Here is a 57,671-nt window from a genome sequence, read left to right as displayed (position 1 = left end):
CCAACTGGTACGTTTACATTCAACAACATTCCAGAGGGCGTTTATACACTCACGTTGAGTAGTATTGGGTTTGTTACACTTCGGAAAGAGGTGGCTGTAGGGGCTAACGATGTACAGTTAACGCTGGTCATGCAGGAAGATAACCTACAACTGGAACAGGTTATTGTTACCTCCAGTGGTTCGCCCAAAAAGAAAATTGAGTCGAGTGTGGCCGTGTCGACAATCAATGCCAAACAGCTCAGTCAGCGCCCACCACTTAACAGCACCGACATGCTCAAAGCTATTCCGGGTCTCTCGCCCGAAGCCAGTGGGGGCGATGGCCCGGGGAGCGTGCGGGTGCGAGGTCTGCCGGGTGGCGGCTATGTATTTATGGGCGTGATGGAAGACGGGCTACCGGTCTTACCAACCGGATTCAGTAGCATTCCGTCGGCCGATCAGTATTATAAAATTGACCTGACTGTTAAGACCGTAGAAGCGGTTCGGGGCGGACATGCGGCTATTTTGCTGGCCAATACACCGGGTGCATTGATCAACGTCATTTCCAATACGGGTACCGATAAATTAGCCGGAAAAGTAAAACTAACCCGTGGCCTATCGCAAAATGCTACCCGCGTAGATTTTAACGTAGGTGGCCCGTTGGCTCCTAAGCTGAAATTCAATGTAGGTGGTTTTTATCGGGCTGACGATGGCATACGCCCCCCCTCATACCGGGCCAATGACGGCGGCCAGTTGAAAGCCAATCTCACTTATCAATTTGCGCCGAACAGCTATGTACGAGTGTATGGTAAATACCTGAATGATAAAACCTCCTGGCTAGTACCGGCTTATTACAGTTACGATGGGTCAGGGTTAGGCAAAGCATTGCCCACGTTTGATTTATTGACCCAGACATTGGCTACCCGTGATACTCAGGTGAGTGTAAAGGCACCCAATGGTATTACCTATAACTACGATCTATCCGACGGATTTCATACTAAATCGCTGGCGGGTGGGGTTGAGTTTAAGCATACAACCCAAAACGAATGGATCATCAAGAACAATCTCCGTTACCAGCAAACGGACGGCAGTTTTAATGGAACCCTCGTAACAGCGGCAGCGGCCTACCGAAGTGATGTTAACTACTATTACCAGAACGGACAACAGCTTGTAAATCCAACGGGCTATTACACCGGTCAATCCCTCTCGGCCACAACCAATGCCGACAAGCAGTTTTCGGATAACCTCGATATTACCAAACAGGTTAAAAACCACTCTCTTTCCTTTGGCGCAGGGATTCATACGTATGATATCGACATGCTAACGATTGGAGCCGCCTTCAATACTGAAATTGTTGACAAACCGCGTGTGCTGCTCGTCAATACCAACCAGGGGAATGGCTTTAGTAGCGTGAACATTTCAGGCTATCGGAAAGGAACGACGACAACTACATCGGCCTGGGCATCTGACGAAATTAACTGGGCACGGTGGACGGTGGATCTGGGGCTGCGGATGGATCAGTTCCACATCAAAGGGCAACGCTTGCAAAATGTAGCTCCCTATACGAATTACACACCCTTCGATGAAAGCAACACATACGGTACCTTTTCATTAGGGCTGAATTACAAAATTAATGAGCAACACGCCCTGTTTGGCCGGGCAACCCGTACGTATAGCGCCCTTACGATTGGGGATTATGCCAATTTTAATTTTGATCCGTCAGGAGTTCGGAACCGGGGCGTTTTCATGGCCGAAGCGGGTTACAAGGTCAATACCGCGAAATTTTCATTGTTTAGTTCGCTGGTGTATGCAAGCCTTAACAACATTTCCTCCAGCATGCTGATTCCTGATACGAAAGGGTCGTTCATCACCATTCCCACGTTCGCATCGAGCCGTAACCTGAGCGCTGAAATCGAGGCTTCGTATACACCGAAACCCAATCTTAACTTCCGGTTTGTGGCGACATTCCAGGATAGCAAGTACACCAACTACGAAGTAACCGCGCCATCCACTGCACGCGCTGATCTGGCGGGCAAACCTTTCGTTTGGTCGGGTAATAAAGCTGAACGGATCCCGGATGCCCTGCTCGAACTATCGGGGACGTACACGTATAAAAAGATGGATTTCTTCGCCAGCCTGCGACACGTAGGAAAACGGTGGAGCTCACCCAGTAACGTGTATCGCCTGGGTGGGTATAATGAACTGTCTGTGGGGATTGATTACCGGGCTACGAAAGCAATTGGGTTGCGGGTTTGGGGCGATAACCTGCTCAACAGTCGGGGCCTGACAGAAGGTAACGTTCGAGGAGATCAGTTCCTGCAAAATGGCAATTTTGAGGCAGGCTCTTTGCAAATCGGCCGGATTATCTTGCCAAGGAGTTTCTGGGCCTCGCTTACCTATTCTTTTTAATTCTGCCAGGCATTACCTCTCGAAGGGGGGAATGACCTGATAGGATGGTTGATGAAAGCCAGCCAGGAATCGACTGGCTGGCTTTCATCAACCATTTATGACTCCAGATTCGATCTCAGTTCTGGAAATAGGTGTCAATTCCTAAGATTCACAACCTATTTAGTTCGCAAATCAACTCTTTCCAAAATTCTTCCAGAATTACCCTCCTAGCTTGCACCCGAATTTACTCATTAATTCATCCAACCGCTTATGTTTCGTTTTGGGTTTTTACTCCTGTTAATAACATCCTCCGTATTCGGGCAATCGACTAAAGGCGCTTCGGCCTCTACTTTACCAAGACCTAAACTGGTCGTTGGCGTCGTTGTCGATCAAATGCGCTATGACTACTGGTATCGCTATTACAATAAGTATACAGACGGAGGCTTTAAACGGCTTTTACGGGAGGGGTTCAACTGCCGCAATCACCATTATCACTATGCCTTAACCGTTACGGCGGCTGGCCATGCATCGGTGTATACGGGATCGATGCCCGCGCTGCATGGAATTGTTGGCAACGATTGGTACGATAAGCGATTGGGTAAAAACATGTATTGTGTTGGCGATAGCACGGTACAGACCGTTGGTACCACCAATGCCTCAGCCGGAAAAATGTCGCCGAGGAACTTACAGGTGAGCACCGTTACCGATCAGTTACGGATCGGCACCAACTATCAAGGCAAAACTATTGGGATTGCGGTCAAAGATCGCGGGGCCATTTTACCCGCTGGCCACACTGCAAATGGCGCTTATTGGTTTGATAGTAAAACCGGGAACTGGATTACCAGCACGTTTTACCGCCCTGACCTACCGCAATGGGTATCGGCCTATAATGATCGAAAACGTCCGGCCGAACTCATGAAACTTGGCTGGCAAACCCTGTTGCCTATTAACCAATACACCGAAAGTACGGCAGATGACAAATCGTATGAAGCAAAACTGGCGGGTGCCTCTAAGTCGGTGTTTCCGTATGAGCTGGCAGGCCGGGCGGGAGATGCATTTGGGATCATTGCCAGCACACCTCATGGCAATACGCTCACCAAAGAAATGGCGTTGGAAGCCCTAAAGAATGAGAATCTGGGCAAAGGCAATGCTACTGACTTTCTGGCGATTAGTTTTTCAACACCAGACTATGTAGGGCACGCATTCGGGCCTAATTCGGTGGAGGAAGAAGATATTTACTTACGGCTGGATCGGGATCTGGCGGAGCTATTAACCGCTTTCGATAACTCGGTTGGCAAAGGGAATTACCTGTTTTTTATCACAGCCGATCACGGAGTGATGGATGTCGTGGATTTATGGCAGGAAAATCACCTGCCTGCTGGCCGAATTAATATGAGTGCAATTAACACAATGATGAAAGCGACTCTTCAGGAAAAATTTGGAGATGGCGATTATATCCGGGCCTCGGAGAACTATCAGTTTTACCTGAATCATCAGACACTCCAAGCCAAGAAAATTACGGTTAATGATGTCTATCAGGCCTTACGGGAAGTGCTACCTAACGCCAATGGGATTGCCGATGTACTGAATTTGCATGAATTAGGCACCGCTAGTTTAAACGAGTACCAACTCACGTTATATAAAAATGGTACGCATACGAAGCGGAGCGGGGATATTCAACTGGTGATTGAACCGGGCTGGATGGCAGGCAGCATTACGGCCAGTCACGGTGGTCCTTATAACTATGATACGCATATTCCGCTCCTGTTCTATGGTTGGGGCGTCAAAGCGGGCGAAACGTTCTCCCGAACTACGGTTGCGGACACGGCCCCTACCGTATCTGCCCTGCTTAAAATCCTCGAGCCCAGTGGCAATGTTGGGAAAATAATCGAGCCTATGATGAAATAAATCGCGGGTTTCAACTCTCGACTTCCCTTCTGAATGGTGCGTCATGATCGACGTTGAGCCGGCTCCGCTTCTAACTAATTTCATAACGTCGATTAGTTGTTCACAAATGAAACAACCAAATCTGGAATAGCGGAGCCTAATCGGTTGCTTCTCTTATTGGCAAAGCCATAAAGGGGGACTACTTCAACTTCTCATTCGTCAGATGACGGGTTGCATCCCGGATATTTTTCTTAGCCAGATTCTTCTGAAAAGCTTCGGTCAAATCGACGCCGGTTTGATTGGCCAGGCAAATGAGTACCCAAAGCACATCGGCTAATTCGTCGCCGAGGTCTTTGCTTTTGTCGGATTCTTTTTCGGACTGCTCACCGTAGCGCCGGGCGATGATACGGGCCACTTCGCCCACTTCCTCGGTTAGTTGAGCCATGTTCGTTAGCTCATTGAAGTAACGGACACCAACAGTTTTTATCCACTCATCGACGGTGGATTGGGCGTCGCGTAGGGTTAATTCGGTTTCGGGTTTCATGTTCCAAGTCTTCGAGTTCAAACCTACTAGTGCTTTGGCAAACTAGATTCTAGGGGATTCTATAGATTCTTTTGGTCCTATTGTACTGATAATCAAAGACGATAGAATCCAAAGAATCGATAGAAACTAAATTGGAAGAGTACTAGTTTAGGTCCAGAAATCAGGGTATACCTGACACACTGAACCTGAAACGTTGAACTTGATCTTATTTTTCCGGTACAAACGTAAGTGTGCTGAACTGACTTTCATCGAAAACATCCTGCGCGAGTCCCTGAAGCTGTTCGGCTGTTACGGATTTGATATCGTTAAAAATATCGCTCAGCGATTCCACCCGATTAATATCGAGCAGGCTTTTGGCCATCATTAGCATAAAACTGTTGTTGCTTTCTTCGGCCATGGCCAGCTGCCCAATCAGTTGTTCTTTTGTCTGATGCAGTTGCAGAGTCGTCAAGGACTGTTCGCGAAGCCGTTTCATCTCTTTCATGACCAGCGAATGGGCCTTGTCTACTTTTTTGGGATCGGTGCCAAAATAAATTCCCAGAAAACCAGTATCCAGATAAGGCGTGTAGCTGGCGTCAATCGAATAGACCAGGCCGTACTTTTCCCGGAGGTTAAGATTCAATCGAGAATTCATGCCTGGACCACCTAGTAAGTTGACGAGCATGAAAAAGGGAAGCCGACGCGGGTCTGTTAGGCCATAAGCAGGCCGACCAAGTGCACATTGTGCCTGTGTAATAGGCCGTTCAACCCGTGTTTGGCGGGGTGAATAGTCGGTTGGTTTTTTGCGTTTCCGTGCAGAATGTTGAGCGGGTACATCCCGAAAGTATTTTTCAGCAACTTTCACGACTTGTTTAAATGGCAATTTGCTCACAGACGCAAATACGATCCGGCTGGTGTCGTAATTCTCGGCAATGAATTGCTGAAGATCTTCTCGCCGAAAGGCTTCAACCGTTTCCGTAGTTCCCAGAATATTACCCCCCAACGCGTGATTTGGGAAGACCAATTCATCGAAATCGTCCTGAATAGCGTCTTCGGGCGAGTCGTAATACATCGCCATTTCTTCCAGAATAACACCCCGTTCTCGCTCGATCTGCTTTTCGGGGAATACCGAGTGGAAGGTAATATCGGCCAGTAATTCAGCTGCTTTCTCAAAGTGAACGCCTAAAACAGACGCGTGAAAACACACTTTTTCTTTAGTTGTGTAGGCATTTAATTCACCGCCGATGTTTTCTAGCCGTGTGATAATGTGGTACGACTTTCGTTTCTCCGTACCTTTGAACGCCATATGCTCCCAGAAATGGGCTAATCCCTGCTGGTGTGGTTGTTCGTCGCGACTGCCGATGTCAAGCATAATACCACAGTGGGCAATTTGCGTATGCGGCATTTGTTTATGCGCAATCCGAATTCCATTGGGCAGGGTATAAACTTCGTAATCTTCCATTCTTAGTAATTTACGCAGTCGTAACGACGTATAGCGCGTACTTATGATAACCGCAACCAAACAGCCCCGGTTCCTGATTATCCAAACCGCTTTTATCGGCGATGTAATTCTGGCAACGGCTCTGCTCGAGCAACTCCATCAAGCCCGGCCCGATGCCCTTATTGATGTGTTGGTTCGTAAAGGAAATGAGAGTCTGTTGGTCAATCATCCATTTCTGAATGAAGTCTTGGTCTGGCATAAAAAGGGCACCAAATATCGGGATTTGTGGCGGTTATTGCGAATTGTTCGTGATCGTAAATACGATGCCGTTCTGAACCTGCAACGCTACGGAACGATGGGGCTATTTACCGCTTTTTCGGGAGCTGATGTTACGGCTGGATTCAATAAAAACCCTTTCGCGCGATTCTTTACGTATCAGGTTGATCACCGATTTGAACCCGGTGTGCACGAAATCAATCGCAATGCAGGTTTGCTAACAGCATTAGGATTTACCGAGCACCTTCAAGCCAATGCTCTGACACGCCCTAAGTTGTATCCATCGGATGCTGATTATGCCGCTGTCAAAACCTATCAGAATCAGCCGTATGTGTGTATGGCACCGATGTCGGTCTGGTTTACGAAGCAGTACCCGACGGCACGATGGGTTGACTTGATAAACGCCTTACCGGAATACCTGACCATTTATTTGTTAGGCGCCCCCACCGACACGGCGGCTTGTGATGCGATTAAAGCATTGACTGAAGAGGGGAGAGCCGTTGTCAATCTGGCGGGGAAATTGAGTTTGCTGCAATCAGCAGCCCTGCAACAACGAGCTGTTATGAACTACGTCAATGATTCGGCGCCGTTGCACTTGTGTTCGTCGATGAACGCGCCAACAACGGCCATTTTTTGCTCGACAGTACCTGAGTTTGGGTTTGGGCCTCTGGCCGATGTTTCGCGGGTGGTACAAACGCCCGAACCGCTCGATTGCCGCCCCTGTAATCTACATGGGCGAGTAGCGTGTCCGCTTGGACATTTTCGTTGCGCCTGGAGTATTCAGTTGGAAGAGTTGACACAGTTTGAATTCTAGCAAAGGGTTGGCTTTGAATAGTTTACTTTTATTTGTATTTTTTTATATTCATTGAAATTTTGTATAGTAGTTATTGATATTTACTAAAATATTATTTGAAAACGTTGTTTTCGGCCATATATTTGGTCTACTCGATAGAGTACAACAAAATAATCATTTGCGGCTTCCTGTCTAGTGCTTCCGAAAGTCGTTTCTTCTATTAACGTCTAGTCGTCAGTTCATTTATTCATGCGATAAAAATAACCTTCGCTTATGTCTCTCAATCGTCGTGACTGGCTCCGGGCCAGTATGTTATCTGGCTTAAGTCTGGCAGCGGCTCCGTCTGCATTCTGTGAACCAGAACCCGAACTGCTCGCAGGCTACAAACTGCCTAAAGACGGTGTGCTGAAAGCTCGTTTATCAGCTAATGAGAATCCCTATGGTCCGTCGCCAAAGGTGATTAAAACTATTGCAGAGGCTGCTCCTGATGGCTATCTCTATGCGATGGAGCATGCTAAGAAATTTCGCAAATTAGTAGCTGATAGCGAAGGTGTTCCTGAAGAATACGTTCTGTTGGGAGCTGGTTCAGGCGAGTTATTGACGGCAGCCTCAATGTGGGCCGCTTATCGCCCGAATGCGGGCCGGACCATCGTTGCGCCCGATCCAACCTTTGATCAACTTCCCCGTGCTGCCGTTAAACATGGTATCACGATGGATCGTGTTCCCCTGGTAGCGGCAGATGGGTACGACATCAACCTGAACAAACTGAATGAGCGCATAGGTAGCCAGACAGGCATGGTCTACATGTGTAATCCCAATAACCCGACTGCTATTACCGTCGATCCAACGAAACTTCGTGCCTTCTGCGAGGCCGTTGGTGCGAAAACCCCAATTCTGGTAGACGAAGCCTATATCGATTACACCCCCGATCCGAAAGCCTATACGATGGTGGATATGGTTAAGAAAGGCTATAACGTCATCATTACCAAGACATTCTCGAAAGTACACGGTTTTGCTGGTTTACGGACGGGTTATATGATTGCAAAACCTGAATTGCTGGAGCAGATCACTAAATTCTCAACGGGTGGCGGTTGTATTAGCGGAACAACCTTGCGTGCCGCCAGTGTCAGTTTGCAGGATAAAGACTTTATCAAATACTCGCTTGGCAAAGCGCAGGAGTCGAAAGATTATCTGCTGGGGGTGCTGAAGCAGCATAACTACGAACCACTGCCATCGGGAGCTAACTTCGTGATGTTCCCAATCCGGATGAAGGGCGAAGATTTCGTAGCTCGCATGATGGAGCAGGGCGTAAGCATCCGTCAGTGGAAATTCGACGGCCAATACTGGTGCCGCGTTTCGTTAGGTACCATGCCCCAAATGCAGGCATTTGCCGATGGCCTGAAACTTGTTTCGTAATCGTACGTAGGGCGGACGGACGGCCGTTGCCGTGGAAACCCGCTTATTTATAAAGCGAAAGCAGAAAAAGTGACAGGATCAATTCTTGTCACTTTTTCTGCTTTATGGGAGAATGATTTGATAATGAAAGTTATAAGAAGAGGCTAAAGGTTATCTTGGATTACCCGTAAACATTCGTATATAGGTTTGTATACGCCTTTCAGTCAATAATATTTGATTTGGATAAGCAACTCGTAGAGCCTCGTCAGTCGCAATACTTGATACTAGTGTGTCTATCTTCGTTTCTCCTTTGCTATGAGCATACACAAACCGCACAGGTAAGATATAATCACCTTGATAGGATGGTTTCAAAGGTGGCAGATGATTAAGACCGTATTTAATTTGTTGATCAAACCCATAATCTATTGGACTGGGGTTTAGAGTCATCACATCTTGGACATGACCTAATGAGTCAATGCGAAAATGAGTGTAAATTACTGATCGGGTGTAAACCTTTGCCTCAACGGCTCGCGATGGATAAACTATTTGTTTACTTACTACAGTATTAAATACAAGGTCTTGATCTAAGTTACTAAGTGACTGAGCTTTTGCGATATGTGTCCCTGAATAGAACCAAAGGCTAAGCCCAATAAGCATCTTCGTTTTCATAGCCCTTATGACAAAAATTACACTGCAATAATCTGTGTTAGAATTGTCGCATTCGTTAATATTTGATTAAACCATATTTTTAATAGATGCGAATCTATCTCGACATCTAGTGCATAATCTTTAGTATGATTCAACGATGTTTAATACAGCCTCTTTACTTTCCTCTACTTTATCGCCACTGGCTTCGTCGGGTCAATACGCAACCATAATAGCGCGCTTACCAGCAAACAACCTGCAATCATAAACAGAGGATAGTTGAAGTTTTTGGTTTGTTCCACGATGATACCGAACAGGATCGTGATGAAAAAACCACCCAATTGCCCAGCGAAGTTCATAGAACCAGCCACCGTACCTGCATTTCGTTGACCGATATCTACACAAACGGCAAACGCTACGGGTAAGGCTAAATCCTTCGTTAGTACACACACAGCTAGCAAATAGCCCGCCAGCTCGTTATCGGTAGTGAGCCCTGCCAGGAGGAAAAACAAGCTCGACAGGCCCAGTCCGCCAACCCCAACTACCCGGCGACCTATTTTTAAGCCGTATCGTTTCGTTAATATATCGCTTAAACCACCGCCAACCAGACAGCCAATGGCACCCAGGAAGTACGATAGCGAGATGAAGTTCTTTGTCTGATCTTCGGTCAGGCCGCGCCCTTCCTGAAAATACACCGACGACCAGTTGGTGAAAAAGTACGACCCGTAGAAAAATAGATGACACATCAGCATCAAGGACCATAAATCGGGATTGCTGATGATGGTTGTCCAGGGAATTCGGTGATCGTTTGGTTTGATGTTCCGGCCCGTCTCGATTTCTTCCACTTCAGCTGCGCTAATGCCTGATTTTTCGGACGGTTCATCACGGAACCAGAAATACCAGCCAATCGCCCAAAGCACACCTACCAGGCCCAAAACTGCAAACGCCCAGCGCCAGCCCGCCCAGTGAACCAGTGGAATCACCAGCAGCGGAGTGAGAGCGCCTCCGAGTCGTCCGGCAGCCCAGATTACGGATTGCGCCCGGCCTACTTCAACGGCTGGAAACCAGCGGGCAATTACGATAGAGGCATTTGGGTAAGCACCAGCCTCACCAATACCGAACAGAAACCGGACAATCAGCAAGTACATAAAATTAAAGGCCGTACCTGTGAGGGCTGTAAACCCCGACCACCAGAGCACAACCCGTGTCAATACACGTCGGGGGCCAATGCGGTCGCCTAACGAGCCAGTCGGTATTTCAAAGAGTGCATACGACAGCGAAAAGGCTCCTAAAATCCAACCAAGTTGCTGATTATCGAGATGTAAATCTGTTTTGACATACTTGCTGACTACGTTCATGCAAACGCGGTCGAGGTAGGTGATGGTCGACAGCAGGAATAAACCTGATAGAACCCGGTAGCGAGTTTTCATAGAGAGTAGGAAGGGGAAATCAGGAAGATTAGATGAAGCAAAGAAAGGGAATGAAAAGATGCAAACAGCAGGAAAAATAAATTGGCCATTATTTTGATTCCCCGTCGATTGTCAGGAATAGCACACAGCGTATAAATTCTTATATTTCGGTGCCATACCTTACCTCCAACACCATGCCAAATGTTATAACGATTCAGGAAGACCATGTCACTGATCAAGACTTCTCTTTACGCATTTCTTTCAACAATGGATCTCAGTATGAGGTAGTATTGCCCAATCCTGTTGACCGGGATCAGGAACGCCGATTTGAATGGTATTTTGAACAGCAACTTCGCAACCCGTTTCTGGACCGGGAACGGGTCAGGCGTATCGTAGAGGAAATTCGCCAGTACGGCGAGACTCTGTTTACGACTCTTTTTCAGACACCCAACATCGCTTTTGAGTACAGAACCTGTAGAAACCAAGGCTTAGACCAGCTTGAATTTGCGATTGTTGGGAAAAGTACGGGATTTCATACCATTCATTGGGAAGCACTGAAAGATCCGGAACTTCCAGAAGCCTTTGCGGCTGGCCGGGCTAATGTGTTTCGCAAAAACAACCAGCCCGTCAGCTTTATTGCCCCAATCAGTCCGTCGACGGTACTGAATCTGCTAATTGTAACGGCCCGGCCCGATTGGGAAGATGACGTCAATTACCGAACTATTATTCGTCCTGTTATCGAACTCATTGAATCGGCTCAACTCCGAGTCGATGCCCATATTCTTCGTCCTGGTACGTATCAATCGTTGGTGGAGCACTTAGATGCCAAACCAACTGGTTTTTATCATTTGGTTCATTTCGATACGCACGGCGCGTTACTCGAGTATACGCACCTACAGCAGGGAGTGGACCGCAGTCGCTATCAGATGCAGGCCAATTGGGGATTACCCGATCTGGCTCCTTATGAGGGTAAAAAAGCCTTTTTACTCTTTGAAGGAGAAGAAAAAGGCAAGGCCGTTCCGGTCAGTGCCGAAGACCTGGCGAAACGGTTAAAAGCCAGAAACATTCCGGTTTGTCTGCTCAATGCCTGCCAATCGGCGAAAGAAGCGGACGGACCCTATCAAACCAGCCTGGCCGCTAAACTGATGGAAGCGGGTGTGCAGGCCGTCTTAGGCCAAAGTTATTCTATAACGGTATCAGCCGCTCGGGTGCTGATGCAGCACCTCTATGAAGCCCTATTCGATCATGCTAACCTGAACCGGGCGATAGCTAGTGGTCGGCGCGAGCTGGCGATGAACAAAAATCGCCGGGCTTATTTCGATCAAACCATCGAACTCGAAGACTGGCTGCTGCCTGTATTGTACCAAAACCGGCCGGTCAGCTTTACGTTGCAGGCACTTACACCCGATGAGGAAGAACAGTATTACCTACGCCGGGAAGCGACCTACCATCCTTCGGCCGAACCCGTGTATGGGTTTGTGGGCCGTGACCTGGATATTCTATCCATCGAGAAACACCTGCTGAAACACAATATGCTGCTGGTGCGGGGCATGGGCGGCACGGGCAAAACCACGCTGCTCGAATACCTAGCCCGCTGGTGGGAGCGAACCGGCTGGGTTAAAAAAACTTTCTATTTTGGCTACGACAAACGCGCCTACACACTCGAACAAATCCTGAACGAGCTGGGCCGACAATTACTAAATAAATGGGAATTTGCACACTTTCAGGCCAGTAGCCTTGTTACACAACGCAGCAAAATCGAAGATAAATTAACCACGGAAGCCTATTGCCTGATTCTGGACAACTGCGAATCCATTACCGGCACTTCACTAGCTATTCCGAATACGCTTTCGGAAACTGACCGAACCGATTTGAGAGATTTCCTAGCCCGGCTCCGAAAGAAATCCGGGAAGTCTATCAAATCCTTTGTCATCTTCGGATCAAGAAGCGATGAAAGCTGGCTGGCTTCCGCTACGTTCGATAAAAACGTATATAAACTGACTGGCCTAGATCAGGAAGCCCGAACCGACCTGGCCCGCCTGATTCTGGAGCCGATTGGTTTACTGGATGTTATCAAAATAGACCCCGATTTTGATAAGCTAATGACTCTACTGGCGGGTTATCCACTGGCGATGGAAGTGATTTTACCTAACCTAACCCGCCAGACAGCTGGGGAGATTATGGCGAACCTGCGCCTTGGCGACAAGGGTATCGACCCACAGGAAGTGATTCTGCGCTGCATCGAGTATTCCCACAGTAACCTATCGGTTGATGCCCAGCAGTTGCTGATATGTCTGGCCCCGTTTTCAGGCTATATAAATCTAAACCTTCTCGAAAATTACTTTACGGAACTAAAGCAGCAACCTGCCTATCAGCACTACTCATTTGAGAATTGGGCCGACATTATTGGAGAAGCAGTGAAATGGGGCTTAATGGAACCTGTTAACCCTGGATCACCCATTCTCAGTCTACAACCTGTGTTTCCTTACTTTTTGCAGCAAAAACTACAGACTGGTGCAGATGCCGCCGGGAAACAGGCGTTAGACATGGCCTTTCGTAATTATTATAACGGCTTCGCCGAAGAAATCTATGAATTGCTTGACTCAAAACAAGCCAATGAAAAACAAATGGGTACTATACTCGCCGAGTTAGAATATGCAAATATTTATAACGCCTTACAGATTTCGTTAAAAAAACACCAGAGTGTTTTCTATCCATTCTTTTGCTTATCGAAGTACAACGTTAGTAAAAATGATCAGCAAGCAGGGTTACGAATAGCTCAAACTGTATTAGCTCAGATCGAAAATTATCCAAAAGAAATGTTAGTTGGCCAAATTGGCTACGAGTTCGCAGGGATAATGAACAATGTTGGTAATGGACTTTTGCTGACTAAAAGGTTTACCGAAGCTAAGGAAGCTTATCAAAAAGCGCTATTTATTAATGATAATCTGCAAGACGTCCCTCCAGAAAGTCAAAAAAAATTTTCTTCCTCTCTTTATAATAATTTGGGCATGGTGGCTGAAGAGGAGCGGGAGTGGGCTCAGGCCAAAGACTACTACCAGAAATCGCTGGCTATTAAGATGGAGCTTAATGACCGCTACAGTCAGCAGAATACCTATCATCAGTTGGGGATAGTGGCTCAAGAGGAGCGGGAGTGGGCTCAGGCCAAAGACTACTACCAGAAATCGCTGGCTATTTTGATCGAGTTTAATGACCGATACAGCCAGGCGAGTACCTATCATCAGTTGGGCCGGGTGGCTGAAGAGGAGCGGGAGTGGGCTCAGGCCAAAGACTACTACCAGAAATCGCTGGCTATTTTGATCGAGTTTAATGACCGCTACAGTCAGGGGAGTACCTATCATCAGTTGGGGATAGTGGCTCAAGAGGAGCGGGAGTGGGCTCAGGCCAAAGACTACTACCAGAAATCGCTGGCTATTTTCATTGAGTTTGGAGATGAGTATAACCAGCAGGTTGTTCTGCGTAGTTTGGCGCGATTAGAAGACGATCAAAACAACCAGCCCCAATAAATTCGATGGAACGCTTATTTTGTAAAGAAGTTGACCCATTAGTAGCTGTGCTAAAAGACTGGCTACGAGCCGAAATCCTGCGCATACCCAATGGCGAGGTCAAACCATTGCTGGTTATCGAACGGGCTGGGCAGCAACTGCATCCGCGCGGCAAACTGTCGCGGCTATTAACGCACCCCGAGCGCTTTTTAGTGGGCGATGGTGAGATACAAAAAGACTACATGGCCGATTTGTCGGGTGTCCGGAGTCGTAAAGCTAATCTGGCTATAGGCATAAAAATCGCTAATAATTTCCTGAAAGGATTTGGCGTAAACAGCGGTATTGAGAGCCTAATTCAGGGAGCCACTACCCTATCATTTAGTTTCAGCAACGTCTACAAATGCACCTTTGATAACGGTTTATTGGGAACTGCACTCAAATACCAAAGTATCGATAAAAGCAACCCGGTTACGGCTGGCTTCTTTACTGGCTCTGATTTACTGGTAGTAGACAGCATTATTACCAGCGACAATTTCAGCATACATATCGCTGACGAAGACAAGGTTGATCTTTCGGGAAAGGCCGCCGAAATCGAAAAGCTGTTTAAAGCCAGTGCTACCTTGAAAGTTGAGGAAATCGCTAAAACCACGATTAGCTTCAAACGGGAAATACCATTACCATTTGCGTTTACCTGCCTCAAATTCAATCTGGATGAAGCAGGTCGAATTGTGGGAATGCCTCCCGTCCGAAAGTTACCCGTTTTCGGAGAAGCGCCCGAATTTGAAAAAGAAGTGCTGTCGGAGGGCTTTACTTTACTTGATATTGATTGATGCCCAGAAAATGCATCAATCAATATTAAAAAATACTTGTCTTCCTATTTTTTTGCCTGCCGACAACCGCCGTACTTTTACGGTATGTCAACAGTAACCATCGCCCCCATCGCCGAAAGCCTGCCTGCTTTTCTGGACGCTCACGATTTTTCGGCCATTGCCGTCATCGCCGATAACCATACATTCCGGTTTTGCTACCCGGAGCTAAAGACGATATTGCCTAAGCATACGCTTGTTCGGATTAAGGCAGGCGAGGAGCAGAAACACATTGCCACCTGCGAGCTAATCTGGGATGCGTTGACGCGGGCTAATTTCGACCGACATGCGCTGGTGCTAAATCTGGGCGGGGGAGTGATTGGCGATATGGGTGGTTTCTGCGCGGCTACCTACAAACGTGGGATTTCCTTTGCTCAATTGCCCACTACCTTACTTTCGCAGGTGGATGCGAGTGTGGGCGGAAAGCTTGGCATTGATTTTCGGGGACTCAAAAATCACATCGGAGTATTTCAACAACCCAATGCCGTGTTGATTGATCCCGCTTTTCTATCAACGTTATCCGAACGCGAACTTCGATCGGGGTTTGCCGAAGTTATTAAACATTGTCTGATTGCTGATGCGACGATGTGGGACGAAATCCGTCGGCGTGATCTTGATGAGCAGGACTGGCCGGTACTGGTTGCTCACTCAGTAGCCGTTAAACAGCGGATTGTTGAACAGGACCCTACCGAGAAAGGACTTCGTAAGATTCTGAATTTCGGCCATACGCTGGGTCATGCAGTAGAGACCTATTTCCTGAATCAACCTCGCAAACGATTATTGCATGGAGAGGCTATTGCCATTGGTATGGTTGCTGAAGCGTTTATGGCTTTTCAGAAAAAGATGATTGATCAGGACCTGCTGACGCAAATCGAAGAATACATATTTGCCGTATATGGAAATGTACGTTTGACCGATGAAGATGTTGAGCCTATTCTGACACTAACAGCGCAGGATAAAAAGAATCGGGGTCGGGAAGTGCGTATGTCTCTGCTCGACGGACCGGGTAGTTGTGCCTTTGATATCCACGTAACAGCTGCCGAAATGCGTCGGGGACTAGAGTTTTACCGGGGGCTAAATAAGAATTGAAAATTTGGTCTTAGGGTATTGTTTGCCAAACAATTACGGTTATATTTGGGTTCGACCCCAAAGTATACACTCACTATTAACTCATTCTAGTATATAATTAAAACTTTTACAAGCTGAGTATGAAAAAGTGCATTGGTATTTTGTTTGTGCTATCTGCTATCGTTATGGCAGGCTGTTCGTCGAGCAGACTCTTTGTGGAGCATGACTATAGCTACGAAGGCCATTTTAAAAACTACGAATCCTTTAATTTTCTGGAGTGCGAATTTGTGGATTCAACGCTTCTCTGTTCCGACATTCAGGACGCTATCCGGCACCAGATGGAAGCTCGTGGTTATCGGGTGAGCAACCGCGCTCCGAACCTATTGATCTCGTATAACATTTTTCGATCTGACCTCCGCTTTCGTGGGTATCAACAACCCGTCATTAAGGACTGGGTAGTTCGGGAAGATGACGACGCCACCTATAAACGCATTGACTATAATCTCGACGAAGGTACATTGATGATCTCATTGATCGATGCCGAGTCGTATCAGGTTATCTGGAAAGGGTATGCATCGAAAATGATGCGCAACCAGAACTTCAAGAATAACTACTTCAAAGGTATTGTTCGGTCTATCTTCGACCAATACCCGCTGATGGCGACAGTGAAGTAAGGATGTATACAAGTAACGCGGACATCTTGTCCGCAGTGTAAGATGATTTTATCTATACACTGCGGACAAGATGTCCGCGTTACTTTTTAAGACAGCTCTCGTATGTAGTGCATGCACGAACCGTACCATCGACGTTTGCCACATGTCATGCCGCCAGGCGAAACATTATTTATAACTTATCGCCTTCACGGTACAGTTCCCTTCGCCGTATTACGTTAACTTCAAGAAGAACACGATTGGCTAGTTCAACAGAATAGTCGTGAGAATGTACCTTTGGAAGCAGCTAAGAAACGATTGGAAGGTAGATACTTTGTATCATTTGATCAATACATAGATGGTTGCCAAAGTGGGGCCGATTGGCTGAAAAATGAGGAGATAGCGCAGTTGGTTACGCAAAGCTTACACTTTGGTCATGATATCTACTATAATTTACATGCCTATTGTGTGATGCCCAATCACGTTCATGTATTATTGACCGTATTACGTGAAGATGTCCCTTTCTATAAAGTACTCCAGCGTTTAAAAACATATACAGCTGTGCAGGCGAATCGACTATTGAATCGTACGGGGCAATCATTCTGGCAGGCGGAGAGTTACGATCACGCTGTTAGGAATGAGAAATCGTTTAAGCGCATTGTTAATTACATTCTGCACAATCCCATAAAAGCTGGTTTGGTTATAAATTGGGAAGATTGGCCCTACAGTTATTACCAAGCCGAATGATGCAGTAACGCGGACATCCTGTCCGCAGTGAAGATTTGTATTTTTATACTGCGGACAGGATGTCCGCGTTACTGCATCACCCGCGTTACTTGGTCAACTCCTTAAAAATCCCCTCTAGCGAATTTTCCTGCTGACGTAGGCCCACTAAGGTTAGGCTTTGATCGGCGGCAAGGCGGAAGATGGCGGCCCGTAAGTCTGTATTGGGGGCTGCTGTGATTCGGTACTGGCCATGCTCCAGAGGCTCAATACGCTCAACGCCTGGAATAGAGGCTAACAGGTCAGGATTCGTCAAATTCCCCTCAAATTCTGCAACAACAACGACACCTGCACCCGAAGCGGAACTACGAAGCTGATTCAGTGGACTGTCGGCGACAATCTGACCCCGATTGATGATGACGACGCGGTCACAAATGGCTTCCACTTCCTGCATGATGTGTGTTGAGAACAACACAGTTTTGTCGCGTCCGGCATTGCGAATAACCTGTCGGATTTCGGCTAATTGATTAGGGTCAAGGCCGGTTGTTGGTTCATCGAGAATCAATACGGGTGGGTTATGCAACAGGGCCTGGGCTAAGCCAACACGCTGGCGATAGCCTTTCGATAATTGACTAATTCGTTTGTGTTGTTCGCGCCCTAAGCCGACTAGCTCAATCATATCACCAATCCGCCGAGTTAAGCCGGAACCGCTCAAGCCGTGTAACGAGCCTGCAAAGCGCAGATATTCCTTCACGTATAAGTCCAGATAAAGCGGATTGTGCTCGGGCAAATACCCAACACTCCGACGAACATCCATTGAGTGCGTTCGAACGTCGAAACCATTCACTTCTACCGTGCCACTGGTCGGTTGTAAGTAACCGGTGGCAATTTTCATCGTTGTCGATTTCCCGGCGCCGTTTGGCCCAAGAAATCCGACAATTTCGCCTGGTTCGACGGTGAGGGAAATCTGATTGACAGCCCGCTGCTGCTTATATTCTTTCGTAAGATTCTGAACCCGGATCGACATAATTTACTGGTGATACTGAACAATGAACGATAGCCGATGGCTAATTGGCATAAGGCGAATGTAAACGTAACAGATTAAAAACCGGAAAGAATTTCTATATAGCTTCAATGTCGTTCTTACACGCTGGGAAGGCCATTTTTAGGCCCAAGCAAGCGAAACAGTAAGCAAAACGCTAAAAAAATTAAGCGTCAAGTACTGCCAGCAATCCGCTTGCACTAAACTTTCCCAATTTCTCAATTAAGGAAAGATTGGCTTGTGCTAATTGGGCAATAGTATTTGTCTGTTCACTAATCACATTTTCCTGCTTTTCTATCTTGGCTAATAGCTTCGCTATGTAATCATCCTTACTTTCCTGTACATTTTCTTTAATATTAGTATTTTGTAAGGCTAATACATCAGATTCTTTCGCCCCCATTGCATCCAAGAATTTTAACACTGTAGCCCTCTTTAGGCTCTCTTTCCTGAATACCTCATAAACGCTTTGACGCGTTACATTCATCATTTCGGATAAGTCCTTTACGGTTATTCCTCTTTGGTCAGCTAACATCCTGATAGACTGACCATTATAAATATTAGCCTTCATTTTTAATAAATTTATTTTACAAAAACCTTACAAAAACTTGACAAACACATTTAATAAGGCTTACTATTGTGCATCATTTGACACTAATGTACAGTCAAAAGCTTAATTCTGTACGAAAAAATTTAGTGTAAGGCTATCAAAAACAAAGTGTAAAGCCGTGAATACAACAGCCCCCACCCAATCAGCTATTCCAGCAATTAGCGCGAATCGTGCTCTTTATCAGCGATTTATGGATTTGCCGCGCTCTGAACGCGATAAAATGCAAGCCGAATTAGAGGCTATTAAATTATGGTGGCATTTTAAAAGCTACTTGTCAATTGAAGGCAATGATTTAGGTGATGCTAAAGCAAAGGCAATCACCATAATCGGGTACTATTTGGGCGTATCCCTACACGAGTTTGCCAGCAACAAACTGGACTTTCAGCCTTACGAAGTCTTTTCGGCAAAACGCTATCTCTTAACCGATAAAGCCCAATGAAAACCATTCGCATCACGGTCGTAGAACCGAACTATCCGGTTACGTTTATTTCTGTACAGAATCAGACTATTAGTCGGTTCAAAGGGATTCCCGAACCTATTGGCGTACATGCCGCCATAAACTACCGGGCCAACTGTGACGGGGATTTATTGCCCTTTTTGGTAGAACGCCCGACCTACTTTACACCGGCACGGCTACGGTGCCACCTCCCATATTTCCGCAATTGCCAACAGTTGTTTTAAGCTCTTACCTCAATGGTCAAGATACGGTTGTGTTCCGAAGACGCCGACGAGCTAGAAAAGGCGGTAGACTTTTTCACGTCGGTTTTCCCTGATATGCGTTTTTCTGCCGTTCGCTTGGGCGGTAATCCCAAGTACAAAGACGACCCCAAGTATTTCAGCTACGGCGAACCCCGGATTAAGGATAAGAAGCCAGTAAAGGTTGATTTTCAGATTGCCCGTAAAATGTTCCGATAGCTATGGTAGGTAACTTTATTCTTATCCGCTACTACGCTGACCCTGAACTAGCCATAGTAGCCGCTACTAGCCGGGTGTTATTTCTCTCCCTTCGATATGGACTGGATATAGACGGCGATATAGATGAACGCCCGGACATATTCAAGCCGGTAGCATTTGAAGACCTACCCGAACGCCTACGAGATGATTTCTATTTCGGTGGACGCTACACGAATCAAGAGGGTGAACGATTCTACCAAATCAACAACACACCCACATGATTGCGGTCTTTATCGTCCTTGGTATCACTTTCATTGAAGTAGCCGCCCGATGGGTTGAGCGGCTACGTAACCCGTAACGGTTAGACCGGGTTCGATTCCCGGACGGGTTCAGCACGTAGGATATTCCGCAAGTAGTTTCTGACGGTTCTACCCGGATAACGTAGCGTGTGCTTATGCTGGAGCAACCCGGCGCGTATGATAGCTTGAAGCCTACGCGCCGGGTACAAACTTCAAATGATGATTCAATCATTTCAACTTGCACCAGACAAGCCGACGTAGGAAAAACCGTCGTCACGCGTAGCGTGACAACTGCTCTCCCATTAAACGGCTATGGCAAAGATTAAGAGACAACAATTCACCTTCAAGGAACAACGGCGTTTGGTAGACTCCTACATCATGGCCCTGAACGCCAAAAAACGGAAGCATTACGAAACCAACCTTCATGCGTTCCCGCGTGAGAAGGACATTAAGATGTTACTGGAACTCTCCGAAATGCTCAAAAATCTGGAATACGTCGGCACTTGGGACGGCGTAGCCCCGGCCATTCAAACCAACATGTTTGCATGAGACAGAACCTAAAACAACAGCTTACCAACCGGCTGTCTTCGACGCAAGACGCGTTCCGGGCAACTTTCCAAAATTCGGCCCATTTAAAGCTGACTCAAACCATTCTGTTCGAGCGGATTGGCGACGTTTGGTCGGCTGATGTATTGTGTAAAAATCTACGCTTTAACGTGGGCAAGATCACCACAACGGGCTTACATCTGTATAGCTATGTTGCTGGGTGCAAAGTCTCCGTAGTGCTGCCGTTATCGCTTCTCATGAGCATTCAGCCAACCCAATAAGGTCATTTTATAACGGCCTGAATTTTAGCCTGTTGGCTCTCTCTCGATAAATTTAGAAACATCTTTCAGGATTTCCCCTGACTAAATCCCCCCGAATGACTAAACTTTCCCCTACTGTTGCCACTCAACTGACGCGGCAAAACCGTTTCGGCTACACCGTCCGAAACAAACAGGTGCTTAACAACCGGCTAAAGGCTCAAATTGATGACTTTCTGGGCTTGTACGACATACAGCTACCCGATAGCAAGACCGCTCACAATGCTAATGCCGCCTACATCTATCAGCGCGAACGCTTCGGCGATGAACTCGAAAGTCGGTTCGAGCAACTGGTAAACCTTCGCTATGCCGTAGGAGACACAAAGGGCTATTATGCCCGATTTCAGAACGGAGGGGCCGAAAAACTGCAACCGTTAGCCTTCTGGTACTCCAAACATCGCCTAGACAACGTTTGGAACTGGCGCAAATCCCAGATTATCCGTAATCGCTATTATCGGTTTTTAGAAACAGCTACCGACGAAGCCGGGGTTTTGCTACTGGATTACTACAAGCCGGTTCACATGGTACTGACGGTGCCCCATGAAAACGGCCTTTGGAAAGGTAAACGTTTCTTTGCGAGGGAGTTAATCAAAGCCTTTACGGCGATGCGTAAAGAACCGGAATGGAAACAATACATGTACGCCGGGGAATATGGCATTGAGGTTAAGCGGTCGAAGCATGGGCACGGGCTTCATATTCACCTACATAGCTTCATCTTACAGAACCCGGCTTACAGTGTGGAGCATGTGCGGACGGTGGTTGATCGGCTATGGCGCAAGCAGACCGGCAACGAGTCTACCTATTCCGGTATCCACTATGAAACCCTGTACACATGGAAACGGGACGGAAAAAACAACATCATTTTAGATAAGAAGGGCAACCCGATCAAAGACTATATCCAGCCGGGTAAGTCTGATTTAAACCACTACTTATCAGGCGTTTTAGAGTGTATCAAATATCATTTTAAGCCCGATTGTATCCAGACCAAAGACGGCAAATATGATATAGAGTTGATTGACGAAATTCTGTGCAACACCAAAAACCTACGGATGTATAGCCGGTTCGGGGCATTCTATCGGCAATCGCTTCTGAATTTCAACGTATTACAACCCTCGGAGCCGGAAGAACAACCCACCGGATTCATGGAGGCCGAAGACTTTGACGCGTGGAAAGATGAGTACGACGCGAATACGAGTGTAGACGGGGTAGAGGAACGCATCATTAACCCATTCACGGGCGAACCGGCCCGACGTTCTGAATTTGATATTGCAATCGGCAAGCCTACCGATTTGCAGTACAAGACCAAAGACGGGCCAAATGCCTACGAGGGCTATCTATACAAACGGGATAGTACCCTATTCCGAATTGCCCCAAAACTATCTCTAAAAGAGGTCATTAAGTATGACTTGAAAGGTCAGTTAGAACTTAGGGACTATAATCAAGTCCGGTACACCCCCGCCGAATTGATGCACCATAGGGCCAATCAGTACCCAATTCAAAATTAAATCCTTATTCTATGAACACAGACAAACAGTCTAGGCATAAAACCTTATTGGGTTGGGCCGATCAATTTCCACAGTACAAAGGCTATGAGAATAGGCCGTCTTTCTTTTCGGAAACCTTAACCCGTGACAATCTCAATCCCAAGTTTTTAAAGCCAACCGACATTAACCCGGCAGTCGTGATTTTCACCGATGCCTTAAATCTCCCAGCCGGTTCGTTTGGCGATGTTGATTTATACCAACTCCTGCAAACCTATTTGACCGACCCGGCTAAACGTCAACAAATCAACCAGATCGTAAACTCCTAAACAATTCAAACGCAACAATCACCATGCAACGAGTAATGCTTATTGGTAACGTCGGGCAAGACGCAACCATCAAATCAGGAAACGGCAACGAGTTTATCACCTTTTCGGTCGCTGTGAATGAGCGGTTCAAGAATCGGGACGGTATCGAAGTTGAGCAAACCCAATGGTACAATTGTTTGTATCAACCGAAAACAATGGCCGTGGCGCAATATTTGAAAAAGGGTACACGGGTATATGTTGAAGGCAAACCCAACGTGACGACTTACAAAAACAAGAACAACGAGACAGCGGTAGACTTCGGGGTACAGGTTCGCGGGCTGGAATTATTAAGCGCGGCCAACGGTGAAAACCTGAAACCAGAAACGCAAAATCAGGACTCGAAACCGCAGGACCCAACCCCGCCAACAACTTCGGGCGAATCAGGTAGCGATGATTTACCATTTTAAGTAAATAGTCCTGTGCAAAGAGGACTTTTCAGAGGACTTTAAATAGGACTTTAAATAGGACTGCTACAAAATTTGAATAAACTAAAGTAAGCCCGCCCATTGTTGGACGGGCTTTTCTATTACTTACAATTAGGTCAGGTGTGTAAATTTGCTATAATAATAATAATTTAGCTTCTTTGGGGTGAATCAAATCAGATAGATATTAGAGTAAAACCAATGCTTATTTTCAGTAATTTACTATTAAGGCTACTGTTAGCTGGTGATTACTAAATATTTATCAATGTGTCATTTGTACAGTCAATATTATTTAAAAAAAAACATAGTAGATACATTGACAAGGAAGCTATTGGGCTAGCAAGTCCAAAATACTGATGAAATTATGGATAATCAGGTTGAAAAATTAAAAAAACTACTTCCTCTAATTCTTAATATTACAGCTATCGAAGCCAATAGAATTTGGAAGAATAATTATTTTAAAAAATTTTACACTATAAATAAAAATAAAGATATTACTTCTCTAAGTATTTCAAGGTTTTTATACCCAAGAGGTATTCGCAAAGAAAAAAAAATTGTTAATTTATTTTACCTGAGAGAATTTAATGAGCTAAAAGGATTATATTTATCTGACGTCGAAATTTCAAAAACAAAAGAAAATTTTAGTTTAGAATCACTAATATCGTTACAAATAAATAGTAATTTTAATTATAGCGTTTTTAAATACATTAGTATACCCAATTTAAGTGAATTACATTTAACTAATGGAGATACGATAAATCTCAAAAATTTTTTTACGGCAAAAAAATTCACTTCATTAAAAATTTTAAACTTAAGTAACAATAAAATATCTAATATTGAAGCATTGTCTACTTTAAAAAATTTAGAGATATTAAATTTGAGTAATAATGAAATATCAGACTTTGAACCACTATCAGATTTAGTAAATATAAAAAAATTAGATTTATCATTTAATAAAATATCGCATATTAATCCGTTGTTATATTTAGAAAAATTAAACAACATAAACTTATCAAACAATAGAATAGAAGATATTTCAGTAATAAATAAAATAAAACTAATAAAAACAATTAATCTTGAAAGTAATTTAATCGAAAAAATACCTTATTTTTCTTTGTCAAACAAAATCTCTTACTTTAATATTCGCAATAATTACATAATTGATATATCGGAATTAAGTAACCTAAAAATGGTAAAAGTATTAGACTTGTCTAATAATCAAATTATTGAAATATATCCATTAGAGAAATTGGAAAAATTAGAAAAGCTATATTTAAGTCACAATAAAATTACTAACATAAGCCCAATAATAAACTTAATATCATTAAAAGAACTAACAATAAGAAAAAATCCCATTATAGATCTAGTATCATTAGAAAGGATAAAATCTATAACACTAATGTCGTATTTTAGAAATAATTACTATTTTATTGATTTTGACCGAGACATTAAACCGAATTTAAAATCAATGAATTTTAGCGATATTAATGATTGGACTAAAAACCTAACATTTACTGAAAATTCCAAAAAGAAAATCATTGGCTTGTATTTAAGGAAGAAAAAATTATCAGACTTATCATTCTTAAAAGATTATCCTGACTTGGAGATATTAGATATTCGACAGAACGAAATATTAGATTTATCCTATATTAGTTCGTTGAAAAAATTAAAGCAACTTCACTTATATGACAATAATATACATGAAATAACAATGGATTTTTTAAATCATTTGCCGGATCTAGAATATCTAAATATTCGTCTAAATCCAGTAAAAAATATCCCAAGAGAAATTTACGATAAAGATGAGAATACTTTAAATGCAATAAAAATTTATTTAAAAAGCTTAAGCGGGCAACTCACCTCAGTATATCAAGCAAAGTTAATATTAATAGGAAATGGGGAGGTAGGAAAAAGCTCTATTCGTATTAAATTATTAGATAAGGATGCAAAGTTGCCAGACAAAAAAGACCGCACTCAAGGTTTAGATATATCAATATATACAATAAAAGATTTAGCAGCAGAAATCACTAATTTGGATCAAAATATTGATTTTAATCTATCGATATGGGATTTTGGAGGACAAGGTAAATATAGAGAAATACAACAAGTTTTTTGCAGTCGAAAAGCTCTCTACGTTTATGTCACATCTGTTGACGATTTGCCTACAAAAGAAGATTATGTAGGTTATGAGTATTGGCTATCAATGTCAAAAGCTTTTGGTTATGATAAAGAGGAGGATCTACAGAGTCCAGCAATATACGTTTTAAATAAATGTGATTTAGGTACAAAAAGAATAAATGAAGAAGAGCTTTTTAATTCATTTAACAATATACACGATTTTATAAAAATTTCCTGTGATACTTTATATAATTTCGGCGAACTTGAAAAAAGTATCAGAAATGCCCTCCCTAAAGTCAGTAAAGATATTTTCAATAGTTTATTTAGCCAAAATTGGTTTAATGTTAAACAAATTTTAGACACCAAAAGAAAAGACAACTATATTCTACTAGACGAATATCGAGAAATTTGTTCATTAGAAAATTTAAGCATAGATGAAAGTGATATATGGTTAAAATATTTAGATAGAATTGGGGATATTATTTATTTTCAAAGTAAGACATATATTAATGATTTTATTGTTTTAAATCCGCTTTGGGTAAAAAATTCTATTTATAAGATACTAGATAGCAAATTTGTAAGGCGAGGGATATTGGAAGAAGACTTCATTTCAGATATTTGGCCCGAGACAGATTACTCTTCAAGTGAACATGAAAAATTAATAGATTTAATGGTTTTTTATAAATTTTGCTATAAACAAATTGATCTCCAAAACAAGGTTACTTATATCGTACCATCTTTACTACCTGAAAAAAACTCATCAATCCCTGATTTTTTTAAAAAATTCGATTACGAAATTTGCTTTAAATATTCACCTTTCATACCAGCAGGTACAGTTAATAAACTAATTGTGGATTTATTTCCTAATATCTATCAAGACTTTAAATGGAAAAACGGATGCATTCTTCATTTATATTTTGACGATGAAGTTTCTTTTGCAGAAGTCACTGAGAGCTGGGAAGACAAAGCAGTATATGTAAGGCTTAAGGGGCATGATGTAAGCCATATATACGAATTCATTAAAAAAGAATTGATGAAATTAAATAAAGAACTAAAAGATGCTAAAATGTTAGATAAATTAGAAATAGAAATTTCAGTAAAATACGAAGATAGCTATCATTTAGTTAAATCAATTCTAGCATTTGGCAAGTATGAAGAATTTTATTTTTTATTTGGGAGACGCGACAATAAAACACTCAAAAATACTATGGAAACGCTACCTGATTTTTTTACCGAACAGCTTAAAGTGCAATTAGAAGAGCAATATAAAATAATATTACGTTATCGACAATTAAAAAATAACGAGATTGACAAATCTAGAAGAAATTTATATCAAGAAGAGATTGATTTACGGAATACAAATATCGTAGAGATTGAGAATAATTTTTTGGTTTTAGTCAAATCTAAAAACCCTTCCGTTTCAGAAAATATTATTATGAAGGCTATAAATGAAACGCAAGAATTAATTCAGAGAGAATTTGGCATTGTCAATTTTAAGATAGATGAACTACATTACTCAATAGAAGAAATAGAGGAGAGTATTAATGAAAAACAAGTAGATTTAGAAGGATCTGAAAATAAAATGGCTATAGAACTTATTTCTGTAGTTTTAGAGCGACTGGATAAGCTAGATTATAAGAAAAGACTTGAGGTCCAGTCTGAATTAAGCGCAGATATTAACACAAGCTCAAAGCTCAAGTTTATAATTCCAATAATTCCAACTATACTACAGTATGAAACCGAATTAAACATTTCCTCTAAACAAACAATAAAGTCTTGGAAGGATTTTTGGGGGATCTTTTACAAGTAAATTGATTTATTTGTATTTATTGGCGAGCTATTTCTTTATATATATTAACCTCTTGAAATAAGAGATTAATAGCCAATATCACTAAGTACATTAAAATATAGCCTGTCTGTAGTAGGATGGGCTTTTTTTATGCTCAAAAATAGAGCATAACATGCATAAAAATAGAGTACAGACCATTTCTGCAAAGAATACCTATTGAGGAATTTTGTTGGGATATGGCAGACCTGAACACAATCTATAATGGTGTACCCGACCAGCAAGACCCCGACGTAGTAATTGCGACGGTTCCCGACACGTGGCCGTGGCAACCCTACAAAAAGATTTATCTGCCGGATGAAGTTCGTCAAGCCATTCGAGATGCAAACGATAAAGCCATTAGTACGATTGATGCTGTTCGGGTTGCTTACACTACCGGAACCGATAGAACGCAGTGGCTAAAGGATCGAATTGACGCCATTGACGCACGGGTAACATTCATCAGGGAGCGGGTCAACAATACGCTTGACTACCTGAAAAGTATTGGAGCCGATGGGTACACGCTGGTTGAAAAAGCGTTTACGTCTGCTTTAGCGGCCTTGCCTTATGTGGAGGGTATCATTGCCGGGGCGGAAGCAGGAGCGCAAGCCGCAAGGCAATTAGAAGCCTACAAAGCACAACAACTTGTCCAGCTATACGCCGAAGACATTAAGCAACTCGCTCAAATTCGGGCGGCACTCGTTGCTGAATACGGCAAAACTACGACGGGAACCACACCCGGCACCGACAAAACGCCCGCACCACAAGAAGCACCAACCCCAACGGTTTATTACTGGTACGCAGGAGCGGCCATTTTGGTCTTGTTTATCCTGTACCTAGCTAAAAAACGAAACCGCAAACGCTCATGAAAAAGTCGTTTATACTCATTGTCCTGATTGTCATTCTGGCCTTGTGGGTACTCTACAAAGTCAATACCGCCCAACGGCTAGACTATCAGATTGGCTTGCCCAAACAAATCAGTTTGCAGGGCGGTCAACTCTCGTTTCTCCTGCCGATGCGGGTCATTAACCCATCGGGCGGCACGATCAATTTAAAGGGCGTTCAGGCCGATGTAAACACGGCGGGCCAATACTTGGGCCGCGCTACCATTGATAGCCCCGTGACTATCGGGCCGCGTTCCGAGACGGTCATTAATGTTGCCGTGGGGGTTCAGTACTTCGATTTACTCAATGCCACCAAAGGCATTCTCACCACCCTAAAAGGGGGTAAGGTCGGACTCGAAATTGACGGGCTTATCTATGCCGAAGGGTTTCAAATCCCCATCAAAAACAGCTTTGATTTTACCCTACCCACTTTCTAAGCAGCAACGACTATGTACGACAATACCGAACCCGTAGCGGGCAAAACTTACTCCGATGAATGGTGGGCCGGGTGGCTGGATAAGCAACTAAACGGCGTGTCAACGACCGACATTAGTTCGTATCTGGATGATAGGGGCGTTGACCCAACCAGCGACCAATACAACGACTATTCGAGTGCCATTACCGACCCGAAAATGTTGTCTGACTTTACAGCCGCCAAAACAGCCGCCCAAAAGTCAGGGAATACCAAACTGGTTAATACGCTTGATCTGGTGTTCAAGTACGGCGAAAAAGCCATTGCCGCGCTGGTCGCTGCTGGGGTATTAGACGGCCCGTCACTGGCTCAAGCGGGCTATAGTAATGTCAGTCAGGATGCCAACGGTAAGATCGTGATTGGTCAGACCACCACGCCCACACAGGCCGCGCCCTTGCAGTCGAATAAAATTTTTGGACTGGATTTTTCCAGCCCGACCGTGATAATGGTCACCTTCCTTGTGGTCATGTTTTTAATCTATTTCCTGTTTTTCAATAAGCCGACACCGGCCCGAAAATAGGTGTAACACGCAGTAAATCAGTAAGCAACAACCAGTAAACAACAAAAAACGAATGGCAACAGTAATTTCACAAGTAGGGCAACAAGCCGCCACCTTGCCCATTTACGAGGTCGCTATCGACTCGAAAAAGTACATCCTTGGCTGTGATGGTGGGGGGGTGATGGTTTTCAAACCCCGTGCGTGGCTGAGCAATTTGGGTTTCTCGTCTACCCTGCAAGCCGCCTACGAAAACGTAGCCGATAGTGCGTTGGTGTCGGCGATGGGCCTAAACTCGAACAATGCAACCACCTTAGACGGTCGGTTCCCGGCACAAGCCAGTATTGGCGATGGGGTAAAGTGGGTCGAAGGCTTCGACATCGCTACGGGTTGGGCCTCTGGGTTCCCCAAGAACACCAAAAACGTAACCGGTTCGGGCTCTAGCGCTGGTTCGGGCTCTAGTTCGGGTTCGGGTTCTAGCTCTGGTTCGGGCTCTGGTTCGGGTTCCGGCTCTGGTAGCTCTGACACGCCCGTGATTCAGTCGGCATCGACTACCGACGAAATCAGTTCGTTCCTGTCGAAATATTGGTGGGCGGTGCTGTTGATCGCAGTAGCCCTACTGTGGAAACCCGTCATTGCTCCGGCGCTGGGCATGAAACCAAGCCGCCGTCGTCGTTAGGCTATATCTCCTTAAACGAATAGAACCCCCAAACGGGTGGGTAGGCTGGCAACGGTTTACCCGCCCCATGCCAAACTAAACAAATCACTATACCAATGAGCAAAGCACCGAAAAAGCCAAAAAAATCAGCCCCTATTTCATCTTGGGAAAAGTACGACGCTAAAAAAGTACAATTCGACAAAGACAAGAAAAAGAAAGATACGCTGATTAAAAAGCACAGTAAATAGTCATTATCCTTCTCAGTAAATAACCCCTACCCTAACCGGCCTAGCGTCGGTTAGGGGATTACGCTAAATCCGTTCTACCCATGCAAACCGAGCAATCTATACTGACCCAATTACGGAGCGACCAAACCCCGTTTTGGTATCTCTATGACGGCCAAACCGTCACGGCTCGCAACGGCGAAACGGCGGATATGAACGAGTCATTACAGCGGCTTAAAGGGAGTTTGGCCGAACTGCCCCCCGGCACCTATCGCCTAAAAGCGGCCAACAACAAGAACAAACACAACGGGGCCGAATGGCACGACATTACCATTCACCCGCGTACCCAAACGCTCCCCAAAATGACCGGCCAAAGCACCAACGCCTACGGGATCGCTGACCATGTATTAGCGAAGATTCAGGAAGACACCGAGCGAAACTTTATGTTCAAACAGATGTACCAAAAGTTCATGGAGTTTGATAAGGAGTGGCCGGAATTTAAGAAACAGCTTGAACAGCTCCGCAAGGATTTTTACGAGGATAAGGACGGCGATGGAATACCCGATTTTGCCGAAACCATCGGCAAAGTGGCCAATGCCGCTGAATCGGCCAATGCTGTCAAAAAAGTATTTACAGGAACCTCATTATTTGGTAGTTAACCATGAAAACGCAAGCCCAACCCCAAACGATTGAAATTAACGAGGAAACAGCCACTAAGATGTTAATCCGGCTGTTTCTGGCCCTTCAAAAAGCCTTCGCGACCGAAACCGACCCCGGTGTCGTTCGCGCTTATGAACTGATTGAGATGCTGGCCGAAACCGCCGAAAATGACGGCGAGGTATTCCGAACCATTCTCACCGAAGACAATATAAAAGCCTTTACGGCCCTCAAAAAGAAAGGGGACGCCAAAGGCGGAAACATCGGACTATCCGATATTCTCAAAGCTTTTCCGGCCCTTGGTGGAGCCATGAAAGGCGGCATGTTCAAAGGGTTTCTAAGCTAGTAAAATGATGGTAGGACGGCAGGATATTAAAGACGTAAACAACGGCCAATACAATAACGTACTGTTATTCTTGGCGTTAGGTGTACTGTTGTACATCGTGGCACGGGGTTGGCAAAAAACAGTCCAGGAATCCACGAGCGATTCCATCGGTTCGGACAAAACCCTAATGATTGCCCAACAACTCCGGCAGGCGTTTATTCCGCTGGGATTCCCGGTAGGCATGGGTTTCGATGGTACGGACGTTCCCGCCGTGATGAGTCTTGCCGCCCAAATCACCGACTACCAAGCCGTTGCCAAAGCCTACCGAACATTGTATAACGCGGACTTGTCCGAAGACTTATCGGAAGAATTGAGTATTGGCGATCTGGCGAAGTTCTGGAACATCGTCAACGCCAAAAAGACCACGACCGGCACAACGACGAGTTCCGGCACAACGACCACCACGACCAATTCAGGAGCCACCACCGGCACGGGGGTCGTGGTTACGGTGGGCACTGAAACCCGCGTCACGAGTCTGGTTAATAAAACGGCGGTGGCGACCCAAGCGGTCAACATACGACTTTACAAAGAACCCGCCTACGCGGGCGATACAGCAGCTAAAGGCGATAAGGTCGGCACCTATGCCGGGGAAGCCGATCTGACCATCAACGGGGTAAAGGGGCGTTTCGCCCACATCAAAAAAGCTGCTTTTTGGGGCGTATACGATGTGGATTACTGGGTACATAAAGGCTCCTTAACCTTCCTCTAATGGATACACGCGTGATTGCCGGGGTATTGGTTTTGGTGGCCGGTGCTGCCGTCTTGATTCGGCAGAAACTACGGGCGGTACTGGTTTGGCCCCTTGCCGGTACGGTTCGGATTACATCGGCCTTTGGTAACCGGGTGGCTCCTACGGCGGGCGCAAGCACGGACCATACGGGCATCGACCTTGCCGCCCCCGTGGGTACGCCCGTCAAGTGTCCGGCAGACGGCGCCGTCACCAACGTATATACGACGGGGTCAGGCGGCAACCAGTTAACGATTTTGCACGATAACGGCCTAACCACCGGCTACGCGCACTTGAGCCGCTACGGGGTCAAATCGGGGGATAGGGTGTTAACCGGGCAAATCATCGCCTACACGGGTAATACCGGCACGACTACCGGGCCGCACCTGCATTTTTCCGTCAAAGACAAATTGGGCCAATTCGTTGACCCGCTTAACTACCTATCCTAATGGCACTTGCTTACGAAGAATTAGTTCCCACGGCCTACCGAGCGGCCTTTGTGACCAAAGTCGGTCAAATCGCTGTCCGGTTGGGCATGCCCGCCGATTGGTTAATGATCGTGATGCGAGTGGAAACGGCGGGGACATTCAGCCCGTCGATTCGCAATTATGCCGGATCGGGCGCGGTGGGACTCATTCAGTTTACCAAAACCGGCGTGGCCGGGTTAGGCGTGACGGTCGATCAATTGGCCACGATGGACGCCGTTACCCAACTGGATTACGTCGAAAAATACGTTCGGCAGTACGCGGCTAAAATCCGCAACGTCTACGACCTGTACATCAGCATTTTTGCCCCGGCCTATCTGGGCAAGCCCGATAGTCAGGTTGCTTATACGGCCTACTCGTCTACCCCCGAAGGCAAACGGCAATACGAACTAAACAAAGTCTTGGACAAGGACTTGGACGGAAATGTGACCCTAGGCGAAATCAAAGAAGCCATTTCGCGCTACGTCCCGGCTGGCGTGTCCACGGGCACCGTAAACGGTCATTTTATCGCGTTGGCCCTTGTCCTCATCATTGGATTTTTCATGTTAAAACGCAATATCTAAATGGCTAAAACGTACACTGAAATCACCGAAGCGGGCACCTTTAAAGTCGCTTCCAAAGCTACGGCAACTATCGTCAACACGGGCTCTACCTCGGTCTTTGTGGTCAACAACGACGACACCACATCCTTACAGGGACTTCCTGAACGGGTTCAGGAAATTGTCTTAAAAGCCCTGCATTGTATCGAGCCGGGTAAATCCCTGAAAGTATCCAGCGGCAACTACCGGCTCACCTTCGAGATGCCCATGAATTGTTCGGCGGTCGTGGTGGCTTAAACGTGCCGCGTTATCGTAAGCCTTTAAAACAACAACTACTATGTACAAAAAACTCGTTCGGCGCTCCAAGTTTCAGCGCATTATCGTCAGTAACACCTCACCCATTACCTTAACGTTAGAGGGTGACGAAGTACTCGTTTCCCTGCATGGGTACGGCACAACACCGCTCCAACAAGTCGCGGTTGTTCGGCAAACCGAGCGCGACGCCCGCCTGGAATTGCCCTACGGTGAGTATGATTCAAGTACTTATTTTAATCTGAAAATTAGCGGATTAGGCGAACGCGTTTCGCTGGCTGGACGGCCCACCAGTACCGCTAATGCCACCCTAGCCAGTAATTCCCCGGCTGGCGTGGATTTGCTGGCGGGCTTCTCCGATTCGGTGACGTTTAAGACCGTGGGCAATGATGTGGGTACGGTGGCCGTCTTGATTGAGTGCATCAACTATGTTCCCATACAATAACATGGAACGCCTAGATTTAGATGCGCTTGGCCGCGAACTAGCGGGCGAAGTCGAAGCCCTTCAAGCCAAACAAACCCGGCTTGAGGAGCTTCGACAGCAAGCCGACCAGCAAGCGCGGGCCGAAAAGATCGAGCAAATCGACCAGTTGATTGCCGATGCCAAAGCGTTCCGGCTCGAAGCCAGTCAAAGCGACAACGAAACGGAACGCAAAACCCTACGGGGGTACGCCAAATCGTGCGAAGATACAGCCGCCGAAATCCGGGCCGAATTGGGGATGGAGTCCGAACCGACTACGCTTCTGCCCGAAGTAAACGAGCCGCATGGGGCATGGCTCAAACGCCAAATCTGGGGAAATTTCAACTTATCGTTATTGTCTTTAGCGGCATGGTTTTTACTCTATTTCATCGGCGAAGCAAACACGGGCACGGTGGGCTATGTGGCGCAAGTCTTGTGCAAACCAGCCTTTCACGCCTTCATGCTCTTTGCGGGACTACTCTTCGTGTTTTTGGTGGTACGCCGGTACTTCTACACCGTGACCGAATACCTGAACCAGAAGGCAGCGGGCGAATCGTTCGAGCTGGATTTTCGGGAATGTTCGGCCTTTGGGCGGCTGTTTTTTGTGCTGGGCTTATTGTACGTGATTACGCAGTTTTTAGCGTCGATTTACCAAGTGACCCTTTAACGCCTTCTACCGTCGTAGAAGCGGCCAAAGCCGAACAAGGCGTACACGAAATCAAGGGCAACAACGATGCCCCCCGGATTGATGAGTATCGGTCTACGACGTTAGGCCGCAAAGTCAAGGGATGGCGTGATCCGTGGTGTGCGTATTACGTATGTTGGGCCTATAAAACCAACGGGGCCAAAATCCCGCCCACCTGCAAGAATCCCGCTCAAGCCGCCCAATGGTTCAACGACCCCAAACGGTTCGTTTACTCCAAGCGGAAAATACTACCCGGCAAACCCCGCCCCGGCGATGTGGTGGGGTATCGCTTCAAATCCGGCACCATTAGCCACATTGGTATTATTGTCGAATGGCCCGATGGCAAAGACTATTATATCAGTATGGAGGGTAACACCGGCACAAGTTCAACCGTCTACCGGGACAATAACCGCAATGACGCGGTACGCATGAAACGCAGACCTAAATCACTGGCTTATGTGGTGGCTTCGACACTATACGAGTAATACCCGCGATGTGCTGTTTCTGTTCGGCATTTGCTTACTGGTGGGCCTTCATTACACCATGCTGGCCGTGGGTGGTGGCTGGTTCGCCCTGTACTTTTTATGGATGCTGTTTGACACGAGCCTGTACTTATTTATTGGGTTTGTGTGCTTGTGTTACCTGTGTCTGATCAGCTATTTCTACGCATTCAATCATGATTAATTTATCAGAGCCTTACGACCACGCGGTGTACCAGCGTGATAATCAGAACCGGGCGAAAATTCCGGTGGTCGGCACGGGGGCCAAAGCGGGCGGCACGGTGACCGTCACGCTGACCCCGGCCATTGGCGGCACGGCCACGAGCGCCGTTTTCGTGGCCGATGCCAACGGGAATTATTCGGGTGGCCTTGTGGCCGATGGGGGTTGGTACAACCTGACGGCAACGGACGGAACCGACCCGGTAACCCGCAAAGTCGGAGCCGGTGAAGTCCTTGTTTGTTGGGGTCATTCGTTCATGCAATCCACCAACGGCCCCGCTGGAAGTAATGAGCGGGTGGTTACTCTGACCGATCTAATCGACGAAACGAATTACCAGTTTGGTACGCTGACCAACATGGTCGGGCCGTTCCTGACGGGCGGGGCGGGGCCGTGGGCCGTCTTTGGCGATAAGTTGGTGAATCGGCTAAACGTGCCGGTACTGCTCTATAACACCGCTTTTGGCGGGTCGAATATTGAACAGAACTGGAAGGTGTTAAAAGGCATCCCGTTTACACATGGGTTCATTGATTACAACAAACGGATGCCCTATCACCCGCTCGAAAAGGTGATGGGCGATTATATCCCCAAAACGGGTATTCGGGCAATCTTGGCCGAACACGGCTATAATGACGCTGCCGTTAATCCGGCCTCGTTCACCGAGGAATTAAACTTTGTGATCGACTACACCCGGAATCAGTTCGGAGTGCCTGACTTGGCTATCGTGATGGTTCAGGAAGAAACATCGGGCCGAACGGATCGGCTGGGTAGTGCGGCCATTGCGCAAGCACTCGCTAACTTCATTGCCACGAAACCGAATCTATGGCAAGGGCCGGATTTTAATGGGGCTGAGTGGAACGCCCCCGAACTGCATCAGGAAACGGCGCATTTGACCAATGCCGGAAACTTGCTGTTTGCCTCCGAATGGGATGCGAGTTTAACAAATGCGTTCTTTTCGGGTTCGACGCCGTATTTGTCCCGCGTGGATGTGGCTACGCCCATTAGTGGGACGGACACCAACGATATTCAGTACGCGATTGAACCCGCCCCTACGCCCGCCAACGGGACTATCAACTATATCATTTACGGGCTGGCCGCTCTGCTGGCGTTGGGTCTGCTGACTGGTCGCTACCGGGCAAAATCCATTCTTGGGTTACTGATTTTGGCCGGGGTTTATGTCTATCGACTCCGGCAATAAAACGAGGAAAGGTTAAGGGTTACATTTTATGGGTTAGGGCATAATACCCGGACGTATTGCGCCGGGTATTTGTATTAAACGAGGTGAATAATGAACGCACAACAATTAGTCAATAGTGGCCTGTTTGAGATCGTGACCACCGAGGGGCAACCCACGCTGATTTTAAAGAAGCCGGTTCGTATCGTCCTGCCGAAAGCGATTCTGAACCAATTAGCCAACATCTACCCCAAAGACCACGAAACGGGCGGCTTTCTGTATGCGTCGGTGAATCCCGCTACGGGCACGCTGACGGTGGTACAGGTGGCCCCGTTAACCAATCAGTCCACCAGTGATATTACATTCCAGGCATCGGGCGCGGACTATCAACGGGGCATCAATACGGCCCTACAAAACGAGCTGTTGCCGCTTCGATTTCACACGCACCCGGTACAAACCATGAATAGTTTGTACAATCTTCAGAGCCTGAATTTTTTCCAGAAAACCAGTTCGACCGACCGGCATAGTAGTTATATCCCGATTTCGTTAAACGGTCAGGCAATGGTCTTGCCTGACTGTCTGGTATCGCCCAATGATCGAGACGGCAAGAGCATCCGGTTCAGTATCTACAATGGGTTCGTAGCGCCGTCTTCATTTGCGGCCTTACTCCCAAACGAACAGGTCTTTATCGGGTTGGTGGTGCTGGTGCTGGTGGTCGTTTGGGCATTGCTGGGCTACAAAAAGGCACTCAGCGGGCTAATCGTTTGCGGGATCATTGGAGCAATCGTCTTTATCCAAGAGAAGCGGCCAAACTACACCTATACCGATACAGCGTTAACGATCACAATTTAAACAAAGAACACCATGCAAGTAGAAGACCACGAATTAGAAACAATTCCCGGCCCACCCCAACAAAAGCGGTGGTTCCTTCGGGCTGTTGTTGATCTGTTGATTAACATCGGTGATGAACTCTTGGATAAGGTTATTATCCATGTTAAGGAGAAGTGAGGATTATAAGTGATTTTTTAGAAGTCAATTTTATTGAAAATTCTATACGGGAAATCTCCCGTGCAAATAGGGTAATATTACCCTATTTGCACGGGAGATTTCCCGTATAGAATTTTCAATAAAAAAAATAAAGTAATGCTATTTTTTTTATTTTTCGCTTTGATAATGAAGGGTATAAGAATTGATAATTAGTGGTTAATACCTAAAAATAGAATAGTTAATTTAACTGAGTACTGAAGCCCATTAAAAGGCAGATTAAAAAATTATTTGATTTTTCAATCGGATGTACATAAATATGCATCGTAGTCTTAATCAATATTTATCTCACACTTTTAATTAATAACTAATGCCATGAATCTTATTAATAATTTACTCAGCAAATCATCTGTTATTATGACCCTGTCATTATTAATGGTTATAGGGTTAAATTCTTGCGAAAAAAATCAAGAACCTGTCTCATTTAATAGCGGAAATAAATCTGCGAGAATTGGGCCGCAACCTAATGTTTTAGATTGTCCGAGTGGACAACATTGGGATTATTCGCTTAATCAGTGTATTGATGATAATTATTGGGATATTGATCCAGGCTCTATTAGTTTTAATTCATCTGCCTCTAGTATGGTAGCTTGGTCTGGAGCTTCACATTCAGAGGTTCTTGTAAAGATTACACCTGGTACTATGAATGGGCAAACATACCATTTGTGTGAACTTTATGACAATCACAATACAAGTGCTCCTTTTGCTATTGGAGAGTCGATTTTAATTAAAATAGGATCGGGCTCTACTAGTTATTATGATATGTACGGCCAAAGATTGGGTGTAATGAGTCATTCTACAACTTCTTCCGGGACTACTTTTAGTGGCTTTGCAGCTGACTTTTCAGATCCCAATAGCGCAGCTTACAACTCAAAATACTTCGGAAATTGGGGCCGTTGCGTAGGAAAAACGTTAGCGACAATGGCAGGCGGTACTGTTATTGGAAGTCTAACTGCTCTAGGATGTATGGCATTTGGACCTGAATGTGCAGTTACTATTGGTCTAAGTTGTGCAGCAGCGGCTACAATTTGGAATTACTAAAAGCTAGTTTGGTATTAAGACTACAAGATTAGAAATTACGGCTACAATATAAGATATTGACTTACTAAGTTTATATATTATATTGTAGCTGTATAAACTTTAAAGACATGGAATCGATATTCAAGTTCATGCGCTCTCCAGTAAGATACTGGATCGCAATTTTGATGCCTTCACTAGTCTTGGGGGTAATAGTTAATGTCATTAATGCTAAATATAATCAAGACACTGCTCAACAGTTTTTTTTAGATTGTATGACGTATTATATCTTGATCTATATACCTCTTATCGGTATTATTAGGCTTAAATCACTTAATTTTAGTTTAAACGAAATACTGTTTAGTTTAATACCAATATTCGGCATTTACTACAGAAAAAGACGTTTGTTTTATTCAAAAAAAGATAACTAAGTCAACCCTTAAATATCTTTTTTTAAAATAAAAAGTGGCAATATGTACTTGAATACGTGCATATTGCCACTTTTTATTTTAAAAATATCTCTAATAACCTTTAGTTAATATTAATACTATTTTATTTAATATTTATAGCATATAATCAAAATGATATTTTATTAATTAAGATGAATACTGGTAATATTATCTAACTTTATCACTTTAAATAAATGTAATATTAACAATCTTAAAAAGGTATTATTAGAATCTTTTAAAGTTTATTAGGAACAAGAGAGTGATGATCATTAATCTAAATTGTCTACGCTTATATGGAATTATTTCCTTAAAATTTGAGGGTTTTCGATTGAGTTTTTGAAATTCATTGTGAGATGATTATTAAGTTAATAAACGCACTCAAACACGAACGCCCGACCAATTGGTCGGGCGTTCGTGTTTGAGTGCGTTTAAGGTTAATTCTACTTTCTAGTTCCTGTTATGGTAGCGGTTGATTTTGTCGTTTTGCCGACTTCTCGAATTGTAACCCTTAAATTCATTAGTAAGCTCTTGTCGGTTATTGCGCCCTCTCCTTCAAAATCCTGATTGACGGGGAAACCTTTAGCATTAGTCGTACTAACCGTATAAGGGTCTAGTGTAAACGTGCCATTGCCGCCAATGGTAGCCGGGAGTATGCCGTTTTGAAAGGAGAGTGTTAGCCCGTTTACTTTTTCGGATTTTGCGATAATCAAGCTTGATTGGCTTTCTGTATTATTAGGACCCGCTTCTTTGGCAACAATATCGTAATTCCCTAGATATTGGTCCCTTTGGTCAATGTCCTCTTTTTTGCAACTAATCAGGGTAAACAGCAATAATGCAGATGTGACGAATGTTTTCATGTTTGTAGCTTTATAGTGGGTGAAATGCTTGCAAAGTAACTAAAACTAGGCTTTCCATTCCTTTGTAATTCTATCAATTGAGATTCTACGGTACTTCTTTACTTGCCCGGTAGTGGTATGCCCAAGCATTGCGGCTAAACTTTCGTCACTCATTCCCATATTATTTGCGCAATCATCGGCGAACGTGTCCCGTGCCGTGCCGGGTGTGATATTTTCCCGAATGCCTACTTCTTTGGCAGCAATGCGTAGTTGTTCGCTAAAGTTGCTATATCCTTTAAAGGGTAAGCAGCCTATTCCGTTGTATTTTTCGGCAAGGCGTTTGGCTTCTGGATGGTAGGGGATAAGTGCCGGTTCTTTGGTTTTTTGTCGTTCAATAAATAGATACTCTGTACCCGTCTCGTCGGTACGAATAGCGGCACTGGTTATTTTTTTTCCGTCTATATAATGTAAGCCTGTATACCGAAGAAATAAGAAACAATCTACTGCATTCTGTTGTGACCATTTGAACGTATGAGTCTGAAGCGTTTGGATTTCTTCGGCAGATAGCGGCTTTGGGGCGGTGGGTTCCACGGCTTTTGATTTAAAGTAAAGGGCTGGCGCTTTCTGAATACGTTCGTTGGCTAATGCAATTCTCAGAACATGTTTCAAATAGCCGATGGCTAGTTTTACAGATGTGGCATTCAGTTTCTTCTTATGTGTACGAGTTCTAAGAAACTTATCGTATTTAGTTAGCCAAAGTGAGTTTATGTGTTCGGGGTTGGTATCTACATTTTTATTTTGAGTAGTGTAATCGGTGAAGTAAGCCCGGTTGGCACTATAGAATTCAAAGGTTTCCTCTGTCAAGGGTTTTCCTTTTTTGCCCGTTCCGTACAATCGTTGGTGTTTTTCGTGTTCATCCATAAGGATAAAAATAGAGGGGGCTTTTTCTTGCTTGTTAAGCCACTCCGCTCGAACAGCGTTGGCTGTAACTTCTTTGCCTTGAGCTTGTAAGCTCTGTTTTATTGTTAGGAGTGCGTTTGTGATACTGGTTAATTCGTCATTCAGTATCGTGTAGTTTTTCCCTGTTACCTGTTGTCGCTTTGTGTCCCAATTCGACTTGTCAATCTGGATTCCGGTACTAAATGGTTGTGACCGTTCTTGGTTGATGGTAATAGTTCCATAGATGGTTCCTTTGCCTTTAGAGTTCGTTTGTGATTTGCGAAACCAATAGCGAGTTTTCATCTTTTTGTACATATTCACACTAGTTTGGTGGACTAGTGTGACGTCACGAAAAAATAGAATTAGTTACTAGAACAGTAAGCAAAAGCAGAACTGATTTAAAATCAGGCCGTTTTTGCATCGTTTATAATGATTTGTTTCGCTTAACTATTGCGCTAGGAGCCGATTTGAAGCGTTTGGGGGAACCAGAAAGAATTTCTATTTTAGCTGTTTAACATCAATAGACACTGTTTTCTCCCTCCGTTTATGTCCCTTTTTCGTAAAAAGACCGTAACCCAAATCCTGAGTGATGCCGCCGAAGGTGAATCGAGCAAACTTGTAAAGACGCTGGGAGTTCGCGACCTGACTTCGTTTGGCATTGCGGCTATTATTGGGGCTGGTATTTTCAGTACGATTGGGCTGGCAAGTTATAACGGTGGGCCGGCTGTATCCTTATTATTTGTATTTACCGCGATTGCCTGTGTATTCACCGCACTTAGTTATGCTCAGTTTGCCAGTACGGTACCTGTGAGCGGTAGCGCTTATACGTATGCGTACGTGGCCTTTGGGGAGATTTTTGCGTGGATTATCGGTTGGGCGCTTATTCTTGAATATGCGGTTAGTAACATGGTGGTTGCTATTTCGTGGTCGGAGTACTTTACATCGATGCTTAGTGGATTTGGCATCACGTTTCCCAAATACTTTGCTACCGACTATGGTACGGCAGCTCGTGCGTACGAATTAGTACAGCAGACCCAACAAGCGGGCACAGCATTGACAACCTTACCCGAAAATACACGATTACTGGCCGAGGCTTATGCCAATGCGCCTATGTGGGGCGATCTGAAAGTAATTGCCAACTTACCTGCTGGCGCAATTACTGTATTGATTACAGCATTAGTCTATATTGGTATTAAGGAATCACGCACAGCGAGTAACATCCTGGTTGTGCTCAAATTGGCTGTAATAGGATTAGTAATTGGGGTAGGGGCTTTCTACGTAAAACCTGCCAACTGGTCTCCCTTTGCACCGAATGGGGTATCGGGTGTACTGAGCGGAGTGGCATCGGTGTTTTTTGCGTTTATCGGCTTCGATTCGATCTCAACCACCGCTGAGGAATGCAAAAACCCTCAGCGCGATCTGCCCCGTGCTATGCTCTACTGTCTGGCTATTTGCACTGCCTTGTATGTATTGATAACGCTCGTGTTGACGGGTATGGTTAATTACAAAGAACTGGGCGTAAGCGATCCGTTGGCTTATGTGTTTCAGAAAGTGAACCTTGATTTTGTAGCAGGGGTGATTTCGGTAAGTGCGGTGGTAGCGATTACGAGTGCGCTGCTGGTGTACCAGCTTGGGCAGCCGCGTATCTGGATGACCATGAGCCGCGATGGCTTGCTCTGGAAACGCTTCTCGAGAGTTCATCCCAAATTCAAAACACCTTCGTTTGCAACTATTGTTACGGGCATTATCGTTGCGGTTCCTTCTTTGTTTATGGACTTGAAGACCTTTGTGGACCTGACTAGTGTAGGTACGTTTTTCGCATTTATTCTAGTCTGCGCCGGAATTCTGTATCTGGATGCACAGGGACTAACGGCTCAGTCGAAGTTTAAAGTCCCTTATATTAATGGGAAATACATTATTGGGGTGATATTATTGGCCGCACTGGCCTATGTATTAACAAAAGGTGGCTTTGCCCAAACTTTAGAAGAAAAGCCGTTGCTCGTAGTGTTCTGGGGAATATGGACGCTATTGGCAGTGCAGGGTTTTCGGTATAATTTCTCGCTACTACCCGTAATCGGTATTTTAACGAATCTCTATCTGATGACCGAATTGGGGGCTAGCAACTGGAAGATTTTTGGAATCTGGCTGGTGATTGGCTTAGTGATTTACTTTTCGTACGGATTCCGGAAAAGTAAGCTGGCCGATCAGTAGAGCAATTTTTCGACAGGATTGACAGGATAAAATCGGATTTAAAAGTGAATTAGAAAATCCGGTTTTATCCCGTCAATCCTGTCGAAAAATAAACTCATGCGGAAGATTAATAATAAGATAGCTCCGTTACCAGATTATTTTGCCGAATACGAATCGGATAGCCATTGGCTGTATAGTCATAGGTTTCGTTCGCTGCGCGTTGCAGGTGGCGGCTCGTGAAAAAGGCGGAAACATAATGTACAGTGCCTGCATAGGGGTTCAGCGCCTGGTCGTAGGTATAGGTAAATGTACGATCGGCGAGATCGGGTGTGGCTCCTGTGTTCAGTTCCCGTACTGAAACTACGTTGCCTTTACTATCATAAGTTAGTGCCTGGGTTACGATTAAATTGTAGGCAACATCGTAGCGCGCGACCATTATTGGCTGATTTTGGCTATCATATTCATAAGTGGTTGTGCTGCGTAGTTTCCATTGGCCCGATAGTTTCAAAAACGTACGACTCTCCTGAATGCGTCCGGTGTTATCGACGTCAATCTCATCATAACTTGTCCACTTGACCGGACCAGTGCACGTGCTGAGACTTGAATAGCCACACTCATTATCGAAGTGTTGTACGTAACGTAATCGGCCATTGGTGTCATAGCGATATTGATCGGCTGAAGCCACTTGCCCGTTTTGGTATCGACGTCCTTCTACTACCTGACCTTGCTGATTGTAACGCCACTCGCCACTTAACTGTCCGGCATTGGTCTCACTTTTTAACCGGCCTGTTATTGAGCTACCATGCTGAATGGGTTGATAATCGGTAGGTAAATCGGCGATTGATTGAACGGGGCTCGTAAGGGGTTGAGCCTCATTGCCGTCCTGGCAGGCAGATAAAAAAAGTAATACTCCGACGAAAAGGTACAAATGGCGCATATACTGAATTTTTAGGAATGCTCTAACGCTTGTATCGAATAGGATGCCTAAAAGATTCAGAACCAGATGGAACGGTTGTAATTGACTGAGAAAAATGGTTCGTTATTAGAAAATGTACCATCCTTATTTGCCAAAAAACATAATGTGTTGCTGCGGAAGCCGGTCGTCGTTTTTTAGGAGCTTCAACCCAATAACATTCATTTCCTTCGTGGCTTGGGCTACGCTTAGTTTATGAAGTTCTTTGATAGGCACGTTCGGATCTTCAGCGCGGTATTCGACCAGTACGATTCGACCACCCGGTTTTAAGGCTGATGCGATGTGCTGCATCATTTCTCGGGGATACGAAAACTCATGATAAGCGTCGATCAGAATAGCCAGATCAATACTGCTGGCGGCTAATTTGGGGTCTGATTCGGTACCGAGAATAGGCTCAACATTAGCCGCTTTGCGTTTGGCTTTACCTTCGTTGAGGTACGTAATCATTTCGGGCTGAATATCAACCGCCAGCACTTTTCCCTTCGCTAATTTGGGGGCCATCAGGAACGTAAAAAAACCGGTTCCGGCGCCAATGTCGGCCACTACATCGGTGGGTTTCAGATTCAGGGCTTTTAGTAATAAATCGGTGCGTTCTTCGCGTTCACGTTCCGGGCGTTCGAGCCACGAAGCCCCCAGGTGTCCCATAACCTGCGCAATTTCCCGCCCCTGGTATATTTTGCCAATACCATCACGACTAGGTTTCCTGACTTGGTATATATTTGCTGGCGCGGCCTGGGGTGTGGTAACGGTTTGTTGTGACCAACCCTGGTAGCCACTCGTCAGTAAAGCGAAGTATAGAATCCAGCGTGGTGGCATAGCTACGTTGTTCAGGTACAATTAGTAAACTATCTCAAGTGCAAACGGTTGTTCAATTTAACTAATTAGACAGTTTATGAATCTTATCTTACACGTATTGCTTGATGCTGCCGTTATTTTCGGCTTAGCTTACCTGATGCCGCAAATTGATGTTAAAAACTTCGGAACGGCGGTACTCATTGCCTTGCTGTTAGGCTTATTGAATTTCTTTGTGGGTTGGCTGATTCGCTTTCCGCTTAACCTGTTTACATTTTTCCTGCTAACCGGACTGGTTCGAATCGTGGTGACGGCTCTTTTGCTAAAACTGATCGATAAATTCATGGACAGTTTTACCATTGTCGGTTTCTGGCCTGCACTCGTTATTGCCCTGGCAGTTGCTGTAGCTGGCATGTTGATCGACCGCTCGTCGCCAACGCCCGAAATGGTTGAATCGGGTTATGTTACTTATCTGTTTTCGTATTTACGATTGGCCTGATAATGACTATACTACCAGTTTACTAATCAAAAAGCCGGATCGATGTCGATCCGGCTTTTTGATTATAGGCAATTATCAATTGGTTAGTCGCTCCGACGACCACCCAGCAAGAGGCTGGCGTAGTAGAGCAACGTGGCTAATGAGCCTAGAGCAGCAACCACATAGGTCATAGCAGCCCACCAAAGCGCATCTTTAGCAAAACCATATTCGCGCTGATTCACAACGCCCCGGTTTTGAATCCAGGCCAAAGCTCTTTTGCTGGCATCGAACTCAACGGGTAAGGTAACAAAGCTAAATAGCGTTGTTAAGGCAAACAGAGCAACCCCAATGGCTAATGGAATAGGCGTTGTACGGATCAATAAAACACCGGCGAGCAGAATCCATTGCATCCATTGCGATGAAACCGTTAGCACTGGAACCATGGCCGAACGGAATTTCAGAGGAGCGTAGGCTAGCTTGTGTTGCACAGCGTGCCCGCACTCGTGGGCCGCAACAGCCGCAGCGGCTACACTTCGGCCATAATACACATCGGCGCTCAGGTTTACGGTTTTTTCTTCCGGGTTATAGTGATCGGTGAGCATCCCTTCAACCGATACAACGCGGACATCATAGATACCATTTTCGTTTAGCATCTTTTGCGCCACTTCAGCACCGCTTAAGCCATTGCTCAGGCCAATTTGGGAGTATTCATTGAATTTGCTTCGTAATCGCCAGCTCACAAATGCGCTAGCGCCGAAGGTAAGAATCATAATTAACCAGATCATCTCAATTAGTCAGGTTTGTGGTTTCAATTAAACGACCAAGGTATTCGGTCGTTAGTAGTAAAACAATGGTTAGGCCAAAAAGTATCCCGATAGGTTGACCATTTATCAAGCCTGCGGGCCATTTAAACACCCAAAACGCATTCGGCTCTACCCGCTGAACGAATAGAGCCGAATACCAATGTCGAAAAATAAGGATGTTATTGAGGTGCCCGCGTCAATACATATTCTTTATGCAGCCACCGAAATCCCTTATAAACCCGTGCAGTAAGTGTCTGCGAATCGAGGAGTTGAAGTTCAATATCAAAATGATTTCCTGTTTTCGGATGAATCAATTGACCACTTGACCAGCCTTTGCCGTCGAAGGATAGGTTCTGCATCAATAGTTGATTCTTAACGACACCAAACTGGTCTTTACCAGTGGTACTGACGTCGAAAATGCGGCCAAAATAACGATTGCCAGATTTATAGATTTCCACACTTGATCCTTTGGCCGGAAATAACCAGCGCCCCAAAATCTGATCTCCGGTGTGGTCTGTCGACGATTTACCAGTAATAGGCCAGAGGAGAAGCACTATCAGGCTTAAGCCCCAGAAATAACGCTGGCTGCGTAATGAAGTCATTTGTACGCTGATTTATAGGGTGATAATCAACTGAAACGACTCCGTAGCCTAGCTAACAGCTTACCATTGATCCGTAACAGAACTTAAAAATATAGAATATATTTCTAAATCCATAAACATAGTAGATTAAATGGGCGAATAATGATAATAATCTTAAAAATCAGCCCGAGGAGCCGGTGCGGTTCTATAAAGGGCTAATAACTTTGCTTGATTCGTTCAATGAGCTTGGTAGTCGAATAACCCGGTACAAGCGCAACCGTTTCGACGCGGCCACCGCGTCCCAGCACAAAATCGGAACCGACGATATTTTCGACTGTGTAGTCGTTGCCCTTAACCAGAATGTCGGGCTTAACCGCTTCGATCAGTTCAAGTGGGGTTGATTCTCCAAAAAGCGTGACGGCATCAATAAATTCGAGGGCAGCCATGAGTCGGGCGCGAGCGTACTCGTTCACGACAGGGCGTAATGGGCCTTTGATACAACTAACCGATGCATCGGTGTTGAGACCCAGAATCATACGGTCGCCGAGAGCACGGGCTTTTTCGAGGTAATCAATATGACCCAGGTGAACAATGTCGAAACAGCCGTTCGTAAAAACAATTTTTTTGCCCTCAGCGCGCCATTGTTCAGCCTGACGAATGGCTTGCTCGCGAGTAAGAATTTTAGATTCGGTCATAACGTTACGGCTCCAGTTTCACAGCTTTAGGATCGTCCAGTACATCGGGCAATTCGGTGGTTTTGTTCCGTCGGAGTAGTACGACTAATAGCGCCAAAACGCCCAGAATAATGATCATCAGGGTGGAAACGCCGTGAATGAACGTAGCTAGTATCTGGCCATCCTGGCTGGTAAGGCCATAAAGCAAGGCTACCTGACCAACCAGCAAGTGAAAGGAACCGATGCCTCCCGGCGTAGGTGCTGCCATACCCAGTGTGCCAACCATAAGAATCGTTAACCCAGCCAATGGGCCGAGGTTTTCGGTGGCAGGCATGGCAAAAAACAGGGTATACGACATTAAGTAATACATTGTCCAAATGAGCAATGTATGAAACACAAAAGCGCCGGGTCTGTGTATTTTTCGAACGCTTAACAGGCCATCCAATAATCCTTTTAGAAAGCCGCTGACCTTTTGGTATAAGGGATGACGACCCAGTGCTTCCCGGTAACGGTTGAACAGAAACCAGGCAAGCAACGCACCGCCTAACAGTACGGCAGCTACCAGCAGTAATATCCCTGAACCACTCGAACCTTTGGGGAGCTTACCACCCAGAAAATCGAGAAAGAATTGACTGATACGATCAAACTCCAGCACAAATGTAGCCGCCAGTAATAATACCAGCATCAACAAATCGAAGAGTCGTTCGGCGACAACTGCGCCAAAACTAACATTGACGGGGACTGCCGATAGCCGATACAGGGTTCCGCAGCGGATAAATTCACCAGCGCGGGGTAGGGCCATATTGGCCAGATAACCCGTCAGAACACTCACGGTTGCATCAAGCGAAGTAGGTCGTTGGGGGACAACGGGTTCCAATAAAACACGCCAGCGTTCGGCACGACTCCAGTGGGCTACAAGAGTAAGTACAGCTGAAAGTAATACCCAACGATAATCGGCAGCTTTGATTTTCTGCCATAAACCAGCCGCATCGAGATGGCTTTGCTGAAAGGTAAACCACAGTAATCCCCCGGCAATAGAGAGAGAAACAAGGTATTTGAGTATATTCTTGAGATTCATACAGTGCGTAACACGGCTGGAAAGTCGCGCTGAGAGTACTAGAAATACGGCTTCTTAGCCGCGCTACATTAAAAAAACTCCGCTACAAAGTAACGGAGTTTCATTGAAATGAACGGTAACGTTTAGCAAATGACTGCTAGTATACCGCCATTTCGGGCTCAATGTCCCGTGCCCAGGCATTAATACCCCCGTCGAGATTATATAGATTTGTCAGTCCGCCCTGTGCATATAAGTATTGAGCCACATTGGCCGATCGGATACCGTGGTGACAATAAATGACAACAGGTCGATCGGTAGGAATACGTTTCCGATTGTTTGGAATCATACCTACCGGAATCAATACAGAGCCTTCCAGGTGGCACAAATCATATTCAGGTCGTTCCCGAACATCCAGTAGGAAAATATCGTCGCCCATGGCCAGGCGTTCTGATAGCTCCTGAACCGACATTTTCTGTGGTCCCAATGCACCCGGAGTTGGACGTAAACCCGCTGTCGTCAAGCCTTGTCGAGCCAGTTCGACAGCATCGGCCCGGCGTTTATTCTTGATTTTCTGTTGACCCATCGACAGTAAATCGACCATCAACAAATGTTCATTCAGCGGCTGGCCAACGCCTGTAATCAGTTTGATAACTTCGTTAGCCTGATAGGTGCCAATTACGCCCGGTAACACGCCTAACACACCAGTATCATTGCAATTAGGAATTTCAATTTCGTTGGGATACTCGGGAAATAAGCATCGGTAGGTTGGCCCCCAACGACCATCGCCCAGATCGGCATTGAGCACAGCTACCTGGCCTTCAAACCGATGAATAGCCCCATATACGAACGGTTTTCCAAGCGTAACACAAACATCATTAACTAAATAACGCACTTTAAAATTGTCGGTGCAGTCGACCACAATATCGTACGCTTCGATAATAGAACGGGCATTACTGATATCCAGCGACATCGTGTAGGTATCGAAGGTAATATCTGGATTGAGCCGATTCAGATGATTAACGGCGATCTTGGCTTTAGGCTTTCCGATTTCATCGGTTGTATAAAGCACCTGACGTTGCAAATTGCTTAAATCAACTTTATCTGGATCAATAACGCCAATTGTACCAACGCCAGCAGCTGTCAGATAGAGCAGAACCGGGCATCCTAATCCACCAGCGCCAACGACTAGTACACGCGAATTTTTGAGCCTTAGTTGACCTGCTGGGCCAATTTCGGGCAGATTCAGGTGTTTCTGATAGCGTTGCTGTTCGGAAGGTACCAGCGTTGTTGCTTCCATAGAATTGTCTATATTAAGTTGGGTGAGGTTATAGCGCTATAAACAAACAGATTTCTCGTCACTAAAATTGCGCTAAACTAACATCTGGCGTAAATATTTCGTAAACGTCCTGTATGTACTTTTTTTTAGTACTATTGCCCCGGCAAAATCCAAACGTTTCTCAACCATGAACAATACCTATTTTACAGTCGGAAAACCCCTGGCTGTTGGTCTGCTCGCTCTGACTATGACCTTTGTTAACAATCCTATCCAGGCAACTAGCGTTCCAAAACCTGCTATTAGTAAAAATAGTGAGGTTATGGCCAAAAAAGGCAAGTGGGAGACTCTGTTTGATGGCAAAACGTTAACAGGTTGGCATATTTACTTAAAATCAGGACAACCCATCTCCGAAAAATGGACTGTCGACAATGGAGCTATTCACTTAACGGCAGGTGGGGCTGGTGATTTAGTCACGGATAAAGAATATGGCGATTTCGAGCTGGAGGTAGAATGGAAAATTGCCGAAGGAGGCAACAGTGGCATTATTTACCACGTTCACGAAGATCCGAAATACCGGGCTACGTATCAGACCGGTCCCGAAATGCAGGTTCTGGATAATGAGCGCCACCCCGATGCTAAGCAAGGCCGTGATAACAACCGGACTGCTGGTGCTCTATATGATTTACAAAAGCCTGTTAACCTCGGAGCCGCCAAACCGGCTGGTGAATGGAATAAAGCCAAGTTGATCATCAAAGATGGTAAAGCGGAGCAATTCCTGAATGGAAAGAAAACAGCTGAGTATCCAACCAGTGGTCCTGAATGGGACAAAATGGTGTCAGAGAGTAAATTTAAGGGATGGGAAGGCTTTGGTAAGTATTCGACAGGGCATATCGCTCTGCAAGACCACGGGAACAAAGTCTGGTATCGCAATATTCGAATTCGCGAACTGTAAACTAATGAGTGAAAGAGTGAATGAGCGAAAGAGCAAGCTGACGCACAATCATTCTTTCACTCTTTCACCCTTTCACTCATTATGATACGCCGAACGGCTCTCAAAACATTAACGGGTACGGCACTAACGCTGCCTGCTCTGACTAATTCCTTCGCCAGTGCCATGTCTCAATCTGAACAAGCAGCTCCCATGCTGAAAGGACGTATCAATCACGCGGTTTGCCGGTGGTGTTATAGTAAAATTTCGCTCGATGACCTATGCAAATCGGCTAAGGAAATGGGCATCAAAGGAATTGACTTAACTGGCCCCGCTGAATGGCCTACTCTAAAAAAATATGGCCTGACCTGTTCGATGGCACAGGGAGCCGGAAAAGGGATTCCAGATGGTTTCAACGACCCAAAATTCCACGACGAACTGGTAGCCAGTTACGAAGCTATTTTTCCGAAAATGAAAGAAGCGGGACTGACACAAGTTATTTGCTTTTCGGGCAATCGTCGGGGTATGAGCAACGAGCAGGGGTTAGAAAACTGCGCTGTTGGTTTGAAACGCCTAATGCCAAGTGCTGAAAAGTATGGCATCACGATGATCATGGAACTGCTTAACAGTAAGGTTGATCACAAAGATTACATGTGCGATCACTCGGCTTGGGGCGTTGAACTTTGCAAAAAAGTAGGTTCTGAGAATTTCAAACTGCTCTATGATATCTATCATATGCAGATCATGGAGGGCGATATTATTCGGACGATCCGTGAGAATAATAAGTACTTTGGCCATTACCACACGGGCGGTAATCCTGGCCGGAATGAAATCGATGAGACACAGGAACTTTATTATCCTGCCATCATGAAAGCTATTGTCGACACAGGTTTCAAAGGTTTTGTGGCGCAGGAGTTCATCCCCAAGCGCGACCCATTAACCAGCCTGAAAGAATCAGTGGCTATATGTGACGTTTAAAAAAGGGTAGAAAAGGGAGTAAGGGCTTCCTTACTCCCTTTTCTACCTTTATAGTTTATAATTCTTATACTCGCCAATACGCCAGCCGGTGAGTTTTTCCATGAAGGTTAGAAAACGGACTCTGGCGGAGTAGCGTTTCTGGTTGGTATCGAATGTAAATGGCCAGTTCAAGCGATCAACACGGGCTTGCATCACGGCAGGGTGGGTACCTGTAAAGTGTGCCAGTGAGTCGATTTGACTATAATCGAAGGCATCCACACTGGCATCGGCCTGGGCAATGGTTTCGCTGGTATTCCAGAAATGATTCGCATTGCGTAGGCGTTTTTTCTGTGTTTCGGGCGGTTTTACCCATCCGTAGTGATAGATATAGGCGTCAATCAACTTCACCTTCAGCTTCTGGTTAGCGCGCGTCCGAAACCCTTGGGCATCTTTATACGATACCACATTTCCAGTATTTCGAATCACCCGTATTTCGCGTCGATACCAGCGTCGAGAGTCGCCTATATAGCTATAGGAACCGTAGAAGTGCAGGTATTTGAACAATAGCCCATCCACACTCTTGTCGTTCAGGTACTGCTCCATAGCCTGCTTCACAACCGGAATCGACTGTTCATGCAGTACCTCATCGCCCTGGATGTAAAACGCCCAATCAGCATCCGGCGAAACGGCTGCCAGCGCTTTGTCGGTTTCCAGAGCTAACACACGTCCTCCGGCTTTGGCCGTATCATCCCAGGTTGTTCGAATAATGCGAATCTTATCGGACTTGATCGATTCAATCAACCCAAGTGTATCGTCGTCTGAGTCACCAACAGCAATCACAAATTCATCGCATAAGGGCAGGACCGAGGTGATAGCCTCAACAATAGGATAATCAAATTGAACGGCATTGCGGATAAAACTGAATCCGGCTACTTTCATGGGGAGCAAATTGGATTGACTACGAGCTGGTAAAGATAAGTCCGTTTTCGTTAGGTGCCAGACGCGTGATTCAGCAAAGAAGCAGGAAGCTTGAGTTGAATCATTTACAGCCTATCTGAACCTAATGGGGTCAGATGCTTATAGTAAAGGCACTAGTGCTATAAACCTGTGACACCATCGGGGCACACAAAATATGGATTAGCTTTTACCTGATAGATTAACGTGAATAATGGGTTGATATAATATATAAAATACTGACAATCAGATAGATAGAAGTTGGTTTTTTCATCCCGACCGGTCCGCCGGAGCGGATCCCTCCTGCCGCACCGGCGGACCGGTCGGGATGAAAAAAACGTTGATAATCAAAGAATTAAATGGAAGCTGAGCCATTATTCACGTTAAATTAAGTAATCTGATGATTTATGTAGGTATTTTGAATATATTTAAAATTATATTTTACATTTACATAATTTACAGAATATAATTTTAAATAAAAATGATTTTTTAGGCTTATAGTAAGTCTCTTTGTGAATCTGCAACTAATTCTGGCACGACCAGCGTATGGGCATTCAGCTAAAATTGTACTGATTATAACTTCACTCACTTCGGTCAATGACTTTTTTCAACGAAAGCAGTTTGCTTAATCAAATTTCTGAGGGAGATGAAAAGGCATTCGGCAAACTATATGACTTTTACCGACCTAGTATCCATCGTTTCGTCTGTAAATTTCTGAAATCAACGGATCTGTCGAATGACATTTGCCAGGAGGTATTCATGAAACTATGGGAAGATCGTGTAGCCACAAAAGACATTCATGCCTTTAAACCCTATTTGTTCACGATTACCCGAAACCATACGTTTAACTTCCTTAAGCGGGCTGCCGTAGAAGATCGGATAAAGACAGAAGCAGTAAGGTGGTATTATACCTCAACAAACGATACCGAAGACGCCATTGTAGCCAGGGAATATCAGCAATTTCTTCAGGACGTTTTAGACTCATTACCGCCCCAAAGCCGTGCCGTATTTACCCTATGTAGGCAACAGGGGAAAAGTTACGGCGAGGCTGCTCAAATCTTAGGTATATCGAGCCATGCCATCAAAAAGCATATGGTTCGATCAATGAAAGTAATTCGATTTGCCGTTGAGAAAGCTATCGGAATTGCCTGAGTTGGTATTTAAGGTTCCAGGTTTCAAGTTTCAAGTTCCAGGTTAGCAGGCCACCAAATGGAACTTGAAACTTGAAACCTGGAACTTGAACACTCATCGACTTAATTATCGCCTGGGTGGTATATTTTCTCGGCGTGTTTATATACGTCGTCCTTGTAGAAATAAATCTCCTTGTACTGACCTGTAATGTAACCATTCACCTGATCGGTGTAGTGTGGCGATGCCGGATCAGAACTGGAGCCTCCTGTTAAAATCGTCTTGGCTCGAAGCTTGTCGCCAAACTCAACCGCAGCAACGAAGGTATTGCCTGTGATGCCATATCGTTTATGCGTTTTGGTCGTTTTTTTGCTCACATACGCATTCAGCGAACCCATAAAGCCAGGCGTTGCCGGAACAGCCCAGCTAAGTTTATCATCGCTGGGATCGTTTTCCGCAATCCGCTGAAAACGGTTGTCTGTTCCCCAGGTTACCTGCCAGGTCCCAAATTCTTTTTCGAGTTCAGTTATGACCTGAGCTAACGCTGTGACCTGTTCCATCGGCGATAAGAACTCAGTGGTAACGGCGGCCCCGTTGGTTAGCGAGTATTGTTCTTCGGTAGTAGCGGGTTTGGGCAAACGGGCCATGTCCAACGCAATGACTTTTTCCAGCCAATGTACGGTTAGTGTCGTGGCCACCGAGTTTGTATCTGTTTTAAAGTTCCATTTCTGTAGGACATCTATCGGTTGTGCCAATTTTGTCTTGAGAGAGTCATTCGTTATTGACTGGTATGCCGCAATCAGACTGGGAATAAACCGCTCTCCACTAGGCAGATACGTATCGTACGAAGCGGCAATAACATCGTCCATTGTTGCATTTTTCAGGGGCGTTAATACGCGTACAGCGTGGACGGCCCGAGGTGTGTGGCCATCGGGTAGCATGTAGGCTGGTAACTTTAGCATTTCGGTGGATAACTCACCAGCACCATACAAAGGGGTTGAATTGCAGTTCTGTAACCAGCCATTTGCCGGGTTGATGTAGTGTGGTATTTCGGTTAACTCATGGGTTCCCTGCCATTCCGTTGCCGACGTGCTTCCGTCTACAGGTCGTTTCCAATCGAGCAATGGGTTTTTCCTGGGTACGAAATTGCCGTGCCAGTAAGCGATATTCCCCGCTTTATCGGCATACACCACATTACTGCCAACCATAGCTCGGGCGTTAATAGCTGCCGTAAATTCTTTCAGGTTACGTGCCTTCATTTTCAACCAGTGCATACCCAGTAGCTCGATATTAGGCTCGAAGGTTTTTAGGGTAATCCAACGAGTAGCGGTGGCATATACAACCGGTCCGTGGTGCGTACGATAGATGACGAATTTCCTGGTTGCCCATCCCCTTCCTTTCTTGTAACGTACGTCAATAACAGTGCTGTCTACTGGTTTCCAGACCCCGTTGTAACGGTACATCCATTTCCCTTTTTTCTTCTCGATATCTTCGGCATAGAGATCTTTAGCATCCGAAAGCGAAACGGGGTGCATCCAGCCACAGAATTCATTGAACCCCTGAAAAAGATTGAACTGGCCCAGGAAAGGCGCACCATACGAATTAAGTCCTTCATCGCTAACCACCTGAATTTCAATCCGGCCGTAGTATTCGGCGTGCGGGTTAATAAAGAGTATCGCTTTCTTGCTCTTCGTGCGGGAGGGAGCCAGCGCCCAGCCGTTTGACCCGTCATTTTTTGGTGGTTCAGCGGTAAAACTGCGGCTGACGGTTGGGTTTTGATTGGCTTCTTTCAAATAGAACGCTTTGAAATCGGCTTCACTGACATTGCTTCCACCCATCGCGGGTACGTTGTTCATCAGGATCATCCAGGGCTCAACCCGAGTAAGCAGTTTGGGCTTGACGGCCGGATGGGTGATTATATAATAGTTAATGCCCGCAGCGTGAGCGTCGCAGAGTTTCTTGAGCCAAGCTGGCGTTTTTTTATACAGTTGAACGGCCTGCGCAGAGTCGATGAACATGCGCGACCAGAGATCGCGGTAAATAGCGGATTCGCCTTCCGTTTCAGCCGTGCGTCCTAATCGACTAATTAGCGATGCTTCTACTTTATCAAAGAATTCTTCGCATTGCACATACATAAGGCCAAACACGGCATCGGCGTCGGTTTTTGCATATACGTGCGGAACACCATAGGTATCCTTGACAATCTCGATGCCCTTGGCCCGCTTTTGTAAATCTGCCATCTCCTGACTAGAAAACGGCGTCTGCGCGACCGTGGATCTGGCCCATAGCCCAAAGAAAATAAGAACGAAATAGATTTTTAGATGCATCATCATTCAGGTTTAATTCGCTAGTTAGTGGCCCATAGACTAGATTGATTCTGTAGGCTCGAAAGCTAAAATAGCTTCATTAGCTGAATGACAATTAAGTTGACGGAGAGGGTACCCCCAAGATCTTTTTTTGCGTAGTATGCTTTCTGGTTAAGGAATGTCGTTGTTTTAGAACCGCAGTAGCTTCCGGCTAACGGGCTGCCCATCCAGGTCAAGTTGCAGAACATAAGTGCCCGGTGCCGTGGGTAAAGAACGAGCAGGTACTATTTCCTGATGATCGCCCGCTGCTTGATTAGGCCAGGATAGGCTATTCATCGGTCGACCAGTGGCATCGGTAATGATCAGTCGCACGTTAGTTCGCTGCTGAAGTTGATACTGTATGGTAACATCACCTGCGGATGGATTTGGGCTGATGGTTAATTTAAATCCATCGGCAGGTTCGGTGGCTAGCACGTCGGAGCCAAAGGGTAATATGGCGTTGTCTATCCACTCTAATCGGTTTTTAACCCAGGTTTTCAGGTAATCGATTTCCTGTTGATAGGTTTGCCCCACATAACCATTCGGCCAGACGTACACACCAATAACGAGCCAACGCTGGAAGTTGCGGGTACGGGCGTCGGTCAGCTCTGTAGCTACCGAGTCGATGTAATTTTGAATCCGTTCGGTTTTGAGTACGTTCTTGCGAAGAGCCTGATACTTAATGCGAACTTTGCTGGCAAACGCTTTGTCGCTCAATAGACGATCCCACCAGAATGGCATTTGAAAATCATCAGTCGCGCAGGTACGGGTAAAATCGTATACCCATCCCTGATAAGAATTGCCGTTGCAATAATTGGCATTCCCATAGGTCAGGTTGTAGTCCCAGATTGGTCCCATGACCAATTTTCCGCCTTTACTATCGCGGTCTTTGTAGAAAAATGAACTGAGCCGATAGCCGTCCACATTTTTACAGACCTCCGTCAAGAGCAAGTAATCGACAAACGAATCATCGTTGATATATTTTCGATAGCCCACCAGCGAGTCCTGATATTGTTCACCTTTCAGTGCATTCTCGAAATCGGTTACGAATTGTTTGGCGTATTGAAATTGAGGTTCGGCGAGGTCTTCTGGCTTTGGTCGGTCAATCTGAATCAGGATATTTTTCCCATTGGTTTTATAGGCCGAATTCCATTCGCGCGATGCCGATCCTTCGGTTTTATCGATCTTGAAAATATAGCCTCCTGTCAGGGCATCGCCCGATATATCGGTTGTTTTGATACTAGTAATATTGACCCGGTTTTTATCCCGCTTGATCTTCTCGAATAGAATGTAAATGCCATTATAACTACCATTGACGATGACCTCACAATAGCGGTAGCGTGGCGTGTAATACTTGCTCATCTGCCGGTTCAAATCATAGGTGAGCGTTTCCCGAATCAGGGTTTTGTCATTATAAGTCGCATTCAAAACCCAGTCCGATTCGGATGGCATGCCCAGGATGGAGGCATTAACAGAGTTTACCCCGGAAGTGTCGCGTAGTTCAAATCCGTACGGTTTCTTCGGGAACAATTGCTGCGATGTAGCTCCCCGTAATTCAATACCGATTTTGCTGCTGAAGGAAGGTTTGTCGGTTACCGTATTCGTTTTCCCAGTACCATTGTCAATAATCTGTAAGTTGGCTACAATCTTTGGGTCATCAGGTATCGTTTGCCCATTCGTGTTAATAATCAGGATAGGAAGTTTGGATGAAGTGAGTGTTTGCGCAGATACGGAAAAGTGGAGAAAACTAACGATGAGTGCGAGAAAAGAAAACAAGCGCATAGGAGTAAGATACTAATTAGAATATAAAAATACGCCTATTTTCTTGGATGTATAGAATTATTGATGAAGAGGCTGTTTAAACTTTACGGAAAATCCCCAAAGCTGTGTGAATTTTGAGGTGCGAACTT

At 45.3% G+C, this 57,671-nt stretch carries 60 protein-coding genes (1 of these 60 running past the window's edge); 42 read left to right on the top strand and 18 right to left on the bottom strand.

Annotated elements, in window-relative coordinates; translation table 11 throughout:
- Together ACYVGR_RS06220 and pafA are read left to right on the top strand one after the other, a co-directional pair.
- Positions 1-2,385: the 3' portion of a TonB-dependent receptor domain-containing protein gene (locus ACYVGR_RS06220; RefSeq protein ID WP_460954654.1), read on the top strand. It extends 468 nt beyond the left edge of the window; only the last 2,385 of its 2,853 coding nucleotides appear in the window; the start codon falls outside the window, past its left edge; the stop codon is at positions 2,383-2,385.
- Positions 2,386-2,634: 249 nt separating this feature from the next.
- Positions 2,635-4,272 (top strand): alkaline phosphatase PafA, encoded by a 1,638-nt coding sequence (gene pafA, locus ACYVGR_RS06215; RefSeq protein ID WP_460954652.1) that lies wholly within the window; start codon positions 2,635-2,637, stop codon positions 4,270-4,272.
- 178 nt (positions 4,273-4,450) lie between these two features.
- Here the strand turns inward: pafA and ACYVGR_RS06210 are convergent, their stop codons facing one another.
- Complete coding sequence (locus ACYVGR_RS06210; protein WP_460954650.1) at positions 4,451-4,795, bottom strand: nucleotide pyrophosphohydrolase; 345 nt, start codon at positions 4,793-4,795, stop codon at positions 4,451-4,453.
- A gap of 205 nt (positions 4,796-5,000) precedes the next feature.
- On the bottom strand, positions 5,001-6,236 hold the full coding sequence (locus ACYVGR_RS06205) for a M16 family metallopeptidase (RefSeq protein ID WP_460954648.1): 1,236 nt from the start codon (positions 6,234-6,236) through the stop codon (positions 5,001-5,003).
- A gap of 43 nt (positions 6,237-6,279) precedes the next feature.
- Here ACYVGR_RS06205 and ACYVGR_RS06200 point away from each other — a divergent pair, with 43 nt between their 5' ends.
- Positions 6,280-7,305: a glycosyltransferase family 9 protein gene (locus ACYVGR_RS06200; protein ID WP_460954646.1), complete on the top strand. Its 1,026-nt coding sequence runs from the start codon at positions 6,280-6,282 to the stop codon at positions 7,303-7,305.
- Positions 7,306-7,557: 252 nt separating this feature from the next.
- On the top strand, positions 7,558-8,700 hold the full coding sequence (locus tag ACYVGR_RS06195; protein ID WP_460954644.1) for a pyridoxal phosphate-dependent aminotransferase: 1,143 nt from the start codon (positions 7,558-7,560) through the stop codon (positions 8,698-8,700).
- A 150-nt stretch (positions 8,701-8,850) separates the two neighbouring features.
- Here ACYVGR_RS06195 and ACYVGR_RS06190 read toward each other — a convergent pair whose 3' ends face one another.
- Both ACYVGR_RS06190 and ACYVGR_RS06185 read right to left on the bottom strand, forming a co-directional pair.
- Entirely contained in the window at positions 8,851-9,348 is a 498-nt protein-coding gene (locus ACYVGR_RS06190) for a hypothetical protein (RefSeq protein WP_460954642.1), read from the bottom strand.
- Between the two features lie 164 nt (positions 9,349-9,512).
- Complete coding sequence (locus ACYVGR_RS06185) at positions 9,513-10,754, bottom strand: MFS transporter (RefSeq protein WP_460954640.1); 1,242 nt, start codon at positions 10,752-10,754, stop codon at positions 9,513-9,515.
- 173 nt (positions 10,755-10,927) lie between these two features.
- Between ACYVGR_RS06185 and ACYVGR_RS06180 the strand changes: the two genes are divergently transcribed.
- From ACYVGR_RS06180 to ACYVGR_RS06160, 5 genes are all read left to right on the top strand, one after another.
- Positions 10,928-14,260, top strand: a complete 3,333-nt coding sequence (locus ACYVGR_RS06180) for a tetratricopeptide repeat protein (RefSeq protein WP_460954638.1) — start codon at positions 10,928-10,930, stop codon at positions 14,258-14,260.
- Positions 14,261-14,265: 5 nt separating this feature from the next.
- On the top strand, positions 14,266-15,069 hold the full coding sequence (locus ACYVGR_RS06175; RefSeq protein ID WP_460954636.1) for a gasdermin: 804 nt from the start codon (positions 14,266-14,268) through the stop codon (positions 15,067-15,069).
- A gap of 84 nt (positions 15,070-15,153) precedes the next feature.
- Complete coding sequence (gene aroB / locus ACYVGR_RS06170; protein ID WP_460954634.1) at positions 15,154-16,194, top strand: 3-dehydroquinate synthase; 1,041 nt, start codon at positions 15,154-15,156, stop codon at positions 16,192-16,194.
- A gap of 119 nt (positions 16,195-16,313) precedes the next feature.
- A complete protein-coding gene (locus ACYVGR_RS06165) occupies positions 16,314-16,847 on the top strand; it encodes a DUF4136 domain-containing protein (protein WP_157586287.1) in 534 nt (177 codons plus the stop codon).
- A gap of 273 nt (positions 16,848-17,120) precedes the next feature.
- Positions 17,121-17,570, top strand: a complete 450-nt coding sequence (locus tag ACYVGR_RS06160; protein WP_460954632.1) for an REP-associated tyrosine transposase — start codon at positions 17,121-17,123, stop codon at positions 17,568-17,570.
- A gap of 85 nt (positions 17,571-17,655) precedes the next feature.
- Here ACYVGR_RS06160 and gldA read toward each other — a convergent pair whose 3' ends face one another.
- Entirely contained in the window at positions 17,656-18,573 is a 918-nt protein-coding gene (gene gldA / locus ACYVGR_RS06155) for a gliding motility-associated ABC transporter ATP-binding subunit GldA (protein WP_460954630.1), read from the bottom strand.
- 181 nt (positions 18,574-18,754) lie between these two features.
- Positions 18,755-19,156 (bottom strand): helix-turn-helix domain-containing protein, encoded by a 402-nt coding sequence (locus tag ACYVGR_RS06150; RefSeq protein WP_460954628.1) that lies wholly within the window; start codon positions 19,154-19,156, stop codon positions 18,755-18,757.
- A gap of 157 nt (positions 19,157-19,313) precedes the next feature.
- Between ACYVGR_RS06150 and ACYVGR_RS06145 the strand changes: the two genes are divergently transcribed.
- From ACYVGR_RS06145 to ACYVGR_RS06010, 28 genes are all read left to right on the top strand, one after another.
- Positions 19,314-19,634 (top strand): hypothetical protein, encoded by a 321-nt coding sequence (locus tag ACYVGR_RS06145; RefSeq protein WP_460954626.1) that lies wholly within the window; start codon positions 19,314-19,316, stop codon positions 19,632-19,634.
- Positions 19,631-19,876 carry a hypothetical protein gene (locus tag ACYVGR_RS06140; RefSeq protein ID WP_460954624.1) on the top strand — a complete coding sequence of 82 codons (246 nt, stop codon included), beginning with the start codon at positions 19,631-19,633 and terminating at the stop codon, positions 19,874-19,876. Before ACYVGR_RS06145 ends, ACYVGR_RS06140 begins: the two co-directional genes overlap by 4 nt.
- 12 nt (positions 19,877-19,888) lie before the next feature.
- Positions 19,889-20,110 (top strand): hypothetical protein, encoded by a 222-nt coding sequence (locus tag ACYVGR_RS06135; protein ID WP_460954622.1) that lies wholly within the window; start codon positions 19,889-19,891, stop codon positions 20,108-20,110.
- 2 nt (positions 20,111-20,112) lie between these two features.
- Complete coding sequence (locus ACYVGR_RS06130) at positions 20,113-20,370, top strand: hypothetical protein (protein ID WP_460954620.1); 258 nt, start codon at positions 20,113-20,115, stop codon at positions 20,368-20,370.
- A 330-nt stretch (positions 20,371-20,700) separates the two neighbouring features.
- The gene (locus ACYVGR_RS06125; RefSeq protein ID WP_460954618.1) at positions 20,701-20,937 is read left to right on the top strand and encodes a hypothetical protein; all 237 of its coding nucleotides are present in this window, start codon (positions 20,701-20,703) and stop codon (positions 20,935-20,937) included.
- Positions 20,934-21,215, top strand: a complete 282-nt coding sequence (locus tag ACYVGR_RS06120; protein ID WP_460954616.1) for a hypothetical protein — start codon at positions 20,934-20,936, stop codon at positions 21,213-21,215. Before ACYVGR_RS06125 ends, ACYVGR_RS06120 begins: the two co-directional genes overlap by 4 nt.
- Before the next feature lie 95 nt (positions 21,216-21,310).
- Positions 21,311-22,756, top strand: a complete 1,446-nt coding sequence (locus ACYVGR_RS06115) for a hypothetical protein (protein WP_460954614.1) — start codon at positions 21,311-21,313, stop codon at positions 22,754-22,756.
- 11 nt (positions 22,757-22,767) lie between these two features.
- Positions 22,768-23,061 (top strand): hypothetical protein, encoded by a 294-nt coding sequence (locus ACYVGR_RS06110; protein ID WP_460954612.1) that lies wholly within the window; start codon positions 22,768-22,770, stop codon positions 23,059-23,061.
- 23 nt (positions 23,062-23,084) lie between these two features.
- Positions 23,085-23,507, top strand: coding sequence for a single-stranded DNA-binding protein (locus ACYVGR_RS06105; protein ID WP_460954610.1), 423 nt, complete (start codon positions 23,085-23,087; stop codon positions 23,505-23,507).
- Between the two features lie 379 nt (positions 23,508-23,886).
- Positions 23,887-27,450, top strand: coding sequence for a COR domain-containing protein (locus tag ACYVGR_RS06100; RefSeq protein ID WP_460954608.1), 3,564 nt, complete (start codon positions 23,887-23,889; stop codon positions 27,448-27,450).
- Between the two features lie 215 nt (positions 27,451-27,665).
- On the top strand, positions 27,666-28,334 hold the full coding sequence (locus ACYVGR_RS06095; protein WP_460954606.1) for a hypothetical protein: 669 nt from the start codon (positions 27,666-27,668) through the stop codon (positions 28,332-28,334).
- Entirely contained in the window at positions 28,331-28,786 is a 456-nt protein-coding gene (locus tag ACYVGR_RS06090) for an LEA type 2 family protein (protein ID WP_460954604.1), read from the top strand. The genes ACYVGR_RS06095 and ACYVGR_RS06090 overlap by 4 nt, the downstream gene beginning before the upstream one ends.
- A gap of 12 nt (positions 28,787-28,798) precedes the next feature.
- Complete coding sequence (locus ACYVGR_RS06085; RefSeq protein WP_460954602.1) at positions 28,799-29,341, top strand: hypothetical protein; 543 nt, start codon at positions 28,799-28,801, stop codon at positions 29,339-29,341.
- A gap of 52 nt (positions 29,342-29,393) precedes the next feature.
- Positions 29,394-29,996, top strand: a complete 603-nt coding sequence (locus tag ACYVGR_RS06080; protein WP_460954600.1) for a hypothetical protein — start codon at positions 29,394-29,396, stop codon at positions 29,994-29,996.
- Positions 29,997-30,303: 307 nt separating this feature from the next.
- On the top strand, positions 30,304-30,858 hold the full coding sequence (locus ACYVGR_RS06075) for a hypothetical protein (protein WP_460954598.1): 555 nt from the start codon (positions 30,304-30,306) through the stop codon (positions 30,856-30,858).
- A 2-nt stretch (positions 30,859-30,860) separates the two neighbouring features.
- Complete coding sequence (locus ACYVGR_RS06070) at positions 30,861-31,202, top strand: hypothetical protein (RefSeq protein WP_460954596.1); 342 nt, start codon at positions 30,861-30,863, stop codon at positions 31,200-31,202.
- A 4-nt stretch (positions 31,203-31,206) separates the two neighbouring features.
- On the top strand, positions 31,207-31,950 hold the full coding sequence (locus tag ACYVGR_RS06065) for a hypothetical protein (RefSeq protein WP_460954594.1): 744 nt from the start codon (positions 31,207-31,209) through the stop codon (positions 31,948-31,950).
- Positions 31,950-32,417, top strand: coding sequence for a M23 family metallopeptidase (locus tag ACYVGR_RS06060; protein ID WP_460954592.1), 468 nt, complete (start codon positions 31,950-31,952; stop codon positions 32,415-32,417). Before ACYVGR_RS06065 ends, ACYVGR_RS06060 begins: the two co-directional genes overlap by 1 nt.
- Positions 32,417-33,016, top strand: a complete 600-nt coding sequence (locus tag ACYVGR_RS06055) for a transglycosylase SLT domain-containing protein (RefSeq protein WP_460954590.1) — start codon at positions 32,417-32,419, stop codon at positions 33,014-33,016. The genes ACYVGR_RS06060 and ACYVGR_RS06055 overlap by 1 nt, the downstream gene beginning before the upstream one ends.
- A complete protein-coding gene (locus ACYVGR_RS06050; RefSeq protein ID WP_460954588.1) occupies positions 33,017-33,289 on the top strand; it encodes a hypothetical protein in 273 nt (90 codons plus the stop codon).
- Positions 33,290-33,329: 40 nt separating this feature from the next.
- Entirely contained in the window at positions 33,330-33,749 is a 420-nt protein-coding gene (locus tag ACYVGR_RS06045) for a hypothetical protein (RefSeq protein ID WP_460954586.1), read from the top strand.
- A 1-nt stretch (position 33,750) separates the two neighbouring features.
- The gene (locus tag ACYVGR_RS06040) at positions 33,751-34,431 is read left to right on the top strand and encodes a hypothetical protein (RefSeq protein WP_460954584.1); all 681 of its coding nucleotides are present in this window, start codon (positions 33,751-33,753) and stop codon (positions 34,429-34,431) included.
- Complete coding sequence (locus tag ACYVGR_RS06035; protein ID WP_460954582.1) at positions 34,341-34,934, top strand: CHAP domain-containing protein; 594 nt, start codon at positions 34,341-34,343, stop codon at positions 34,932-34,934. The genes ACYVGR_RS06040 and ACYVGR_RS06035 overlap by 91 nt, the downstream gene beginning before the upstream one ends.
- A complete protein-coding gene (locus tag ACYVGR_RS06030) occupies positions 34,906-35,133 on the top strand; it encodes a hypothetical protein (RefSeq protein WP_460954580.1) in 228 nt (75 codons plus the stop codon). Before ACYVGR_RS06035 ends, ACYVGR_RS06030 begins: the two co-directional genes overlap by 29 nt.
- Positions 35,126-36,364, top strand: a complete 1,239-nt coding sequence (locus ACYVGR_RS06025; RefSeq protein ID WP_460954578.1) for a sialate O-acetylesterase — start codon at positions 35,126-35,128, stop codon at positions 36,362-36,364. The genes ACYVGR_RS06030 and ACYVGR_RS06025 overlap by 8 nt, the downstream gene beginning before the upstream one ends.
- Before the next feature lie 90 nt (positions 36,365-36,454).
- Entirely contained in the window at positions 36,455-37,192 is a 738-nt protein-coding gene (locus ACYVGR_RS06020) for a hypothetical protein (RefSeq protein WP_460954576.1), read from the top strand.
- Positions 37,193-37,204: 12 nt separating this feature from the next.
- The gene (locus tag ACYVGR_RS06015; RefSeq protein ID WP_460954574.1) at positions 37,205-37,348 is read left to right on the top strand and encodes a hypothetical protein; all 144 of its coding nucleotides are present in this window, start codon (positions 37,205-37,207) and stop codon (positions 37,346-37,348) included.
- A gap of 351 nt (positions 37,349-37,699) precedes the next feature.
- Positions 37,700-38,425: a hypothetical protein gene (locus tag ACYVGR_RS06010; protein WP_460954572.1), complete on the top strand. Its 726-nt coding sequence runs from the start codon at positions 37,700-37,702 to the stop codon at positions 38,423-38,425.
- A gap of 865 nt (positions 38,426-39,290) precedes the next feature.
- On the opposite strand, the gene ACYVGR_RS06005 is transcribed toward ACYVGR_RS06010, so the two are convergent.
- Positions 39,291-39,707 carry a hypothetical protein gene (locus tag ACYVGR_RS06005; RefSeq protein WP_460954570.1) on the bottom strand — a complete coding sequence of 139 codons (417 nt, stop codon included), beginning with the start codon at positions 39,705-39,707 and terminating at the stop codon, positions 39,291-39,293.
- A gap of 45 nt (positions 39,708-39,752) precedes the next feature.
- Positions 39,753-40,928: a phage integrase SAM-like domain-containing protein gene (locus ACYVGR_RS06000; protein ID WP_460954568.1), complete on the bottom strand. Its 1,176-nt coding sequence runs from the start codon at positions 40,926-40,928 to the stop codon at positions 39,753-39,755.
- A 243-nt stretch (positions 40,929-41,171) separates the two neighbouring features.
- On the opposite strand from ACYVGR_RS06000, the gene ACYVGR_RS05995 reads away from it, so the two are divergent.
- On the top strand, positions 41,172-42,836 hold the full coding sequence (locus ACYVGR_RS05995; RefSeq protein WP_460954566.1) for an amino acid permease: 1,665 nt from the start codon (positions 41,172-41,174) through the stop codon (positions 42,834-42,836).
- Positions 42,837-42,942: 106 nt separating this feature from the next.
- On the opposite strand, the gene ACYVGR_RS05990 is transcribed toward ACYVGR_RS05995, so the two are convergent.
- Both ACYVGR_RS05990 and ACYVGR_RS05985 read right to left on the bottom strand, forming a co-directional pair.
- Positions 42,943-43,752 (bottom strand): toxin-antitoxin system YwqK family antitoxin, encoded by an 810-nt coding sequence (locus ACYVGR_RS05990; RefSeq protein ID WP_460954564.1) that lies wholly within the window; start codon positions 43,750-43,752, stop codon positions 42,943-42,945.
- A gap of 123 nt (positions 43,753-43,875) precedes the next feature.
- The gene (locus tag ACYVGR_RS05985; RefSeq protein ID WP_460954562.1) at positions 43,876-44,604 is read right to left on the bottom strand and encodes a class I SAM-dependent methyltransferase; all 729 of its coding nucleotides are present in this window, start codon (positions 44,602-44,604) and stop codon (positions 43,876-43,878) included.
- A 76-nt stretch (positions 44,605-44,680) separates the two neighbouring features.
- Here ACYVGR_RS05985 and ACYVGR_RS05980 point away from each other — a divergent pair, with 76 nt between their 5' ends.
- Entirely contained in the window at positions 44,681-45,079 is a 399-nt protein-coding gene (locus ACYVGR_RS05980) for a phage holin family protein (protein ID WP_460954560.1), read from the top strand.
- Between the two features lie 83 nt (positions 45,080-45,162).
- Here the strand turns inward: ACYVGR_RS05980 and ACYVGR_RS05975 are convergent, their stop codons facing one another.
- From ACYVGR_RS05975 to moeB, 5 genes are all read right to left on the bottom strand, one after another.
- Positions 45,163-45,828: a zinc metallopeptidase gene (locus tag ACYVGR_RS05975; protein WP_182457942.1), complete on the bottom strand. Its 666-nt coding sequence runs from the start codon at positions 45,826-45,828 to the stop codon at positions 45,163-45,165.
- A 212-nt stretch (positions 45,829-46,040) separates the two neighbouring features.
- Complete coding sequence (locus tag ACYVGR_RS05970) at positions 46,041-46,463, bottom strand: DUF2147 domain-containing protein (protein ID WP_460954558.1); 423 nt, start codon at positions 46,461-46,463, stop codon at positions 46,041-46,043.
- Between the two features lie 194 nt (positions 46,464-46,657).
- Positions 46,658-47,137 (bottom strand): D-glycero-beta-D-manno-heptose 1-phosphate adenylyltransferase, encoded by a 480-nt coding sequence (rfaE2, locus tag ACYVGR_RS05965; protein WP_460954556.1) that lies wholly within the window; start codon positions 47,135-47,137, stop codon positions 46,658-46,660.
- Positions 47,138-47,141: 4 nt separating this feature from the next.
- Positions 47,142-48,194: a lysylphosphatidylglycerol synthase transmembrane domain-containing protein gene (locus ACYVGR_RS05960; protein ID WP_460954554.1), complete on the bottom strand. Its 1,053-nt coding sequence runs from the start codon at positions 48,192-48,194 to the stop codon at positions 47,142-47,144.
- A 136-nt stretch (positions 48,195-48,330) separates the two neighbouring features.
- Entirely contained in the window at positions 48,331-49,470 is a 1,140-nt protein-coding gene (moeB, locus tag ACYVGR_RS05955; protein ID WP_460954552.1) for a molybdopterin-synthase adenylyltransferase MoeB, read from the bottom strand.
- A 166-nt stretch (positions 49,471-49,636) separates the two neighbouring features.
- Here moeB and ACYVGR_RS05950 point away from each other — a divergent pair, with 166 nt between their 5' ends.
- Positions 49,637-50,401 carry a 3-keto-disaccharide hydrolase gene (locus tag ACYVGR_RS05950; protein ID WP_460954550.1) on the top strand — a complete coding sequence of 255 codons (765 nt, stop codon included), beginning with the start codon at positions 49,637-49,639 and terminating at the stop codon, positions 50,399-50,401.
- 81 nt (positions 50,402-50,482) lie between these two features.
- Entirely contained in the window at positions 50,483-51,355 is an 873-nt protein-coding gene (locus tag ACYVGR_RS05945) for a hydroxypyruvate isomerase family protein (RefSeq protein ID WP_460954548.1), read from the top strand.
- A 48-nt stretch (positions 51,356-51,403) separates the two neighbouring features.
- Here ACYVGR_RS05945 and ACYVGR_RS05940 read toward each other — a convergent pair whose 3' ends face one another.
- Positions 51,404-52,273, bottom strand: coding sequence for a glycosyltransferase family protein (locus ACYVGR_RS05940; RefSeq protein ID WP_460954546.1), 870 nt, complete (start codon positions 52,271-52,273; stop codon positions 51,404-51,406).
- A gap of 612 nt (positions 52,274-52,885) precedes the next feature.
- Here ACYVGR_RS05940 and ACYVGR_RS05935 point away from each other — a divergent pair.
- Positions 52,886-53,440, top strand: coding sequence for an RNA polymerase sigma factor (locus tag ACYVGR_RS05935; protein ID WP_460954544.1), 555 nt, complete (start codon positions 52,886-52,888; stop codon positions 53,438-53,440).
- Between the two features lie 101 nt (positions 53,441-53,541).
- Here ACYVGR_RS05935 and ACYVGR_RS05930 read toward each other — a convergent pair whose 3' ends face one another.
- Together ACYVGR_RS05930 and ACYVGR_RS05925 are read right to left on the bottom strand one after the other, a co-directional pair.
- A complete protein-coding gene (locus ACYVGR_RS05930) occupies positions 53,542-55,656 on the bottom strand; it encodes a penicillin acylase family protein (protein ID WP_460954542.1) in 2,115 nt (704 codons plus the stop codon).
- Between the two features lie 255 nt (positions 55,657-55,911).
- Entirely contained in the window at positions 55,912-57,543 is a 1,632-nt protein-coding gene (locus ACYVGR_RS05925; RefSeq protein ID WP_460954540.1) for a CotH kinase family protein, read from the bottom strand.
- Between the last annotated feature and the right edge of the window lie 128 nt (positions 57,544-57,671).

The sequence above is a fragment of the Spirosoma litoris genome (assembly GCF_054776755.1).
This window is presented reverse-complemented; position numbering and strand designations above follow the sequence as displayed.

Bases quoted from the DNA above. Each gene is read 5' to 3' on its own strand.
- ACYVGR_RS06040 (WP_460954584.1), top strand. From the start codon at position 33,751: ATGGAACGCCTAGATTTAGATGCGCTTGGCCGCGAACTAGCGGGCGAA.
- ACYVGR_RS05945 (WP_460954548.1), top strand. From the start codon at position 50,483: ATGATACGCCGAACGGCTCTCAAAACATTAACGGGTACGGCACTAACG.
- ACYVGR_RS06035 (WP_460954582.1), top strand. From the start codon at position 34,341: ATGTTCGGCCTTTGGGCGGCTGTTTTTTGTGCTGGGCTTATTGTACGT.
- ACYVGR_RS06205 (WP_460954648.1), bottom strand. From the start codon at position 6,236: ATGGAAGATTACGAAGTTTATACCCTGCCCAATGGAATTCGGATTGCG.
- ACYVGR_RS06090 (WP_460954604.1), top strand. From the start codon at position 28,331: ATGAAAAAGTCGTTTATACTCATTGTCCTGATTGTCATTCTGGCCTTG.
- ACYVGR_RS05950 (WP_460954550.1), top strand. From the start codon at position 49,637: ATGAACAATACCTATTTTACAGTCGGAAAACCCCTGGCTGTTGGTCTG.
- ACYVGR_RS06200 (WP_460954646.1), top strand. From the start codon at position 6,280: ATGATAACCGCAACCAAACAGCCCCGGTTCCTGATTATCCAAACCGCT.
- ACYVGR_RS06150 (WP_460954628.1), bottom strand. From the start codon at position 19,156: ATGAAGGCTAATATTTATAATGGTCAGTCTATCAGGATGTTAGCTGAC.
- ACYVGR_RS06210 (WP_460954650.1), bottom strand. From the start codon at position 4,795: ATGAAACCCGAAACCGAATTAACCCTACGCGACGCCCAATCCACCGTC.
- rfaE2 (WP_460954556.1), bottom strand. From the start codon at position 47,137: ATGACCGAATCTAAAATTCTTACTCGCGAGCAAGCCATTCGTCAGGCT.
- ACYVGR_RS06080 (WP_460954600.1), top strand. From the start codon at position 29,394: ATGGCAACAGTAATTTCACAAGTAGGGCAACAAGCCGCCACCTTGCCC.
- ACYVGR_RS06115 (WP_460954614.1), top strand. From the start codon at position 21,311: ATGACTAAACTTTCCCCTACTGTTGCCACTCAACTGACGCGGCAAAAC.
- ACYVGR_RS06015 (WP_460954574.1), top strand. From the start codon at position 37,205: ATGCAAGTAGAAGACCACGAATTAGAAACAATTCCCGGCCCACCCCAA.
- ACYVGR_RS06180 (WP_460954638.1), top strand. From the start codon at position 10,928: ATGCCAAATGTTATAACGATTCAGGAAGACCATGTCACTGATCAAGAC.
- ACYVGR_RS06120 (WP_460954616.1), top strand. From the start codon at position 20,934: ATGAGACAGAACCTAAAACAACAGCTTACCAACCGGCTGTCTTCGACG.
- ACYVGR_RS05995 (WP_460954566.1), top strand. From the start codon at position 41,172: ATGTCCCTTTTTCGTAAAAAGACCGTAACCCAAATCCTGAGTGATGCC.
- ACYVGR_RS05940 (WP_460954546.1), bottom strand. From the start codon at position 52,273: ATGAAAGTAGCCGGATTCAGTTTTATCCGCAATGCCGTTCAATTTGAT.
- ACYVGR_RS06175 (WP_460954636.1), top strand. From the start codon at position 14,266: ATGGAACGCTTATTTTGTAAAGAAGTTGACCCATTAGTAGCTGTGCTA.
- ACYVGR_RS06075 (WP_460954598.1), top strand. From the start codon at position 30,304: ATGCAAACCGAGCAATCTATACTGACCCAATTACGGAGCGACCAAACC.
- ACYVGR_RS05985 (WP_460954562.1), bottom strand. From the start codon at position 44,604: ATGCCACCACGCTGGATTCTATACTTCGCTTTACTGACGAGTGGCTAC.
- ACYVGR_RS06100 (WP_460954608.1), top strand. From the start codon at position 23,887: ATGGATAATCAGGTTGAAAAATTAAAAAAACTACTTCCTCTAATTCTT.
- ACYVGR_RS06140 (WP_460954624.1), top strand. From the start codon at position 19,631: ATGAAAACCATTCGCATCACGGTCGTAGAACCGAACTATCCGGTTACG.
- ACYVGR_RS06005 (WP_460954570.1), bottom strand. From the start codon at position 39,707: ATGAAAACATTCGTCACATCTGCATTATTGCTGTTTACCCTGATTAGT.
- aroB (WP_460954634.1), top strand. From the start codon at position 15,154: ATGTCAACAGTAACCATCGCCCCCATCGCCGAAAGCCTGCCTGCTTTT.
- ACYVGR_RS06065 (WP_460954594.1), top strand. From the start codon at position 31,207: ATGATGGTAGGACGGCAGGATATTAAAGACGTAAACAACGGCCAATAC.
- ACYVGR_RS06060 (WP_460954592.1), top strand. From the start codon at position 31,950: ATGGATACACGCGTGATTGCCGGGGTATTGGTTTTGGTGGCCGGTGCT.
- ACYVGR_RS05975 (WP_182457942.1), bottom strand. From the start codon at position 45,828: ATGATTCTTACCTTCGGCGCTAGCGCATTTGTGAGCTGGCGATTACGA.
- ACYVGR_RS06165 (WP_157586287.1), top strand. From the start codon at position 16,314: ATGAAAAAGTGCATTGGTATTTTGTTTGTGCTATCTGCTATCGTTATG.
- moeB (WP_460954552.1), bottom strand. From the start codon at position 49,470: ATGGAAGCAACAACGCTGGTACCTTCCGAACAGCAACGCTATCAGAAA.
- ACYVGR_RS06105 (WP_460954610.1), top strand. From the start codon at position 23,085: ATGCAACGAGTAATGCTTATTGGTAACGTCGGGCAAGACGCAACCATC.
- ACYVGR_RS05960 (WP_460954554.1), bottom strand. From the start codon at position 48,194: ATGAATCTCAAGAATATACTCAAATACCTTGTTTCTCTCTCTATTGCC.
- ACYVGR_RS06135 (WP_460954622.1), top strand. From the start codon at position 19,889: ATGGTCAAGATACGGTTGTGTTCCGAAGACGCCGACGAGCTAGAAAAG.
- ACYVGR_RS05930 (WP_460954542.1), bottom strand. From the start codon at position 55,656: ATGGCAGATTTACAAAAGCGGGCCAAGGGCATCGAGATTGTCAAGGAT.
- ACYVGR_RS06195 (WP_460954644.1), top strand. From the start codon at position 7,558: ATGTCTCTCAATCGTCGTGACTGGCTCCGGGCCAGTATGTTATCTGGC.
- ACYVGR_RS06130 (WP_460954620.1), top strand. From the start codon at position 20,113: ATGGTAGGTAACTTTATTCTTATCCGCTACTACGCTGACCCTGAACTA.
- ACYVGR_RS06110 (WP_460954612.1), top strand. From the start codon at position 22,768: ATGAACACAGACAAACAGTCTAGGCATAAAACCTTATTGGGTTGGGCC.
- ACYVGR_RS05980 (WP_460954560.1), top strand. From the start codon at position 44,681: ATGAATCTTATCTTACACGTATTGCTTGATGCTGCCGTTATTTTCGGC.
- ACYVGR_RS05925 (WP_460954540.1), bottom strand. From the start codon at position 57,543: ATGCGCTTGTTTTCTTTTCTCGCACTCATCGTTAGTTTTCTCCACTTT.
- ACYVGR_RS06085 (WP_460954602.1), top strand. From the start codon at position 28,799: ATGTACGACAATACCGAACCCGTAGCGGGCAAAACTTACTCCGATGAA.
- ACYVGR_RS06125 (WP_460954618.1), top strand. From the start codon at position 20,701: ATGGCAAAGATTAAGAGACAACAATTCACCTTCAAGGAACAACGGCGT.
- ACYVGR_RS05990 (WP_460954564.1), bottom strand. From the start codon at position 43,752: ATGCGCCATTTGTACCTTTTCGTCGGAGTATTACTTTTTTTATCTGCC.
- ACYVGR_RS05970 (WP_460954558.1), bottom strand. From the start codon at position 46,463: ATGACTTCATTACGCAGCCAGCGTTATTTCTGGGGCTTAAGCCTGATA.
- ACYVGR_RS06030 (WP_460954580.1), top strand. From the start codon at position 34,906: ATGTGGTGGCTTCGACACTATACGAGTAATACCCGCGATGTGCTGTTT.
- ACYVGR_RS06020 (WP_460954576.1), top strand. From the start codon at position 36,455: ATGAACGCACAACAATTAGTCAATAGTGGCCTGTTTGAGATCGTGACC.
- ACYVGR_RS06050 (WP_460954588.1), top strand. From the start codon at position 33,017: ATGGCTAAAACGTACACTGAAATCACCGAAGCGGGCACCTTTAAAGTC.
- ACYVGR_RS05935 (WP_460954544.1), top strand. From the start codon at position 52,886: ATGACTTTTTTCAACGAAAGCAGTTTGCTTAATCAAATTTCTGAGGGA.
- ACYVGR_RS06185 (WP_460954640.1), bottom strand. From the start codon at position 10,754: ATGAAAACTCGCTACCGGGTTCTATCAGGTTTATTCCTGCTGTCGACC.
- ACYVGR_RS06000 (WP_460954568.1), bottom strand. From the start codon at position 40,928: ATGAAAACTCGCTATTGGTTTCGCAAATCACAAACGAACTCTAAAGGC.
- ACYVGR_RS06045 (WP_460954586.1), top strand. From the start codon at position 33,330: ATGTACAAAAAACTCGTTCGGCGCTCCAAGTTTCAGCGCATTATCGTC.
- ACYVGR_RS06190 (WP_460954642.1), bottom strand. From the start codon at position 9,348: ATGAAAACGAAGATGCTTATTGGGCTTAGCCTTTGGTTCTATTCAGGG.
- ACYVGR_RS06025 (WP_460954578.1), top strand. From the start codon at position 35,126: ATGATTAATTTATCAGAGCCTTACGACCACGCGGTGTACCAGCGTGAT.
- pafA (WP_460954652.1), top strand. From the start codon at position 2,635: ATGTTTCGTTTTGGGTTTTTACTCCTGTTAATAACATCCTCCGTATTC.
- ACYVGR_RS06010 (WP_460954572.1), top strand. From the start codon at position 37,700: ATGAATCTTATTAATAATTTACTCAGCAAATCATCTGTTATTATGACC.
- gldA (WP_460954630.1), bottom strand. From the start codon at position 18,573: ATGTCGATCCGGGTTCAGAATCTTACGAAAGAATATAAGCAGCAGCGG.
- ACYVGR_RS06095 (WP_460954606.1), top strand. From the start codon at position 27,666: ATGGCAGACCTGAACACAATCTATAATGGTGTACCCGACCAGCAAGAC.
- ACYVGR_RS06055 (WP_460954590.1), top strand. From the start codon at position 32,417: ATGGCACTTGCTTACGAAGAATTAGTTCCCACGGCCTACCGAGCGGCC.
- ACYVGR_RS06070 (WP_460954596.1), top strand. From the start codon at position 30,861: ATGAAAACGCAAGCCCAACCCCAAACGATTGAAATTAACGAGGAAACA.